At 67.8% G+C, this 57,389-nt stretch carries 53 protein-coding genes and 4 pseudogenes (1 of these 57 only partly in view); 36 read left to right on the top strand and 21 right to left on the bottom strand.

The features are described 5' to 3' along the window. A protein-coding gene (locus AB0M54_RS37705; RefSeq protein ID WP_364476707.1) for a VCBS repeat-containing protein crosses the window boundary here: on the bottom strand, positions 1-261 show its 5' portion. Its footprint begins 813 nt before the window's first position; the window shows 261 of its 1,074 coding nt (coding positions 1-261); its start codon is at positions 259-261; its stop codon lies beyond the left edge, outside the window. A 644-nt stretch (positions 262-905) separates the two neighbouring features. Here AB0M54_RS37705 and AB0M54_RS37700 point away from each other — a divergent pair. The 4 genes from AB0M54_RS37700 to AB0M54_RS37685 all read left to right on the top strand — a co-directional run bounded on the left by AB0M54_RS37700 (position 906) and on the right by AB0M54_RS37685 (position 5,116). Continuing rightward, positions 906-1,289 (top strand): response regulator, encoded by a 384-nt coding sequence (locus tag AB0M54_RS37700; RefSeq protein WP_364476705.1) that lies wholly within the window; start codon positions 906-908, stop codon positions 1,287-1,289. Further along, positions 1,286-2,725 (top strand): ATPase domain-containing protein, encoded by a 1,440-nt coding sequence (locus AB0M54_RS37695; protein ID WP_364476703.1) that lies wholly within the window; start codon positions 1,286-1,288, stop codon positions 2,723-2,725. The genes AB0M54_RS37700 and AB0M54_RS37695 overlap by 4 nt, the downstream gene beginning before the upstream one ends. Before the next feature lie 528 nt (positions 2,726-3,253). Continuing rightward, on the top strand, positions 3,254-4,150 hold the full coding sequence (locus AB0M54_RS37690; protein ID WP_364476701.1) for an ATP-binding protein: 897 nt from the start codon (positions 3,254-3,256) through the stop codon (positions 4,148-4,150). Between the two features lie 546 nt (positions 4,151-4,696). Continuing rightward, on the top strand, positions 4,697-5,116 hold the full coding sequence (locus AB0M54_RS37685; RefSeq protein ID WP_364476699.1) for an STAS domain-containing protein: 420 nt from the start codon (positions 4,697-4,699) through the stop codon (positions 5,114-5,116). Positions 5,117-5,985: 869 nt separating this feature from the next. Here the strand turns inward: AB0M54_RS37685 and AB0M54_RS37680 are convergent. Continuing rightward, positions 5,986-6,522: a response regulator gene (locus AB0M54_RS37680; protein ID WP_364476697.1), complete on the bottom strand. Its 537-nt coding sequence runs from the start codon at positions 6,520-6,522 to the stop codon at positions 5,986-5,988. A gap of 219 nt (positions 6,523-6,741) precedes the next feature. Between AB0M54_RS37680 and AB0M54_RS37675 the strand changes: the two genes are divergently transcribed. The 5 genes from AB0M54_RS37675 to AB0M54_RS37655 all read left to right on the top strand — a co-directional run bounded on the left by AB0M54_RS37675 (position 6,742) and on the right by AB0M54_RS37655 (position 12,403). Then, positions 6,742-9,996 carry an alpha-L-rhamnosidase C-terminal domain-containing protein gene (locus AB0M54_RS37675; RefSeq protein WP_364476695.1) on the top strand — a complete coding sequence of 1,085 codons (3,255 nt, stop codon included), beginning with the start codon at positions 6,742-6,744 and terminating at the stop codon, positions 9,994-9,996. An 87-nt stretch (positions 9,997-10,083) separates the two neighbouring features. After that, the gene (locus AB0M54_RS37670) at positions 10,084-10,419 is read left to right on the top strand and encodes a hypothetical protein (protein ID WP_364476693.1); all 336 of its coding nucleotides are present in this window, start codon (positions 10,084-10,086) and stop codon (positions 10,417-10,419) included. After that, positions 10,416-11,327: an oxygenase MpaB family protein gene (locus AB0M54_RS37665; protein ID WP_364476691.1), complete on the top strand. Its 912-nt coding sequence runs from the start codon at positions 10,416-10,418 to the stop codon at positions 11,325-11,327. Before AB0M54_RS37670 ends, AB0M54_RS37665 begins: the two co-directional genes overlap by 4 nt. A gap of 356 nt (positions 11,328-11,683) precedes the next feature. After that, positions 11,684-12,091 (top strand): isopentenyl transferase family protein, encoded by a 408-nt coding sequence (locus AB0M54_RS37660; RefSeq protein ID WP_364476689.1) that lies wholly within the window; start codon positions 11,684-11,686, stop codon positions 12,089-12,091. 90 nt (positions 12,092-12,181) lie between these two features. Beyond that, entirely contained in the window at positions 12,182-12,403 is a 222-nt protein-coding gene (locus tag AB0M54_RS37655) for a cytochrome P450 (RefSeq protein ID WP_364476687.1), read from the top strand. 182 nt (positions 12,404-12,585) lie between these two features. On the opposite strand, the gene AB0M54_RS37650 is transcribed toward AB0M54_RS37655, so the two are convergent. Continuing rightward, positions 12,586-13,782, bottom strand: coding sequence for a histidine kinase (locus tag AB0M54_RS37650; RefSeq protein ID WP_364476685.1), 1,197 nt, complete (start codon positions 13,780-13,782; stop codon positions 12,586-12,588). Between the two features lie 146 nt (positions 13,783-13,928). On the opposite strand from AB0M54_RS37650, the gene AB0M54_RS37645 reads away from it, so the two are divergent. From AB0M54_RS37645 to AB0M54_RS37585, 13 genes and pseudogenes are all read left to right on the top strand, one after another. Further along, entirely contained in the window at positions 13,929-14,498 is a 570-nt protein-coding gene (locus tag AB0M54_RS37645) for a hypothetical protein (RefSeq protein ID WP_364326290.1), read from the top strand. A gap of 122 nt (positions 14,499-14,620) precedes the next feature. Then, positions 14,621-15,231, top strand: a pseudogene (locus AB0M54_RS37640) (ATP-binding cassette domain-containing protein). Positions 15,232-15,286: 55 nt separating this feature from the next. Then, positions 15,287-15,715, top strand: a complete 429-nt coding sequence (locus AB0M54_RS37635; protein ID WP_364476683.1) for a hypothetical protein — start codon at positions 15,287-15,289, stop codon at positions 15,713-15,715. 142 nt (positions 15,716-15,857) lie between these two features. Then, positions 15,858-16,382, top strand: coding sequence for a hypothetical protein (locus AB0M54_RS37630; RefSeq protein WP_364476681.1), 525 nt, complete (start codon positions 15,858-15,860; stop codon positions 16,380-16,382). Positions 16,383-16,450: 68 nt separating this feature from the next. Continuing rightward, positions 16,451-16,864, top strand: coding sequence for a DoxX family protein (locus AB0M54_RS37625; protein WP_364476679.1), 414 nt, complete (start codon positions 16,451-16,453; stop codon positions 16,862-16,864). A 109-nt stretch (positions 16,865-16,973) separates the two neighbouring features. Further along, positions 16,974-17,384 (top strand): hypothetical protein, encoded by a 411-nt coding sequence (locus AB0M54_RS37620; protein ID WP_364476677.1) that lies wholly within the window; start codon positions 16,974-16,976, stop codon positions 17,382-17,384. A gap of 13 nt (positions 17,385-17,397) precedes the next feature. Continuing rightward, positions 17,398-17,877: an HIT family protein gene (locus AB0M54_RS37615; RefSeq protein WP_364476675.1), complete on the top strand. Its 480-nt coding sequence runs from the start codon at positions 17,398-17,400 to the stop codon at positions 17,875-17,877. 651 nt (positions 17,878-18,528) lie between these two features. Beyond that, positions 18,529-20,715, top strand: a complete 2,187-nt coding sequence (locus AB0M54_RS37610; protein ID WP_364476673.1) for an MMPL family transporter — start codon at positions 18,529-18,531, stop codon at positions 20,713-20,715. Positions 20,716-20,774: 59 nt separating this feature from the next. After that, complete coding sequence (locus AB0M54_RS37605; protein WP_364476671.1) at positions 20,775-21,317, top strand: hypothetical protein; 543 nt, start codon at positions 20,775-20,777, stop codon at positions 21,315-21,317. 212 nt (positions 21,318-21,529) lie between these two features. Further along, positions 21,530-23,515: a methyl-accepting chemotaxis protein gene (locus AB0M54_RS37600; protein ID WP_364476669.1), complete on the top strand. Its 1,986-nt coding sequence runs from the start codon at positions 21,530-21,532 to the stop codon at positions 23,513-23,515. Between the two features lie 136 nt (positions 23,516-23,651). Continuing rightward, positions 23,652-23,864 (top strand): hypothetical protein, encoded by a 213-nt coding sequence (locus AB0M54_RS37595; protein ID WP_364476668.1) that lies wholly within the window; start codon positions 23,652-23,654, stop codon positions 23,862-23,864. A gap of 71 nt (positions 23,865-23,935) precedes the next feature. Then, the gene (locus AB0M54_RS37590) at positions 23,936-24,496 is read left to right on the top strand and encodes an HAD-IC family P-type ATPase (protein ID WP_364476666.1); all 561 of its coding nucleotides are present in this window, start codon (positions 23,936-23,938) and stop codon (positions 24,494-24,496) included. Between the two features lie 101 nt (positions 24,497-24,597). After that, a complete protein-coding gene (locus AB0M54_RS37585; RefSeq protein WP_364476723.1) occupies positions 24,598-24,822 on the top strand; it encodes a PASTA domain-containing protein in 225 nt (74 codons plus the stop codon). A gap of 114 nt (positions 24,823-24,936) precedes the next feature. Here AB0M54_RS37585 and AB0M54_RS37580 read toward each other — a convergent pair. From AB0M54_RS37580 to AB0M54_RS37570, 3 genes and pseudogenes are all read right to left on the bottom strand, one after another. Then, positions 24,937-25,194, bottom strand: a pseudogene (locus AB0M54_RS37580) (PH domain-containing protein); the annotation flags it as partial. 607 nt (positions 25,195-25,801) lie between these two features. Next, positions 25,802-27,214 carry a hypothetical protein gene (locus AB0M54_RS37575; protein WP_364476664.1) on the bottom strand — a complete coding sequence of 471 codons (1,413 nt, stop codon included), beginning with the start codon at positions 27,212-27,214 and terminating at the stop codon, positions 25,802-25,804. Between the two features lie 581 nt (positions 27,215-27,795). Next, positions 27,796-28,005, bottom strand: coding sequence for a hypothetical protein (locus tag AB0M54_RS37570; RefSeq protein WP_364476663.1), 210 nt, complete (start codon positions 28,003-28,005; stop codon positions 27,796-27,798). Between the two features lie 472 nt (positions 28,006-28,477). On the opposite strand from AB0M54_RS37570, the gene AB0M54_RS37565 reads away from it, so the two are divergent. Further along, positions 28,478-28,951: a DUF2231 domain-containing protein gene (locus tag AB0M54_RS37565; RefSeq protein WP_364326255.1), complete on the top strand. Its 474-nt coding sequence runs from the start codon at positions 28,478-28,480 to the stop codon at positions 28,949-28,951. Positions 28,952-29,238: 287 nt separating this feature from the next. Next, positions 29,239-29,844 (top strand): VTT domain-containing protein, encoded by a 606-nt coding sequence (locus tag AB0M54_RS37560; protein WP_364326252.1) that lies wholly within the window; start codon positions 29,239-29,241, stop codon positions 29,842-29,844. A gap of 347 nt (positions 29,845-30,191) precedes the next feature. On the opposite strand, the gene AB0M54_RS37555 is transcribed toward AB0M54_RS37560, so the two are convergent. Continuing rightward, entirely contained in the window at positions 30,192-31,631 is a 1,440-nt protein-coding gene (locus AB0M54_RS37555) for a serine hydrolase domain-containing protein (protein WP_364476661.1), read from the bottom strand. Between the two features lie 109 nt (positions 31,632-31,740). Then, a complete protein-coding gene (locus tag AB0M54_RS37550; protein ID WP_364476659.1) occupies positions 31,741-32,970 on the bottom strand; it encodes a monooxygenase in 1,230 nt (409 codons plus the stop codon). Positions 32,971-33,085: 115 nt separating this feature from the next. Here AB0M54_RS37550 and AB0M54_RS37545 point away from each other — a divergent pair. Next, positions 33,086-33,253, top strand: a pseudogene (locus tag AB0M54_RS37545) (IS5/IS1182 family transposase); the annotation flags it as partial. 169 nt (positions 33,254-33,422) lie between these two features. On the opposite strand, the gene AB0M54_RS37540 reads toward AB0M54_RS37545, so the two are convergent. Further along, positions 33,423-34,151 carry a MerR family transcriptional regulator gene (locus AB0M54_RS37540; protein ID WP_364476658.1) on the bottom strand — a complete coding sequence of 243 codons (729 nt, stop codon included), beginning with the start codon at positions 34,149-34,151 and terminating at the stop codon, positions 33,423-33,425. An 81-nt stretch (positions 34,152-34,232) separates the two neighbouring features. Between AB0M54_RS37540 and AB0M54_RS37535 the strand changes: the two genes are divergently transcribed. From AB0M54_RS37535 to AB0M54_RS37525, 3 genes are read left to right on the top strand one after another with little or no spacing between them, the layout of a single operon-like run. Continuing rightward, a complete protein-coding gene (locus AB0M54_RS37535; RefSeq protein WP_364476656.1) occupies positions 34,233-35,213 on the top strand; it encodes an ATP-binding cassette domain-containing protein in 981 nt (326 codons plus the stop codon). Beyond that, the gene (locus AB0M54_RS37530; protein ID WP_364476654.1) at positions 35,210-35,980 is read left to right on the top strand and encodes an ABC-2 family transporter protein; all 771 of its coding nucleotides are present in this window, start codon (positions 35,210-35,212) and stop codon (positions 35,978-35,980) included. Before AB0M54_RS37535 ends, AB0M54_RS37530 begins: the two co-directional genes overlap by 4 nt. A 3-nt stretch (positions 35,981-35,983) precedes the next feature. Next, entirely contained in the window at positions 35,984-36,766 is a 783-nt protein-coding gene (locus tag AB0M54_RS37525; protein WP_364476653.1) for an ABC-2 family transporter protein, read from the top strand. A gap of 8 nt (positions 36,767-36,774) precedes the next feature. Here AB0M54_RS37525 and AB0M54_RS37520 read toward each other — a convergent pair whose 3' ends face one another. Beyond that, entirely contained in the window at positions 36,775-37,044 is a 270-nt protein-coding gene (locus tag AB0M54_RS37520) for a hypothetical protein (RefSeq protein ID WP_364476651.1), read from the bottom strand. A gap of 223 nt (positions 37,045-37,267) precedes the next feature. Next, on the bottom strand, positions 37,268-37,861 hold the full coding sequence (locus AB0M54_RS37515) for a TetR/AcrR family transcriptional regulator (protein WP_364326229.1): 594 nt from the start codon (positions 37,859-37,861) through the stop codon (positions 37,268-37,270). A 112-nt stretch (positions 37,862-37,973) separates the two neighbouring features. Here AB0M54_RS37515 and AB0M54_RS37510 point away from each other — a divergent pair, with 112 nt between their 5' ends. Together AB0M54_RS37510 and AB0M54_RS37505 are read left to right on the top strand one after the other, a co-directional pair. Then, positions 37,974-38,846 (top strand): SDR family oxidoreductase, encoded by an 873-nt coding sequence (locus AB0M54_RS37510; RefSeq protein WP_364476649.1) that lies wholly within the window; start codon positions 37,974-37,976, stop codon positions 38,844-38,846. Between the two features lie 81 nt (positions 38,847-38,927). Further along, positions 38,928-40,112: an aldehyde dehydrogenase family protein gene (locus AB0M54_RS37505; RefSeq protein WP_364476647.1), complete on the top strand. Its 1,185-nt coding sequence runs from the start codon at positions 38,928-38,930 to the stop codon at positions 40,110-40,112. Here AB0M54_RS37505 and AB0M54_RS37500 read toward each other — a convergent pair. From AB0M54_RS37500 to AB0M54_RS37480, 5 genes are all read right to left on the bottom strand, one after another. Next, entirely contained in the window at positions 40,039-40,329 is a 291-nt protein-coding gene (locus AB0M54_RS37500; protein ID WP_364476645.1) for a DJ-1/PfpI family protein, read from the bottom strand. The genes AB0M54_RS37505 and AB0M54_RS37500 overlap by 74 nt on opposite strands. Then, entirely contained in the window at positions 40,275-40,640 is a 366-nt protein-coding gene (locus AB0M54_RS37495) for a DJ-1/PfpI family protein (protein ID WP_364476643.1), read from the bottom strand. The genes AB0M54_RS37500 and AB0M54_RS37495 overlap by 55 nt, the downstream gene beginning before the upstream one ends. A gap of 498 nt (positions 40,641-41,138) precedes the next feature. Beyond that, positions 41,139-42,269, bottom strand: coding sequence for a hypothetical protein (locus tag AB0M54_RS37490; protein WP_364476641.1), 1,131 nt, complete (start codon positions 42,267-42,269; stop codon positions 41,139-41,141). A gap of 417 nt (positions 42,270-42,686) precedes the next feature. Further along, positions 42,687-43,061 carry a hypothetical protein gene (locus tag AB0M54_RS37485; protein WP_364476639.1) on the bottom strand — a complete coding sequence of 125 codons (375 nt, stop codon included), beginning with the start codon at positions 43,059-43,061 and terminating at the stop codon, positions 42,687-42,689. 176 nt (positions 43,062-43,237) lie between these two features. Further along, entirely contained in the window at positions 43,238-43,393 is a 156-nt protein-coding gene (locus AB0M54_RS37480) for a hypothetical protein (RefSeq protein WP_364476637.1), read from the bottom strand. Between the two features lie 439 nt (positions 43,394-43,832). Between AB0M54_RS37480 and ltrA the strand changes: the two are divergent. Both ltrA and AB0M54_RS37470 read left to right on the top strand, forming a co-directional pair. Then, positions 43,833-44,719 (top strand): annotated as a pseudogene (gene ltrA, locus AB0M54_RS37475) (group II intron reverse transcriptase/maturase); the annotation flags it as partial. Positions 44,720-44,857: 138 nt separating this feature from the next. Continuing rightward, positions 44,858-45,379, top strand: coding sequence for a group II intron maturase-specific domain-containing protein (locus AB0M54_RS37470; protein WP_364476721.1), 522 nt, complete (start codon positions 44,858-44,860; stop codon positions 45,377-45,379). 194 nt (positions 45,380-45,573) lie between these two features. Here the strand turns inward: AB0M54_RS37470 and AB0M54_RS37465 are convergent, their stop codons facing one another. Both AB0M54_RS37465 and AB0M54_RS37460 read right to left on the bottom strand, forming a co-directional pair. After that, positions 45,574-45,858, bottom strand: a complete 285-nt coding sequence (locus AB0M54_RS37465; protein ID WP_364476635.1) for a transposase — start codon at positions 45,856-45,858, stop codon at positions 45,574-45,576. A gap of 386 nt (positions 45,859-46,244) precedes the next feature. Beyond that, the gene (locus tag AB0M54_RS37460) at positions 46,245-47,033 is read right to left on the bottom strand and encodes a hypothetical protein (RefSeq protein ID WP_364326211.1); all 789 of its coding nucleotides are present in this window, start codon (positions 47,031-47,033) and stop codon (positions 46,245-46,247) included. Positions 47,034-47,153: 120 nt separating this feature from the next. Between AB0M54_RS37460 and glgX the strand changes: the two genes are divergently transcribed. The 4 genes from glgX to AB0M54_RS37440 are packed head-to-tail and all read left to right on the top strand — an operon-like array spanning position 47,154 to position 53,452. Next, positions 47,154-49,160 carry a glycogen debranching protein GlgX gene (gene glgX / locus AB0M54_RS37455; protein ID WP_364476633.1) on the top strand — a complete coding sequence of 669 codons (2,007 nt, stop codon included), beginning with the start codon at positions 47,154-47,156 and terminating at the stop codon, positions 49,158-49,160. Between the two features lie 16 nt (positions 49,161-49,176). Further along, the gene (locus AB0M54_RS37450; RefSeq protein ID WP_364476631.1) at positions 49,177-51,348 is read left to right on the top strand and encodes an AGE family epimerase/isomerase; all 2,172 of its coding nucleotides are present in this window, start codon (positions 49,177-49,179) and stop codon (positions 51,346-51,348) included. Next, positions 51,345-52,844, top strand: coding sequence for a GMC family oxidoreductase N-terminal domain-containing protein (locus AB0M54_RS37445; protein WP_364476630.1), 1,500 nt, complete (start codon positions 51,345-51,347; stop codon positions 52,842-52,844). The genes AB0M54_RS37450 and AB0M54_RS37445 overlap by 4 nt, the downstream gene beginning before the upstream one ends. Further along, a complete protein-coding gene (locus tag AB0M54_RS37440) occupies positions 52,841-53,452 on the top strand; it encodes a DJ-1/PfpI family protein (protein ID WP_364326199.1) in 612 nt (203 codons plus the stop codon). The genes AB0M54_RS37445 and AB0M54_RS37440 overlap by 4 nt, the downstream gene beginning before the upstream one ends. A 290-nt stretch (positions 53,453-53,742) precedes the next feature. Here AB0M54_RS37440 and AB0M54_RS37435 read toward each other — a convergent pair whose 3' ends face one another. The 3 genes from AB0M54_RS37435 to AB0M54_RS37425 all read right to left on the bottom strand — a co-directional run bounded on the left by AB0M54_RS37435 (position 53,743) and on the right by AB0M54_RS37425 (position 57,268). Further along, positions 53,743-55,566, bottom strand: coding sequence for an alpha/beta hydrolase (locus tag AB0M54_RS37435; RefSeq protein ID WP_364476628.1), 1,824 nt, complete (start codon positions 55,564-55,566; stop codon positions 53,743-53,745). A gap of 242 nt (positions 55,567-55,808) precedes the next feature. Continuing rightward, on the bottom strand, positions 55,809-56,669 hold the full coding sequence (locus AB0M54_RS37430) for an alpha/beta hydrolase (protein WP_364476626.1): 861 nt from the start codon (positions 56,667-56,669) through the stop codon (positions 55,809-55,811). A gap of 8 nt (positions 56,670-56,677) precedes the next feature. Continuing rightward, positions 56,678-57,268 carry an isochorismatase family protein gene (locus tag AB0M54_RS37425; RefSeq protein WP_364476624.1) on the bottom strand — a complete coding sequence of 197 codons (591 nt, stop codon included), beginning with the start codon at positions 57,266-57,268 and terminating at the stop codon, positions 56,678-56,680. Positions 57,269-57,389: the final 121 nt, after the last annotated feature.

The following is a 57,389-nucleotide window of genomic DNA, read 5'->3' as shown; positions in this document are numbered from 1 at the left end:
GCCGGTGGCGAAATGGTCATGCCATTTCACGCCGGTGCCGGAGAAGGAGGTGCCGGTGGAGAGCGCGACGTAGACGTCGGCAGCCGGGCCGCGGGTGAAGGTCACGATGTCATCGCGCCCATCACCGTTGAAATCCCCGGCGACACCGCTGAACCCGCCCCCGGGCGGCGGCGCGGCCGACGCCGAGGTGGCCGGAATCTGCACGATCATCGTGACGGCGGCGGTCGCCGCCAGGCTGACGAGACGCGTTAGCGAAAACATGATGATGGTCCCCGTTTCTGTCTGATGAATTGCCGGGCAGTCGACTGTGATCCGGATCAAACTAGCGCTGATCCGCGCATTAGCCGCTCTTCAGTCTGATTGCTGTCCAGAACCAGTAGAAGCCACATCTCGGTCGGGCCTCAGGTAGCCTCCCGGCTCCCGCGAAGCGGGGGCGATGTGGCGTACGCGTGGACGACAGCGGCGCCGGCAGATTTCAACGCTGGCGTGGCGCCAACGGATCTGGCGTCCGAAGCCGCTCAGCGTCGCGTCATGGATCTGCGTGCTCAGGCGGCGGCGGGTCGGGTGCCGGCCTTCGAGTCGCATGCGTATGGCGTCAGGACTAGCACCGGCGCCTGATATCTGGTTGACCAGCGCTGACGCCGGCGTGAGCTCCGCGGCGGTGGCTCCGTGGTTTGGGGTGGGGTAAAGGCCGCGTGATCTTCGTTCGCGATCTGGCGAAACGGCTTGACTACGGTCTGGCAACTACCAGTAAGTCGCCCTAAGTCGGGGCCAAAGGTATAAAGTTATCTTGTTCTGTCGTGGTTCAGGGGCATTAGGGCTTCCTGGCCGCTCGCTCCCCACCCCCAGACCCCGGGTGGGCTGACGTGTCCGGTCGACCAATCGGCTGACGCCGTGGCCCAGTCATGTTCAAGGCGGGTGGGGTCTCGTTGTTCAAGATCTTGGTGGTCGATGACGAGCCGGACCTGCGCTACCTCCTGCGGCGGGTCTTCGAGCGGGCCGGTTATGAGGTGGCGGACTGCGGTAACGGCGCGACGGCGCTGGAGACCGCGCGTCGATCGCCACCGGATCTGGTAGTGACCGACATGATGATGCCAGTGATGGGCGGGGCTGAACTCATCCGCAAGCTACGCGCCGACGCGGTCACCGCGCAGATACCGATCCTCGCCGTTACCGGCGACGCGCACCTGGCAGTTGGCGCCGACGCGGTGCTGGCCAAACCCTGGACATCGCAACTGCTGTTGGCTGCGGTGACCGCGCTCATGGCAGAGAAGGCGGATCGAACGTGAAACGACTGGCAACAGGTGTTCCCGGACTTGATGTCGTGCTCGGCGGTGGGCTCGAGCCCGGTTCGGTCACCGTGCTTGCCGGCGCCCCCGGGGCCGGCAAGACGATCCTGGCCCAACAGATGTGCTTCGCCAACGCCACACCGGAACACAAGGCCGTCTACTACACGACCCTATCGGAGCCACATTCCAAACTGGTCCGCCACCTGGACCCGTTCGACTTCTTCGTCCTCCAAGCGTTGGGCCCGCGGGTGGAGTACCTACACCTGGGTGATCTCATCCGCGGTGACCGGCCCGGCCGGATGGAACCACTGGTCGACGAGGTAGCACGTAAGACGATGGACGAACATCCCGTCCTGGTGGTGATCGACAGCGCGAAGGCGTTGCGGGACTTCACCGGCGAACGCGAACTACGGATGGCCTTCTACGACCTGACCAGCCGAATGGCCCACGCCGATGCCGCGCTCCTTCTGCTCGGCGAGTACACCCCAGCCGAGATGGCCGCAGGGGTTGAATTCTCCCTGGCCGACACGATCATCCACCTCGCATACGAACCCCGCGAACCGATCGACCGGCGCTGGCTGCGGGTCGTGAAAATGCGCGGCACCCACCACCTCGAAGGCAAACACACCTTCCGCATCAGTGCACGCGGGTTCGAGGTGTTCCCCCGCATCGAAACCCTCGACACCGGGCCGGCGCAAGAGGTCACCGGCCGGATCCACAGCGGGATTCCCGGCCTCGACGTCCTCATGGGCGGCGGGATCGGCGCCGGCGAGGCCACCGTCATCCTCGGGCCGTCCGGAATCGGCAAGACCATCGCCGGGCTCGGGTTCGTCACCGAAGGCATCAGCAAGAACGAACGCTGCCTCTACGTCACCTTCCAGGACACCGCCGACCAACTCGTCAAGATGGCCGCCACCTTCGGCTGGGAGCTCGGCACCGCCCGCGACCAGGGACACCTCATCGTGCACCACGTGCCGCTCGGCGAACTCGACCTGGACCTGCTCGCCGAGCGCATCCGTCAAGAACTCCTCGGCGGCCCGATCCACCGCGTCGTGATCGACAGCCTCGCCGAGATGGTCTTGGCCGCCCGCGAAACCGACCGGTTCCCCGCCTACGCCCGCAGCCTGACCGGGATCATCCGCGCCGCCGGCGCCACCCTGGTCATCACCAGCGAAACCGCCGCCCTGGGACCCAGCCAAGAACCTATCGGCGGAGTCACGTTCTTGTTCCACAACGTGATCCTGTTGCGCTACATCGAGATGAAGTCTTCCACCGGCCGAGCGCTGAACATCGTGAAGATGCGCAACAGCGACCACAGCAAAGACGTTTACTGCTTCACCGTCGCCGCGGACGGTCTGACCGTCAGCGGTCCCCTGGAATCAGTCACCGGGGTGCTCGGCTGGAGCGCGCTACGAACCCCTACCCCCGCCTCCTGAAACCGGAGGCTGGCATCTATCGGATGCCGGACGGGGACAACGCAGTGGGCAGACCAGTGGGAGATCCATGAAGGACTCGGCCCGGGCAGGGGGAAACCTGCGCGCGATCCGCTGCCAGTCGTAGGCCCGTCACAGACAGACCTCGCCCCGGCTTACCCCGCTCGACCAGCGCCACGTCGGTCTTGACCGTCGCCCTCGACACTCGTGCCCAGACCGGATAATCGTACGAACAGTGCCTTGTCACGCTTTAGAGGCTTTCGCCGGAGCGCCGGCCCGCGGTAGCTTGGTCGCGAATCCGCCAACGGCGGAGCAGCCCGTCTTCCTGAACTCAGGCGATCACGGAGCCCGATCTGTCGTCGCGGCTTCGCGATGCGGAACACGAGGTCCTGGCCGATGGCCGACGAACACTCTGCTGCACGGCAATCAGGTCCTTCCCCGAGCCGCCCCGGACCTCCGGATCGGGTATGGGACCTGGTCAGCGCGTACGGTCCCGAGCCGGTCGGCTTGTGTCAGGTCGTTGGCAGGCTAGTGCCCGGCATCGACGGGATCGGCTTGTCAGCCGGCAGCCGGGCGTCTGGCCCGCTGCTCCGGTTCGCCAGCGACGACGCCAGCTTCCTGATCGAAGACCTCCAGCAGACCCTGAGCGAAGGCCCCTGCCAGGACGCCGCCGCCACGCGGCGGCCCGTGATGGCCGCTGACCTGGGGACCGGATCCTGGCGGCAGCGGTGGCCGCGGTTCACCAAAGCCGCCCTGAAAGCCGGGATACGGGCGGTGGCCGCACTGCCGTTGCACGCCGGCGGAGTCCGCCACGACGGGGCACTGGACCTGTATCGCCGTTACCCGGGCGCGCTGGACGGCACCCAACGGACAGCGGCGTCAATCTTCGCCGCGGCGGCCGCGGAACTGCTCACCCTGGACGAGCTGGGTCTGAAACTAACCGAAGCCTTCACTAACGGCCGGGGCAGGTGCACGCCGGCCGTCGCCGGGTCCAGCGCCGCAGCAGGCCCGCCGGCGGTGCCGTTGGTCTGCTGGTTCGACGCCACGACGCTGTCCGAGGTACGCGCGCAGGTACGAGCTTATTGTGCCAGCCACGGCCTGACAGGCGACGACCTGTACCTGTTCGTTCTGGCCGTACACGAGGCGATGACCAACGTCGCACGCCACGGCGGCGGTCGCGGCCAACTGGTGCTCTGGTGGCACGCTGACCACCTGTGGTGTGAAATCGCCGACCACGGTCCCGGTATCCCCAGTACCTACCTGCCGGCCCGACAGCCCGACACCAGCCGGCTCGACCAGCGTGGGTTGTGGCTCATCAGGCGGATATGCACCAGTTGTAAGGTGACCACCGACGCCACCGGCACCCGCCTGCTGCTCGGCTACCGCCTCGACCATCGCACCGTCACCAGCACAATGCCGGACCTCTGAGGCGCTGGCCAAGAGGGGTTTCAGGGGTTGGTAGCGGGCCGACCGTCGGGGTATCACGATGATCATGTCCATTGGACCATCGCGGCGTGATGGTGTGGCAGGTATTCGTAGTCGTGGACGGTGCGCCGGCACCGGTCGATCCAGCACAGGGTGCTCGAGGGCCCACCGGCAGTACGACGAAGGTGCTCTGCCCGGCCAGTTTCGCCACGATCGGTGCGGGAAGTCGGCGGCCAGCGCGACACCACCAGCACTCTCAAGGGTGAACCACACTTATCCCGCTGACCACGACCCGCAAGTACGACAGCACACAACAAAAGCAGTGTGAAGGGAAAATGATCTGGGTATCGCCTGGCCACGCCGCTCGGCCCCGTTACGGGCGACCGCCGCAGACCGGGCCGCACGAACAGAATCTCCAGGAATCAACCCGCCGGGCGCCCAAACAACAAGCCGGTCCGAGCCGCGACCCCCGTAGAATGCAAGGTGCGGTTCTCTTGACGAACCGTTGCCTAGGACCCCGGCATGCTACAAGCCCGCCAAGGCGTAACCATGCCCCCGAATTCCGATGGCGCCAACCAAATCCGCGAAGCGATCCTTGGTATCGCCAAGCCCGTCATCCCCGTGAACACAGCCCCGCCCATCACCATATCCGCCACCCAGCGGCCCTGCGGCACTCTCACCGTCACGGTGGCCGGAGAACTCGATTTCGGCACTGCGTCCACCTTGTACCGGCAGATCTGCGGGCTCCTCCACGGCCAATACGGCGGCGAACTGGAACTGGACTTCTCCCGTCTCGACTTCTGTGACCTGGCCGGATGGCGCGCCGTCCACGCGGTGGCGGAAACCGCCACGAAAAGGCGGTACCGCACCCGCATCACCGCAGCGGCACCATGCCTCGACAAGGTGCTGGAGCTATGCCACATTCCTGTGTTCCTGGGCTACACGCCGCCGCAGAAGCCGTTGCAGTGATTCCAGCACGGTGTAGCAGTCCACTGCCAGCCGCACACGGCACCAGGGGGTCTGGAAGAACGACCCAGCGTAGTCGATCTTTTCGATTTTGCGCTCCGAAATGATGCTCCCAACAAAATAGATTTCGTTCAACCTAATAGTATGACTTTGAACAGGGCAACCTTCATCGCCACGGAGATGTACCAATTCCGCATGATCGAGTGCGCGCTTCTCGGCAAATCAGCTTACGCCGGGCCGAGGTCTAACCAGTCTTGCCATCACATACGGTCATTTGATTCTCTACAAGATGGGGCCGCGGCGGGTTGTCCTCCTCCTGGCGAAACCCATCTTGTCCGTCGCGGCCTTGGCCCAGCGGAGCAGATTCGATGAGACGAACTAGGCCCGACTTCTCTCATTCGACCTGATCCGCTACAGCTCAGGCTATGTCGGTCGGATCAGGTTTGTTGAGAACTCACATTGATAGCGGGCGTCCGGACCTGGGCGCGGCAATGAAGGTCATCCGCACCCATCTGCGCCGGCGCCCGTCTCTCGTCTCGGCCGCGCACGGCTCGGCCTGCATCCTGACCGGGGTGCTTCAGGCGTTCCACAACGGTCGGCGAGCCCGTTTTCGTAGCCCCACCCGGCGTTGCGTCTTACGTTGGCCGGCGTGGGGGTGTCTGAGGCGTTGCCCGGTTTGGTGGTGCCACGACCCGACCGAGGTCGCCAACGCGCGTCAAGCCCATATCTGCGGCTGCAGGGCGGTGGCGTGTTGGACGCAAGGCGCGAGCTGGTGGGCACCGGATCAGGCGGCTGGGTCTACTTCGTCGAGCCTACGAAGGTCCACGCCGCCGGTGCGGGTTAGGTGCAACCTTCGACGGAATCCGGCCGAATCATTCCTGAGGTACGTGTGGGGCGGAGGTCGTCGGGGTGTCTGCGTCGGTGGACCATCGGTCGAGGGCGGCTTGGAGTTGGTCTGGGTCGATGGGTTTGGCGAGGTAGTCGTCCATTCCGGCGGCGTAGCAGCGTTGCCGGTCTTCGGCGAGGGCGGCGGCGGTCATGGCGATGATGGGGGTGTGTTGGTTCGTGCCTTCGTGGTGGCGAAGTTCGGTGGTGGCGGTGTAGCCGTCCATTCTGGGCATTTGGCAGTCCATGAGGATGGCTTGGTAGGGCTTCGCGGCAGCGAGGTCGAGAGCCTCCAGGCCGTTGCCGGCGATGTCGACTTCGTAGCCGAGGGAGGCCAGGGTGTCGACGGCGACCATCTGGTTGATGAGGTTGTCTTCGACGAGCAGGATCGTGCCGTGGCTGCCGATGTCGGCGGGGGGAACTGGTGCGATGGTGCCGTGTTCGGCTGCCTGGGCTACGTCCGGGATGAGGACTTCCAAGAGGCAGTTGTAGAGCTGGGAGGGGCCGATCGGTTTGGGGAGCATGCCGCCGGCGCTGGCGCTGGTGGCGATCTGAGTTACGTCGGGGAACTCACGACGTAGCGGTGAGAGGTTCCGCGCGCCGTACCGCTGAAGATTTCGTAAGAACCGCCGGCTAGGCCTTTGCGCGGCGGCGCGGCGGTTCCCGGGCGGCGGTCACTCGACACTGTCCGATAGCCACATCGACGAACGCGTGTACTTCGGGGCAGAGTTGGTTCAGCCGTCTTGACGGTCGACCAGCAGCTGGCCTATTTTGTATTGAAAGGTTTCAATCAGCGGTTGTGCACCCGGGAGACTGTCATGAGACGCGCCGGCCCCGTCCGTATCAAGCAAGGGCTGGCCCTGGTCATGGCGGCCGTGATGTCTTCTGTGGTGCCGGTCGGCACTCCGGCTGCCTCCGCAGATCTGCGAACCGAATCACCCGGCTGGCCGGCAAACCCAAATTGGCGCCGCTACGTGCAGACCCCATCGACACCGGACGTGCATCCGGTCGGCGTGGTGGGAACGTCCGGGGACGTGGCCAACCCGCAGGGGCTTACCAACCCCCGCGCCGGCGAGGTCACGACCCTCACCGCGACGACGCCCCAGAGATTGTCGTCCAGCCCGGTGACGCTGACGTTCGCGGACGCGCGTACCCGCTATGTCCAACTGCACGTCACGAGACTGGGCCTGACCCCCGCCGGAGACCCCGCGGGAACCTACGTCCAGCTGGCCGAGCTTCAGGTCTTCGGTGACGACCCGAGCTCGAATCTCGCGGCAGGAAGACCTGTCGCTGCCTCCGACACCATCGAGGCGGCCGGCTGGGGCCGGAGCTTCCTCACCGACGGTGTCACCGACACGCAGAACGGCTCCGCCCACGGATGGACATCGACGGCCCGTGGCTCGACCGACACGAGCGCCTCCCCGGTATGGGTGACGATCGACCTCGGTTCGATCAGCACAGTGAGTCGCGTCGTGCTCTGGCCGCGCACGGACACCCTGTCGCCGGACGGGCGGACTGCTTCCTTCCCGGTCGACTACTCGATCCGGACCAGCGCGACAGACGGCCAACCGCCCGACTCCGAGACGCGGGCGACTGTTACCGGGCAGTCCAATCCGCCAGTGCCGACGACCATTGGCGGTGCCTCGATCATCCTGGACTACGGACACGAGGTCGGCGGGTTCCCGACCTTCGACGTCAGTGCGGTGTCCGGCTCACCAACGCTGCAGGCCGGCTACAGCGAGACCCGCACGCAGATCGGTCCACGGGGCGACGGTGTGCCGCCCTGGGCCAGTGGCGATCCGAACCGATACAACATCTACCAAGTCAGCCGGCCCGGACGGATAACCAATCCAGAGATCCAGGGAGGGCAACGCTACCAACAGATATCGCTGACGACTCCCGGAAGCATCTCGTTCCGCTCGGTCGCCATCCGATACACCGCCTTCCGGCCACGGCTGGATCGCAACAGCGGCTACTTCATCTCCAGCTCTGACGAGCTGAACCGCTACTGGCACAACGGTGTCTACACCACGGAAGTCAACCAGCTGCCGGTCGGCACCACCGGACCTCGGTGGAACACCGACGACCGGTCTCTTGACGTTCCCGGCTCGACCGAAGGCGCTGGACTGCTGACCGCTGGAACCGCCTGGACCGATTACACGGTCACCTTCCAGACGAAGATCACGGCGGATCAGGCCGGGTGGATGCTGCGCGGGCAGGACGCTCAGCACGGATACCTGCTCATCCTCGACGCCGCCGACGACACGGTCCCTGGCGGAGGCCCGAACGTCCTGCAGCAGATATCGCAGTCCGGCGGCACCTACAAGACAATCGCGAACGTGCCGCTCCCGGCTCCGGTGCTGCCGGGAACGTGGCACACGGTCAAGGAGGTCGTCAGCGGAACGACGGTGACGACGTACCTCGACGGCCGCCGGATCGCAAGCTTCGACTCGGCCGCTTTCGCCCCCGGCACCGCGGCTTACGCGACCGGCTCCTTCGGATTCCGTCAATTCACCGGCGAACAAGCCAGCTTCCGCAGGCTGTCGATCACCTCACCGGATGGCTTGCTCTACCAGAACTCGCTGTCGAACTCCGCCGCGATCGCGGACTTCACCATCCCCGGCAGAAACGCCGTCCCGCTGATCCTCGACGGTGCCAAGCGTGACCGCGCCGTGTGGTCCGGCGACCTCGCCGTCGAAGGACCAACCGTGTTCTACTCCTCCAACGCGACTGAGTACGTACGTGGTTCGCTCGAGCTGCTGGGAAGCTGGGCAGGAAGCGACGGGTACGTTTCGGGCTCCATGCCACCGCAGACACCGATCAACACCGGCCCGCCCGGAAACACCAGGAACGGCTACTCGGCTTCGTACTCGATGTATTTCGTCCGCGTCCTGGCCGAGTATTACCAGCACACCGCCGATCGTGAATTCGTGCTGAGGCAGTGGCCCCTGGTGGCCAAGGAGCTGGCATGGAGCGCCGCTCAGGTCGGCGCGAACGGGCTGTTCGTCACGACCAGCGGCAACGGCGCGGACTGGGACTACTACGATGGCCCGAAGACTGGCGAAGTGACCGCTTACAACGCCCTCTACTACCGGACCCTGCTCGACGGTGTCCACCTGGCGAATGCCGCCGGCCACCCCGATGTCGCAAACCAGTACGCGGCCCGGGCCGCGGCGCTGAGAACGGCGATCAACGCACGATTGTTCAACGCCGAAACAGGCATCTACGAGCTGAGCGACACGGTCAGGGGAGTGGTCGCCCAAGATGCCAACGTGCTCGCGATCGAGTTCGGGGTCGCGCCGGCTGACAAGGTGCCGGGCATCCTCGCGAAGATCAAGAATGAGCTGTGGACACCCGCCGGCCCGCTGCCCTTCTCCAGCGGGTACCAGGACACGATCAGCCCGTTCATCTCCGGATTCGAGCTCAACGCACGCTTCCGCGCCGGCGACACAACCAACGCCCTGCGCCTGCTCACCAACACGTGGAGCCCGATGATCGCCCCAGGTGATCTCTACACCGGGACGTTCTGGGAGAACGAAAGCATCAACGGGACTCAGGCATCAAACCAGACCAGCATGGCGCACGGCTGGTCGGCGATGCCGACTTCCGCCTTGTCGAAGTACGTCCTCGGAATCCAGCCGGTCGAGCCCGGCTACCGGACGTGGCTGGTGCGGCCGCAGCCGGGCGACCTTGCCTGGACCAAGGGTCAGGCGCCCACGCCGCACGGGCCGCTCGCCGTGGCGTGGAGCCACAACAGCGCCTCCGGGCAGTTCACCATGCGTGTTCAGGCACCGAGTGGAACCTCAGGCACCGTTGCGGTTCCAACGTTCGGACGTTCCATCGACATCAAGGTCAACGGACGTTCGGTCTGGCGCCGAGGGCGAGCGACAGGCGCAAACGCCGGGGTGCGTTCAGCCAGCCTGCACGGCGACTACGTCGAGCTTGCTGTGGGGGCCGGCCAGCAGAACGTGTCCTCAGCTCCGACTCCTGCCCGATGACATGTCACCGAGCGACCTGACGACCCCGCCGTGACGTCTTTGACAGTCGGCCGCGTCTTGCGAGGGGTACCGGGACCTGACGCTCATGTGTACGCGGGTCTCTCCTCGGACCTGCCCCGGGCGCAGCCCGGCGCCGCCAACCGGTTCACCGCGATCTATCACCAGGTCCTTCGCCGGCAGGGCGCCCCAGAGGCGATGGCACTTCGCTACCTCGCCTCGTACGGCCTGCCGACCTTCGACAGCGCCCGGCGGACCGAGCACGGCGTCGCCCCGCAAATCTTCACCCGGGGCGACGCGCGCCGGCCGGCGCTCGCGTTCTTCCCCGGCTATCCAGCCCTCACCAATCCGGCCCCGGCCAACCTCGGCCGGGCGCTCAGCGGCGAATTCGACCTGCACGGCCTCACCCACCCGGTGCCGGTGTGACCGCCGAGCCGCCGGGCTCGGAGCCGCTGGGCCCGGATTCGCTGGCGTGGCTGTACCTCAGCGACTGGCGGGGGATGCTGGTCGGTCTGTGGGCCGGTTCGCTGCAGAACATGCATCCTGCCTTGGGCGCCGCGGTTCGCGACCACTCGCAGTTCTTCGACGAGCGCTGGGAGCGGCTGTTCCGCTCGCTCTACCCACTCGCCGGCATGGTCTACGACGGCCCTCAAGCGGCGCGCACCGCCCGGCAGGTCCGCGATTACCACCTCGCCATCAAAGGCGTGGACGAGCGGGGCCGTCGCTACCACGCGCTCGACCCGGACACCTTCTTCTGGGCGCACGCCACCTTCGCGATGGTTCCGGTGGTGATGTGCCGGCACTTCGGCCGTCCGCTCACCGAGCCGCAAAAGGAGCAGCTGTACGCCGAGACCCTGCGGTGGTACCGGATGTACGGGGTGAGTGACCGCCCGGCACCGGCCGACTGGCGCGGCTTCGAGGCGTACTTCGACCGGATGTGCGCAGAGGTTCTGGAGGACAACTGGGCGACCCGGGCGGTGCTGGATCTGCGGCGGATCGGCAGGCCGCCGCTGTTGCGGTGGTTGCCGGACGCGGCGTGGAGCGTGCTCCGGGCGCCGATGGCGCGGTTCGTGGTGTGGTTGACCATCGGTATGTACCCGCCGGTGGTGCGGGCCAGGCTGGGTTATCGGTGGTCGCGCCGCAGCGCCCTCGCGCTGCGGATGGTCGGTGGCGCGGTCGCGTTCGGCTGGCGGTTCGTGCCGTTCGAGTGGCGCTACCACCCGCGCGCACGAGCGGCCTGGCGTCGCGCCCGTGGATCGTCCGCGCCACCGATGGAAACCCCGCGGCGGAACCTCCCGCCCGCCGGCCGAGTGCGCAACGCGCCGGAGGCCTAGTTCGCAAAGCGTTTCAGCCGACGGTCCGTCCGCCATCTGGCAGCGGTGGTATCGGTGCTGGTACCGCTGTTGCGGTACCACTGAAGTCGAGTCCCACGCGTGCCCGGCGTCGGCGCCGGCTGGGAGTCAACGGCCGGGGCGCTCGGAAACGTTCTCCGGCACGCCCTCGCCGAACCGCAGCGTTGGCCACGAATCGCCCATGACGAGCACAGCGTCGCCGGCGCAGCAGCGACCGGCGGGCAGATGTCCGCTCGCCCACAGCGGCTGACGCGCAACCGTGCTACCGCGGCCGTGGTAGGCGGCAATGTCTGTGTCCGGAGGACGCAGGATTCCGGCGATCAGGCAATCGTTGTCTCATGATCGTGGTGAACGAAGTCCCACGCCGGCAGAGCGTCGAAAGCGCCGTCGACATCCTTCCGGCCAAGGCGGAACTCGGCTTGGTGAGGGAAATCGGTGGTGTCGGCATCCACCCCCGCGCGCTTGATCAGGACTCGGGCGCGCCAGAAGCCATCGTCCATCACGACCGGCGGCTCAACCTGATCCTCATCGTCGGTCCGACCGGGGTGGGCAAGACCGACCGAGCCATCGAGCTGGCGCGGAAGGTCGACGCGCCGATCGTCGTCCTGGATCGCGTGCAGTGCTATGCCGAGCTCGCGGTCGGGTCGGCGCGGGATGACGGGGGGCGGCAGGACAGCCGGATCTGGTCCGCGGCGAGCAGGTCGAGGACAGCCTGCTGGGCGCCCTTGCCGCCGCGGATGACCTGAGCGAGCGCGAGGTGGTCGAGACCGCGGCCCTGCTGCTGGGGCTGGGGAACGCGAACCGCGACCCGCGCCGGTACCCCCGGCCCTGACCGGTTGGACCTCGCGCGTGAACCGGCAGGCCACTTCTCGTTCGGCCGCGGCCCGCACTATTGCCTCGGCGCCTCCCTCGCCCAGCTGGAGGCGGAGGTGGTCATCACGACGCTGTGCCGCAGGCTGCGGGGATTGCGGCTGGCGGGAGAGCCGGTTTGGCACACGACGATCTTCTCCGGCGTCGCGCATCTGCCGGTCGCATTCGTTGCCGACCTTAGAACCTAGGAGAACTGGAGTTCGGCCCGGCGTTGCGACCACGGTCGCACGTCCACCGTGTCCTTCCATCCCGACTCCCACGGCGCCGGGCAGCGTCCCCCCGAGTCAACACCTGGAACTGCGCGAGATGTACGTGCACCGGATGGTGGAAGTCACTGGTGAACCGCCCGGTCGAATTCGTTTGGTCACGTCTACACCTTCCTGATGAGCGCGGCGGGCAGGAAAGCTCGTACGGCGAAGTGGCCGTTGGTGTCGGGTCCGGCGTCCAGTGTGCCGCCTACGGAGGTGGCTCGTTCTCGCATTCCGGTGAGGCCGTGTCCGGGGTTGGGGTGTGGGCTGGTTGAGGGGCGGGTGCGGTTGTTGACGGCGATGGTGAGTCCGGTGGGGGTGTAGCTGAGTCGTAGGTGGGCGGTGGGTTCGCCGCCGTGTTTGCGGACGTTGGTCAGTGATTCCTGGACGATGCGGTAGGCGGCGAGGTCGACGGCGGAGGGTAGGGGTCGGGGTTCGCCGTCTTGCTGGTGTGCGACTTGCAGGCCGGTGGCGGCGACGGAGTCGAGCAGGCCGCCGAGCCGATTGAGGCCGGGTGTGGGTTCAGTGGTTGTTTCGGGGTCGTCGGCGTGGCGGAGCACGGTCAGTACGGTGGAGAGTTCTTCGAGTACGGTGCTGACGGCTTGCCGGATGTGGGTGAGGGCTTCTTCGGCTTGGTCCGGTTGTAGCCGTAGTAGGTGTGATGCCACTTCGGTCTGTACGTTGATCAGGGCGATGTGGTGTGCCACGACGTCGTGCAGTTCGCGGGCGATGTGTAGTCGTTCTTCGGCCACCCGGCGGCGGGCTTCCTGGTCGCGGCTCTGCTCGGCCCGCTCGGCCCGCTCTTCGACCGCCGCGACGTACGCCCGCCGGGTTCGTAATGCGTCACCGAGCGCAATTGCCATCCCCATCCAGGCCAAATCCTCCAGCGTTTCGGCGGAGTCCCACACCTGTCCATCGAACCCCACTGCGGCGAGGAAGACGACCAACGCGGCGCCCGCACCGGCAATCCACGCGGTCGTCCGCCTGCGGTGGGAGGCAAGGGTGTACGCACAGATCACCGACACCGTGGTCAGTGTGTAACTCTCGCCTCGTGCGGCCACCGCCCAGGCCGCCGCGATGGTTACGACCGCCAGGACCGCCACCGGCCACCGGCGGCGCAGCGTGATCAGCAGGGCAGCCGCCGCGGCGATGACGAAATCCAGCGTTGTCAGGTCACGGCCCGGAATGCCGCGGGGACCCTCCAGCACCGACAGTAGGGACAACACGCCGATGAGCACTCCCAGCAGCGCGTCCACCACCTGGGGACGGCGCACCGCGGCAGCCCGGATGCGCGGGAATCGGGTGTTCAACAGGACCATGCCAGTGACCGTACGCAACCGAGGCCTCGCTGACGTCGTGCACGTGTCGTACGGCCGCGCACGCCACCGCTACTACGGCGGCGGTAGTCCGCGATGACCACCGTAGGAGGACGCGGGACCGCACCCCGGCGGACCATCGTGAAGACATGTTCGATGAACGCAAAGCCCCGATGCCGCGACCTCATGCGCTGCTGGCTGGTTCGCTGGTTCGCGTCGTCGCAGGCCTCCGGCGGCGGACGGCCGCATCTCCGCGCCCACATCTGCCCCGAGGTGAGTGGGTCCTGATCAGTGAGCACGACACGCCGAGAAACCGTCAGGTCCTGGCGACCCGGCACGCGGTCTATTACCAGAGTTCCCCGTGGGAGCTGGAGCCTTGGTGCCGGCTGGGCTGGGACCAGATCCAGCGGATCGACTGGGACGCTGAGCACGCCCAGATCACTTTCGTCCATGGCGTGATGTACCAACGACCTAACCTGGTGCTGCAGCTGGGGACCGATCTCAGGTTCCTCGATCTGGCCCGTGAGCGGATCACGGCCACCACTGTGCTTCGCGTGCCGTTGTATCGCTGCGGGCAACCGGTCGGCTGGTTGACGGCACGGCGGCGAGCTGACGGCCGCGGCGACGTGCGGTGGATGCTGGGCCCCGACGACGTTTCATGTCCCCCAGAAGAGGTGGCGCAAGCCATCAGGCAGATCAGCGGCCTGGCCGGCCTGTAGTGCTGCCCACGAGCCTTGGCCACGGCTGACGGCCGATCCGACCGCACTACTACAGCGGTGGTAGTCGGAGATGCCCACATGCAGAAGACGCGGTCAGCGCTCGCCGCATTCATTGTGGTCAGATGATTGAGGTACACGATCTCACCAAGCGCTACGGCGACAAAACCGCCGTCGACGGGCTCTCTTTCACCGTCCGGCCGGGCATTGTCACCGGTTTCCTCGGACCCAACGGCGCCGGGAAATCCACCACGATGCGGATGATCCTGGGCTTGGACCGTTCCACCTCAGGCACGGCGACGGTCAACGGCCGGTCGTACGCGGCACATTCCGCCCCGCTGAAAGAGGTGGGCGCCCTTCTCGAGTGACCGCGGAACACCTGGTCATCATCGGGCGTGGCGCGCTGATCGCTGATGTATCCGTCAACGATTTCATCGAACGAGCCTCGCTGAAGACGGTCCGGGTGCGCTCTCCGCAGGCAGCCGCCCTGCACGACCTTCTGGTCGGACCAAACATCTTGATCACCACCGTCTGCCGCGGCGTCCTGGAGGTCTCAGGTCTCAGCGCCGACCAGATCGGGAACCTCGCGGCCGACGCCCGGCTCGTTCTGCACGAGCTGACCCCTCAGCAGCCATCGCTCGAGGAAGCCTTCATGGCCCTCACCCGCGACGCCGTGGAATACACCGCCACCGCCGCGCGGGCCCCGCTCGCCGGCGCGGAAGGAAAGGCCGCCTGATGAGCACTCTCGGCCTGCGCGTCACTCAACGGGCAAAGTTGTGGTGTTCTCCGGCGTGACCTTCGGCCTGATGGCCGTCTCAGCATTCATCGCTTTCCTCGGCGGCCAAGCGATCCTCGGCGACAGCGGCGCCTCCCTGGCGGACCCGGGCGTCGTCCGGGTCATCCTCGGCTCGGCCGGCTATCTCACTGGCGCGGGACTGCTCGGTCTGGCACTGGGAACGTTGCTGCGCTCCACCCCGGCCGCCCTGAGCACCTACTTCGGCGCCATGTTCCTGCTCTCCGGAATCGCGGGCCTGCTGCTACCAGCGAGCTGGCGCGACGACGTCGGCCCGTACCTGCCGGAGTCGGCCGGAGCGGCCATGGGTTCGCTCACCCGGGGCGACAACGGCCTTGCCCCCTGGGCCGGGATGCTGGTTTTCCTCGCCTATCTCGTTGTGGTCGGCGGCGCTGCGGCGTGGCGGCTCATGCGCAAAGACGCCTGAACTCGGAAGCAACGTACTGCAACCGTGGTACCTCGCAATGTCCATGGCTGTAGGACGCGAAGCACGGCCTCACCCGACGATTGTTAGACCGTGACCGCGGTCACGAGGACCGAGCTTTGTCACATGACTCCGGAGGACTCTCATGGGCACCGTCAACGGGCTGCCCGCCCACATCCTGCTGGTGCACGCCATCGTGGTGCTGCTTCCCTTGGCGGCGGTGCTCCTCGTTCTCACCGCTTGGTGGCCGGCGGCGCGTCGCCGCCTGGCCGGGCCCAACGTCCTCCTGTCGGCAGCAACGCTTGTGCTGGTGGCGATCACCATGGATGCCGGCCAATGGCTGCAAGATCGGGTTCCGGACACTCCTCTCCTGCAGGACCACACCCAACTCGGTGACACGGCGTTGTACGCAGCCTTCGCCGTGACCGTCATGGCGCTGGTCACCTGGTGGCGCCATCGCGAGGCACTGCGGGTCAGTGGTGTGCCTTCCGGAGCCAAGCGAACCTTCCTGGCCCCGCGTAACACCGGCGTGACCGTGGTCGTCGGTGTCGTCGCCTCCCTCATCGCAGGCGCCGCGCTCTACGACGTCTACCTCATCGGCGACTCCGGCGCGCGGGCGTCCTGGACCGGGGATTACAGCGCCACGGTCATCGAGGACAACGCCGACTGACCGCCTGCCGACCGCTGCGGTGAGCCGGCAGTCGGCAAGGTCTCACCCTTCCACCCTAGGAGTAGCGCATGTCTTCTCTTGCCATGTCCCCGTCGCGCGCCCAATCCATCGTTGCCTGGTCCCTGCAAGGGCTCCTGGCCGTGGGATTTCTCTACTTCGGCATCACGAAATACACCGGCGGCGCAGAGATTGTCGCGTCCTACGAAGAGATCGGCGCCGGCCAGTGGCTGCGCTACTTCACCGGAGCGACGGAGATCCTCGGCGGCCTCGCCTTGCTCTACCTGCCGCTGGCGGGTCTGGCCGCTGCTGCCCTGGCGGCGCAGATGGTCGGCGCGACCATCACCCAGTTCGTCTTCGTCGACAATGGCAATGCGGTCATCCCGATCATCTTCGGGCTGCTCGCCCTGGCGATCGCCTGGCTCCGCCGCGACCAGTCCGTCAAGACGCTGCGCAAGCTGCATCTCCTTCCCGTCAGTCGCTGAGCAGTGCTCGTCCGGCCTGGCAGGACCTTGCCCCAACGTCGACCTCAGTCGCGAAAGATCGTCATGGCTCGCCGCTCACCGGACATTTTTCACAAGATGAAGGTACGCCATGGAGCATTCAGAGGCCCTCATCCCGCCGGCTGCGGGCACAGTCAAGATCGACCTATGGTCAGTTGACGAAATTTCTCGCGCCGGAGTCGTCGGCCTCTTGGCCGGCGAATCCCGAATCGAGCTCGTGGATGACGATGCCGTGCCGGGGCGGCTGTGTCTGGGAGGCCGGCGCAGAAAAGATGCCTCCGCCGCCACGCGCTCAAGCGGTGTTTTTTGGGGCAGCGACGGCGGTGCTGATTCGCCGAAGTTCCTCATGTACTCCGGCGCCGACGCCTTCATGAGCCCTGAGGCGCAAGCACGCTACGGCCGACCAGAGTCAGCTTTCACTTTGCTGCTCGGCATGCGGCTGCGATCACGTGGATCGTGCGATGCAACGGTCCGGCATAGAATTCGCCGTTGTTCGCTTTGACCCGAGGGGTGTGATGTTCAACCACGCGCCGGCTGACTATGTGTGTCCCTTCTGCCGGCTGGTGGGGGGCGGCGAAGACGAACACCGCAAGCAGCATGACGTCGTGAGGCGTGACGAGTTGGTTACCGCGTTCGTCTCGCCTCGATGGTGGCCGAGGAATCATGGCCACGTGATGGTCGTGCCGAACGCTCACTACGAGAACCTGTATGACCTGCCGTCTCGCTACGGACACGCGATCCACGACCTGGCGCGCGAGGTCGCGATCGCCATCCGGCGGACCTACGACTGCGACGGGACTTCGTTGCGCCAGCACAACGAACCCGCCGGCAACCAAGACCGATGGCACTACCACATGCACGTCTTCCCGCGTTACGTCGGCGACGATCTCTATTTCACCCGGCCGGAGCGGGACTTCGCTCCGGCCGAGCAGCGGCTGCCGTATTCCGACAAGCTGCGGGAGTATTTCACGTCGACTGCTCCGAAATCGCCGTAAAGGTAAGCGGCGGTTCCCTGACACTGCTCGCCGACGACCGCGACAGCCGTTAGGCGAGTGCGCTCACTCGTGGCCATTCCGCGCAGCAACTGTGCGCTGAACCTTCTCGACTGCGGGCCGTGCCCCCGGAAGACATCGCCGTGTCGAGGACGAACCTGCCGACACGTGTTCCCGTTCGTCTCTACAACGGTGGTAGGTGGCATAGCGCCTCAGCCCGCCGCGCTACTACAGCGGTGGTAGCCCGCATTGTCCCCAGCTGGAGGACGCGCCGTACGGCTCGCACGACGACTGTTTGTCTGGCAGCGATCGAGGCCCAGCAAACTCCATGAACGGCGCGGCGCCCGACGCCGACTCGTCCCTCGAGTCTCCGGCCGCATCCCCGCCGTTGCGACCACCGGCCGCCACCTCACAGAACGGGAGTAATCCGTGAACCGAACACCGGCTGTGCCCTCCACGGAAACGACCGTCAGAGTCGCTCGTCCTGACAGTCCTCGTCGCCGTCATCGCATGGATCCGCCGTGACGGCCTGCTCGAGTTCATCGGACGACTACTCGGCGGCACGGTCACATCGGGTGGGCGCTGACCCACTCGCCGATTGTTCTCAACGATTCTTTTGATCGGTAACACCACATTCTAGGAGATTGATATCTGATGGCTGGCTTCCTGTATCGCGTGGGCCGGTTCTCGTTTCGCCGGCGTGGGTTCGTTCTGGTGGGCTGGTTGCTGGCCGTAGGTCTGTCGGTCGGCGGGTTCATCATGTGGTCGGGCACGCCGACCAATGGCCTGGAGGTGCCGGGCACCGAGGCGCGGGTCGCGATCGACACCCTGCAGCGGGAGTTCCCGCAGTCGGGAGGCGATGGCGCGTCGGCGCAGGTGGTGATCGCTGCGACTGAGGGACAGAAGCTTGCCGATCCGGCGAACGCAGCGGCGGTGTCCGAGCTGGTGTCTCGTCTCGGTGGGTCGCCGCAGGTGGTGGACGTCGCACCGTTGGACGAACGATCGACCAGTCCGGACGGCCGATTCGGGATCATCGACGTTTCCTACGGTGTGGACGGTGATGAGCTCACCACCGCAGCGCAGGACGGTCTGACGGCGGCGCTGGAGGGCGCCCGCACGGCCGGGCTGGCCGCCGAAGCGGGCGGCAACGCCGTCGACGGCGGGCAACCCGAACTGGGTAACGCGGAGGTCATCGGCGTGATCGTCGCGGCTCTGGTTCTCCTGTTGACGTTCGGTTCGATGGTGGCTGCCGGTCTGCCGCTGCTGACCGCCATCCTGGGTGTCGTGATCGGCTTCACGGGGATCGGCCTGGTGTCGGCAGTGGTCGACATGCCGTCGGCGGTGAGCACGCTCGCCTTGATGCTCGGCCTGGCGGTCGGCATCGACTATGCCTTGTTCATCACCTCGCGCTACCGGTCGGAGCTGGCGAAGGGTTATGACCCCGAAGAGGCCGCCGGCCGGGCGGTGGGGACGGCGGGTTCGGCGGTGGTCTTCGCCGGCCTGACGGTGATCATCGCACTGGTCGGACTGATGGTGGTCAACGTTCCGTTCCTGACCGTGATGGGCCTGGGCTCCGCGGGTGTGGTGGCCGTGGCCGTGTTGATCGCGCTGACGCTGCTGCCGGCGCTCCTCGGTTTCGCGGGTCGCCGGATTGTGGGCCGCCGCGCCCGCCGCGCCCCTGCTGTCGCGGCGGGTGAGCAGAAGATGACGCTGGGGCGTCGCTGGGTGATGCTGGTGCTGCGCCGTCCGGTGATCGCGATGGTGGCGGGCGTTGCTGTGCTGGGTATCGCGGCAATCCCGGCGATGGATCTGCGGCTGGGCCTGCCCGATGACGGCACGGCGGCGGTGGATTCGTCACCGCGCAAGGCGTACGACCTGACCGCGCAGGGGTTCGGGCCGGGCTACAACGGCCAGCTGACCATCGTGGTGGACGGCGCGGGCGCGGACGCGGATGCGGTCAGCGCGACGGTTGCCGCCCTGCCGGGGGTGGCCGGGGTGAGCCCGGCCCGAGCCTCCGAATCGGGCACGGTGTCGACCTTCCAGGTGATTCCCTCGACCGGCCCGAACGATCCGGCGACCACGGATCTGGTGAACGCGATCCGGTCGGCGACCTCAGATGTGCCCGGCGCAGAAGTTTCGGTCACCGGTATCACGGCGGTGAACATCGACGCGTCGGCGACGATCAGCGATTCGCTGTTGCCATATCTGGCTCTGATCGTCGGGCTGGCGTTCCTGTTGCTGTTGGTAGTCTTCCGGTCGATCCTGGTGCCGATCAAGGCGACGCTGGGCTTCCTGCTGACGATCGGGGCGACGTTCGGCACGATGGTCGCGGTGTTCCAGTGGGGCTGGCTCAACGGATTGCTCGGGGTGCCCGCAACCGGACCGATCGTGAGCATGATGCCGATCTTCATCATCGGGATCGCGTTCGGCCTCGCCATGGACTACGAGGTGTTCCTGGTGACCCGCATGCGGGAGGAACACGTCGCCGGCGCCGAACCGCGGGCCGCGATCATCGACGGGTTCTCCGCCAGCGCCAGGGTGGTGACCGCCGCCGCGGTCATCATGATCAGCATCTTCTCCGGGTTCATGCTCTCTCCGGACCTGCAGATCAAGATGCCCGGTCTCGGGCTGGCCACCGCGGTACTGGTCGACGCCTTCCTGGTCCGGATGACGATCGTGCCGGCTGTGCTCGCCCTGCTGGGACGATCGGCGTGGGCCCTGCCGGCCTGGCTCGACAAGATCCTGCCGAACCTCGACGTCGAGGGCAGCACCCTGCACACCTCCACTCCGCCCACCGTCGAGGAGGAGGACAACGCCCCGGCCGTCGAGCTCGCGCGATAGGCCTTCACGACAACCGGCTTGCCGCCCACGTTGCCGCCGAGCAGACGCTCGTCGGGGACGTGGGCAACCTTGCCCGCTTCGTCGGACCGGCGTCTCTGGTCACAGCGGCCTTCGCGGCCGCCATCTACGTCGTGGTGTACCAACTGGTAGACGTGGGCATCGGCCGCGGCGAAGTGCCTTCCAACGTCCTGCAGAGGTTCAGCGAATACACTGGCGTCGATGGCTCTGAGGCCGGATTCGCCGACGCGGCAGCCACCGTCACCGCGCAGACCGCGTTGTCGACCTTCACCGCCGTCACGGCGTTCATCCTGATCCTTTTCCTGGCGCCTCCGCGGCGTTTCTTCGCCGGCTGGACTCAGCCGGTCAAGGACACCCTCCCGGCCCGCCTTGTACTGTGCCTGTTCGCAGCATTCGCGCTCGTCCTGGCGTTCCCACCTGCCGCGCACTACTTCGCTCTCCTGCCCGCGTTCAAGGTGCTTCTGCCGGTCATCCTGATCACCGTGCCGATCTGGTTCTTCCTGCTGCGTGGCATGTGGCGGCACCGGCTGCTGGAACGGATCCTCGACCTCCCGCAGCGCCCCTCAACGATCGAGACTTCGTAGCAACGGAAGACACATGGCCCAATGCGGTGGACCGCTTCGGCGCGATTGCGATGTGCCCAGGCACCGGCTGGTCACGATGGCGCACCTTCGTCGATCTCGGTGACTCGGAGCGGGTCTCGCCAATACCCGTACGGAGTCGCTGTCGCCGAAGGATGATCAGGTGGATCCGGGGCCGACTTTCCCTGCCCGGAGTCCTCCATGTGGGAGTCTGGATGCGATTGTGGCGTAACGCGAAGATTCGCATCAAGGTCATCGCGGGCCTGCTGGTGGCCACCGCGGGGCTCGCTTGCTTTGCCACCACACTGATCGTTGACAATCAGCGGCGGGCGGCCGAGTCGGCCGGCGCCGGACGACTGGCCGGCCTGTCGGTACGGATGGGCAACCTCCTGCACGAGACCCAGCGCGAGCGCGGCCGGACCGCCCAGTTCACCAGCTCCAAGGGCGCCGCGTCCGGCCCGGAGCTGAAGGCCCAGCAAGCAGCCACCGACGCACGGCTGGCCGACCTCACCACCTTCATCGGCGCCCAGGCCGGGGACGTATCGGCTGCGGTCCGGGCTTCCCTAGCCGACCTGCGCCGAACGCTGGCCGGCCTGGCCGGTCTGCGGTCGCGGGCCGCCGCGCTGCAGGCGCCCGGGCCGATCATCGCCGCGTACACCGCAATCAACCGCACCCTGCTCGACTCGATCGCGATCGCCGTCAGACAGAGCCGCGATCCCTCGATCAGCATTCGGCTCCAGGCATACCTGGCGCTGCTGAGCGCCAAGGAAGACACCGGGCTGGAGCGGGCCCAGCTCGCGACGGTGTTCACCACGGACGGGTTCGCACCCGGCCAGCAGGCGACCGTCGTCTCGCTCATCGCGTCGCAGCGCGCGTACCTCACCGTGTTCGAGCGGGCGGCCGGCCCCGAAGTCCTCCAGCGGTGGTCGGACATCCAGGTGTCCGACATCTTCGCCAAGGTCGCGGAGATGGAGAAGACCGCCCTCGACAAGGCGGCCACGGGCGGGTTCGGGGTGATCGCCGGCGACTGGTTCGACGTCGTCACCAAGAAGATCGACCTCTACAAAGGTTTGGAGAACTACCAGGCCGGCGCGATCCAGACGCTGGCCCACGCGGCCACGCGCGAGGCGAGCCGGACCGCGACCATGGTGATCGCCCTGACCGGCGTCCTGCTGACGCTGACCTTCGGAATGGCCGTCCTGGTGGTCATCTCGATCGCCCGGCCACTTCGCCAGGTGGCCGCCGTCGCCGAGAAGATGGCCACCGGCGACGTCTCTCAGGTGGTGGACTACGAATCCCGCGACGAACTGGGCCAGCTCGCGGAATCGTTCCGGCGTCTCGGCGCGTACATGCGCGAATCGGCGGAGTCGACGGCCGCCCTCGCCCACGGCGACCTCACCCGTACCGTCCAGCCGCACGGCGACCGCGACCTGCTCGGCAACGCGATGCGCGACACCGTCGCCCGCCTCAACTCGACCGTGGGTCAGATCCACGCCTGCGGCGCGGAGCTGTCCCACTCCTCCAAACAACTGCTCGGCGGCAACGCGGTGCTCGTCGAGAACTCCCACGGCACCGCGGCCAAGGCCGACTCCGTATCGGTGGCCAGCGAGGAGCTGATCGCCAGCATCGCCGAGATCTCGCGCAGCACCAGTCACGCGGCCGGCGTGGCCGTCGACGCCGTGACCACCGCCGCACGCGCCGGTGAGGTGATCGCCACGTTGTCGGATGCGAGCGACAAGATTAACGGCGTGGTGGGGCTGATCCAGGCGATCGCCTCCCAGACGAACCTCTTGGCTCTGAACGCGACAATCGAAGCCGCCCGTGCCGGCGACGCGGGTAAGGGCTTCGGCGTGGTCGCCGGGGAGGTAAAGGAGCTGGCGCAGCAGACCGCGCAGGCGACGACGGCCATCACCAGCCACGTCGAGAGCATCCAGGCCGGCTCCTCGGCCGCCGCGGCGGCGGTGTCCCAGATCGTGGAGATCGTCCAGCAGGTCAACGACATCACGACAACGATCGCCAGCGCGGTCGACGAGCAGACCGCCACGACCGCCGAGATCTCCCGGAGTGTGGCCGCCGTGGCCGACGCCGCCGGCACGATGACAAAGGTCACCACCGACTCGGCCGAGTCGGCCCGCACGCTCGCGGCGACGGCGGACACCCTGCACGGGCTGGTCGCGGAGTTCACGATCCAGCCGGCCTGACCGCCGGGCCCGCGGCGGCGCGAGAATACCGATCCATCCCGCCATGCGCGGGCGAAGGCCGGCGGCCGGACCGCCGCGCCGGAACTGCCGGTTCGCCGAGGCGTTGCCGAACAGGAAGTCACCGCCCTGACCGCCGGTGAGGTTCTCCACGTCGCCGCCGACGTTGTCGCGCTCCAGAAACGCGCCGTCGTCCGCGCGGTCGTCCGGGGTCACGGCGACCGCGACCGTCCGCAGGCTGTACGACACGCCGTCCGTCCCGTCGCCGCCGAACATCACGTCGGCGCCGTCGGCGGCCGGCTCGGCGATGAACTGGTCGTTCGCGACCACCGCGCCGCTTCTTCGACGCTAGGAAGGTCCGTGCCGACTCGCATGACGCGTTCCGGATGAATCGCCGGTGCGATCCTCGACGCGGTCGCGAGCGTGGACACCGACCTGGGTGACCGCGCCGACATGGCATACATGAACACGAGCGTCACCCGCGGGTCGGGTGAGCTGGTCGTCACGGCGACGGGTATGACCACCGAGGTGGGCCGCATCTCGGGCATGCTGCAGGGGGAGAAGGACGCCGAGACGCCGTTGACCCGGCAGTTGAGCAGGCTGACCAACCAGATCCTGGTCGTCGCGGGCATCGCCCTGCTGGCCTCCGTGCTGATCAACCTCGCCCGGGGCAACTCGTTCAACGTGGTCTTCGCCGCGGCCGTCGCATTCGCGATCTCGGCGATCCCGACCGGTCTGCCGGCGGTGGTAACGACGATCCTGTCGCTCGGCACCCAGCTGCTCGCCCAGTCGAACGCCATCGTGAAGCGGCTGCGGTCGACCGAGACGCTCGGCTCGACCTCGGCCATCAACTCCGACAAGACTGGGACGCTGACCCTCAACCAGATGACGGCGACCGAGATGACCGTCCCTGGGCGGCGGTCCCGAGCGCATCACCGACACCACCCAACAGCAGCACCCCTCGCACCGCAGCACCCACCTTGACGCGTGAGCCGGAGCGTCGCGACACCCCTCGGGAGCCACGACGCAGCCGCTCCCATCCGGCCACCAGCTCGCCGCCCCCGGTCGAACAGGTCACCATTCCCGTGGCCGTGGGCCTCGCCGAGGAAGAGTTGCGAAACGCGTTGACCCGGCGAGGCTTGGGGTGGGAGATTGTCTATGTTGCGGCTACCGAGCCGCCTGGAACGGTCGTAACCGTGGATCCCGCCGAGGGCGAGCGGATCGAGACGGGCGGCGTCGTGAAGGTGTCGGTCTCGACTGGGGAGCCGGTGACTGCGAGCCCGGACCCCACTGGCGGCGACACGGACTGACCGCGTCAGACGAAGCGGTCTTTCAATGCGCGACGTTCGCGCAGGATCTGCCGCGTCAGGTAGGCGACGGCCTCGTCCGCTTGGCCGCGGACGCCGAACCCGGCGAGCTTGAGCTGTCCCCACGTGCCTGCTTTCTGGTACTGGAAGAAGAATCCGAGCGAGCGGGCGGGCGGGTAGCCGTTCGGACTCGATGACCACGGTCGCGGTGCCGGTCAGGGTTTGCCACGGATCACTGGTCAGATAGACCGGACGCTCTACGTCGTAGAGCCAGATGCCGCGCTGCACTCGGAACAGGACGCCGGCCTGCACCTCGACGCGCCGCTCGTACACGGTGTAGCGGGTGGTCCACCAGCGTAGCCACGCGTACGTCATACCGAGCAGCAGCGCTGACGGCCACGCCGCCCACGCCAGACGCTGCAATTGGCCCAGCCACATCCCATGCTGGGCGTCGCTGCCCTCGGTCCACACGACTACCACAGTGAAAATGCCAGCGATGATCAGCGTGCGGAGCCCGCCGCCGCCGATCGGAGGCAGGCTCCACCAGACCGGCCGGCGGGCCCACTTCACCTCGCCGGGTGACTGCCGCAGCTCTTCATCGGTGAGGTCCTTCTTCGCCAGCACGTCCGCGACCGACGAGGGTAACGGCCGCTCACCCGGATCCTGGGCCGCCGGCTCCAGGCCGGTCGCGGCGGCGGCCGGGGCGGCGGCGACTGGTTCGGCGGTTCGGCGGCGTTCGACGTCCGCCAGCGCGGCGAACGCGTCGGCCTTGACCGTGGGATCAGTCAGGGCGGCCTGCAGATAAAACTGCGCGCCGTCGAGCAGGCCACGGCGCAGGAACATCGCGCCCAGAGCCAGGTTGGCCGGGCCAGCCAACGGACCGCCGCGCAGTTGCCGGTACAACGCGGCCGCGCCGTCCGGATCGGTGTTCTGGATCTGCCGCGCCCGGGCGAGGACCTGTTCGTCGCTGAGCGCTTCCTGTTCAGTAGCCACAGTCATCGACCTCGTGTTTCGCCGCTTGCTCCTGTTTGCCGGAAATCTGATCCGTGTGTCCGTAGGGGTTACCGTCCATCAGATCGGTGTAGTGGCCGTGCGCCTCGGCTCCGACGGCCTGCTTCTGGTGGAAGTGCTCGCCAACCGGATCCGGATGGGTCTCGGAGTGAGCGGACAGGACGATGTCGGCGTGTGGGTCATGCTCACCCAGCAGCACCTTGTGGTAAGGGTCGGAGTAGTCCTTCGCCGGCGCTGGATCTTCCTGGACCGGCAATGCCGTGTCCGGGACGCCCGCCACGGGCGGATACACGCCCGAATCGGCATACCCGCCCGTGTGCATGATGTCAGGTGCCCCCGCCGGAACAGTGGCATCCAGGTCGGCCGGCGGAGGGACCTCGATCCGCAGGTCCGGGCGAGCATAGCCGGCCGCGTCGCTGTCGGCGGGACGCTGCGTGAGCAGGGCAAGGACGTCGGCGTCGGGAGCGGGCCCGATCACCACGTTCGGGTCAGGGACGGTGATTCCGGCAGGAGCACCGTCGCTGGACACCGCGACCCACCGGCCGTCGACCTGCTGCTGAAAGGTGACGGAGAACGGACCGTGGTTGTCAACGCCCTGCGGATGCTGGTACTCACTGCCGGGGCCGGGTGGATGCTGGGCTTCGTACCACAGGACGACCTCGCCGCTGGCCTGCCCCGCCTGGAACTCTCGCCGAATCGTGTCCCGCCACACCGGGATGTTCATGTCATCGGCGGTGCGCTGCTTGTTTTCGAGGTCGATGCGGGCTGTTCCAGTCAGCACCCGGGCGGCCCGTTCCAGCCCGTGCGACGGCTCATCACGCGACACGAACCCGTTTTCGCGCATCTCCCGCTCTTGACGGGACAACTCGAGCGCCACCCCGACCCCAAAACCGGCGACGCTGCCCAGACCGGCCCGGCGCGAGATCGTTGCGCTCAGCTCGCTCACTTCCGCCGCCAGATTGACGCCACGTGGTCTGCCCTCGGCCAGCTCGACGAGCTGTATGGCCCGGCGCCGGCCCGCCAGCTCAAGGCGGCAGTCCACGCAAATTACTCGGGACACCGCACCGGCCAACACCCGTCGCGCCTGCAGGATGAGCTGCTCGGCGTGCCAGGCAGCGCCTTGCGTGCCTATCCGCTGCCGGCTGGTGACGTCCGGTGTCGGATCCCACCGGCTCAACCCCATACGGTCGGCCTCCCGGATCAGCCACGGATGCGACCAGTTGTCGTTCACCGAGTACAGGAGCGAGTCGTAGCCGCGGGAAACCCGGACATGAAAGACGCCCATCGTCTTCCAGCCGGTCAAACTCTGCCGCACATCGGTAGGCGCCCGATGCAACAGCTCCTGCAAGATTTCGGCGAGGTGATAAGGATCCGGCGGTGCCATGGTCTTCGCCCGTCGACGTCAGTCCCTGCGAGGATCTTGAGAGTACGAGCTAGCGGTCGCCATCGGCGCCCAATTACAAAAATCAAACCTCGGAGCATTGCTGTGCGGCGCCGGTCGCCGCTACGGGGTCATCCGGCCCGGGTGGCGCGGCCGACATCCCGTCTGCTAACGCTGCAAGATCGAGCTGCGGCCGGCTTCGAAGCCGAGCTCAATCACGTCCTTCTCGGCGCACCCGACGGTGTACGCCGCGTCGCCGAGGTCCAGCGGATCCGGCCGGAAAGGGAGTGCGCGCGGCGGCCTTCCGGGCTGACCAGGCGGACTTGACGCAGGCGTTGGACCTGATCCACAGGGTGATCGAGCAGTTCGGAAGGCTCGAACAAGGTTTCCGGTGCTCAAGTGAGCAGGCGCTGAGCTCTGGCGGGGATGTCGTCGCGCGGATCCCTGAGTCCGAGAGCCGATTCCCGACCGACATACCGCTGGTCGGCTCCGACCGTGGCGGCCCGGCGAGCAGGACGCGATCTGCGCCGGACTGGCGGCGGCCGGCACCCGCGCGGCCGCCTTCTAACTCGGCCGGCTCGCGATCACGTCGTCGCGGGCCGGCTCCGGCGGATGACCACCTTGTAGAACCCGAAGCCGGCCGCTCCGATGACGAGGGCCGCCAGGAACGTCCAGAAGACGGAGACGTCGGTCCAGCCGTGCCAGCCGCGCACCACCCTGGCACCCTGCGGATTGCTCTCGTGGTAGGAGATGGTGACGGTGCTGCCGATCTCCGGAGGTTGGTTGGCGGACACCTCTCTTCGGCGACGCTGACGACCCGTGCGGTGCCGGTGGTGCCGCCGGGATAGGCGGTCTGCTCGACACGGGCTTGCAGACCGACCCACAGGGCGCCGCCACCGCAGCAGAGGATCACAACGGCCAGAACGATACCGATCACTGTTCGCACCCCGTCACCGTAGGCACGGCGCCGCGAGGGGTACTCGGACGCCGAGAAACGGCACCAGCGCGCACTCGAGTTGTTCCGCGCGGTCGGTGATCGACGGCACCTGGTTCGGCCAACCGGCTGAGCGCCGTATTAACGGTCGTCTCAGGTTCACCCGGTACGAAGTAGACGTCAGACAAGCGACGTAACCGTATGTAGAGGCTATTGATGGCAGTCAACGCAGAGCCGTCCGGGAAAGCGCCGGCCGGTCGGTTGGCAGGCCTGTTCGCGGCGCCCGGCCGGCTCTCGGCCGGTCGCCCGGCCCATGATCAAGGAGGCGCTCCGTGTTCGACCAGGTGAACGGCCTGCCGGTGCACGCTCTCGTGCTGCACGCCGCCGTCGTGTTCGTGCCGCTGCTGGCGCTCGGGGCCATCGTGTACGCCCTGGTCGGACTGTGGCGCGCCAAGATCGGCTGGGCGGTTCTGCTGCTCGCCGTGATAGCGCCGATCACCGCGTTGGTCGCCATGCTGTCCGGCAACAAACTGCATGAGCGGCTGCTCGAGCAGGGCCTCAAGGGGCGCGGTGCGGAGATCATCAACGATCACATGGGCTTCGGTACGAGGACGTTCTCGTTCTCGCTGGCCCTGGGTGTGGTCACGCTGGTCCTGGTCCTGGCCACCCAGCGCCGGCCCGGTTCGCTGTCGCGGGTGGTCGACCTGGTGCTGGCCGTGGTGACGGTGGCGCTGGCCGCGATCACCGGCTATTACGTTTACCGGACTGGTGACTCGGGCGCCACGGCGGTCTGGGGCCAGTACTAGCTCGATCTTTAACCTATGCGGCGGGGCCTCAGGGGCGTTGATTTCTTTCGGTGGCTGCTCAGCCGCGGTTCTGCTGCCGTCGGCCCCTGACCTTCCGCTATCCCACATGAGCTGACCGCGGTGCCTGGCATCCATCCCGACGTCCGCTTCCCAGCAGGCCGGTTCGCGCCCACGACATCGCCTACCCGCCGTAGTGGCTCCTCATCCGCCATCGGCGGTTCCGGACATCGTCGGCACCTGCATGAGCCGGACGACCGACGTCAGCAGCACGTAGGAGAAGAACGACGATGCTCGACCACCTGACACCGCTGCTCTCCTCGCCCTGGCTCTACGTCATCGTCTTCGCGGCCATGGCCATCGACGGGTTCATCCCGGTCGTGCCGACCGACGTCGCCGTCATCGGCCTGGGCGCGCTGTCGGCGACCGGCTCGCCGAACCTTGTCGCCCTGGCCGCCGCCGTGGTGGCCGGCGGGATCGCCGGCGACCAGGTCTCGTACCTGCTCGGTCGGAAGGCCGGCGGCCGGGTCACCGACGGCAAGCTCGCGGTGGTCAAGAAGAAGGCGGAGCGTGCGCTGATGCGGTACGGCGGAGTAGTGATCCTGGTCGGCCGGTTCCTGCCGTACGGGCGTACCGCCACCGCCCTGACGGCGGGCTCGACGTCCGTTCCGCTGAGCCGGTTCCGGCTCTTCACCGCGCTGGCGAGCGTGGCCTGGGCGGCGTATGCGATCGGCGTGGGCCGACTGGGCGGGGCGACCTTCGCCGGCTCGCCGCTGCTGGGCGCCGGCTGCGCGATGGTGCTCGGCGCGATCCTGGCCGCCATGTTCGCCTTGGGAGAGAAGTGGAGCGGCGGCGCGAAGGTCACCGCGGGAAGCTGTCTCCCTCGTCAAGACTGAGGCAGCACGTGAAGCAGGTCCGCGTCGCCCTGCGCGAGACCACCTCACCCGCGCCGGACTGACCCACCCGGAACCGACGCGGCGGAGAAGCGTGCTGCCCTCCACGTCGGCGATGGTCGCGATGTCGCCGTCGGCACAAGCTCACCCCGTACATCGGGGGCCGAGGGTCATGGCCTGAACACCGAGATCATGCGTCACCACGCCGCCGCTGCCCGGCTGTGGGGTCCACAGCCGGGCAGAGAGGCGCCGAAAGGGTTCTAGGTTCCACGTGCTGTTCAAGCGGACAGGGGGTGGAGAGGGCGGGAGCCGCCACGGCCTCGGCCGCCTTCCGGTCGACCGATCCAGGTTCAGCTGGTGAGCGATCGAGTCACGGTGGGGGGAACCGGGCGATTGAGCATCCGGCAGGTGAGGGCGGTGTCGGCGGCGGGTACGACCTGGGCGTAGCGGGTTTGGCCTCCGGGTGTCGCGGTGATGCCGGGGGTGGCGGTGATATCGGCGACGGCGGTGCGTTTGCCGTCCTCGGTGGCGGTGGCTCTGGTCTGATGGCCTCTGGTGGTGCCGGCGTGGGCCCAGACGGTGCCGCACACCGTGTCGAGACGGAACAGGCCGAGGCCGTAGCCGCCCTGAACCCCGACCTCGTCCGGGAGTGGGACTGTGGTCTTCATCTGGGTCAGCGCCGCCGATGAGAACAGCTGGCCACGCAGCACCGCGGACAGGAAGCGGGACACCTCGTCGGGGGTGGAGATGATTGCGCCGCCGGCTCCGGCCCAACCGCCGAGCGGCCGGTCGGACACGTCTACATAGGTGGGAGCGGGATCGCCGAACGAGACGGAATAGCCGTGGGCGTACCCGGGGCCGGTAATTCTGGCGTACGGGTCGGGGTAGTAGGTACGCGTGAGGCCGAGAGGGACGGCGATGTGCCGGCGAACGAGGTCAGGCATGGTCCTGCCGGTCACCTTCCGCAGCAGCATACCGAGCAGGATGTAATTGGTGTTGGAGTAGCTCCAACCTTGCCCGGGTGGGAACTCGGGCCCATGGGCGAAGGCGATGTCGAGCAGTTCCCGCTCGGTGGCAACGTGATAGGGGTCTTGTTCCATCCGGGTGAAGTAGCCGGGGTCAGCGACGTACTGGAACAGGCCGCTGGTGTGGTTGAGCAGCATCCGCACCGTGATCTCGCTGCCGCCGGGCACGACGCCTGGCAGGTAACGATCGATGGGAGCGTCGAGGTCGACTCGCGCGCGGTCGACCTGTTGCAGCACGAGCGTTGCGGTGAAAGCCTTGGTGACGCTGCCGATCTCGAATTGATCGCGGCCGGTCATCGGTCGTCCGGTGGCCCGGTCCGCCACCCCCGCGGCGGTGACGGTTGTGCGTCGGCCGTCGTCGACTCGTGCGGCATATCCGGGCACCCCGCTGTCCAGCACCTGGCTGGCGACGTCGCGCATGGTGGGATCAGGGGACGGCCCGGCGGCGGGTGCGGGAGTCGTGCCGGCGCCGACAAGTGTGGCAGCGACGGTCAGCGCGAGGGCAGCGCGCCCGAAGCGGGGGAGAGTCGCCGCCTTCGTGGCGCGGGGCGTGAGAACAGCGGGCATGGCATACGTTCCTTCGCGGCAAGGGTGGGTGGCGGTGGGCACCGAGATCGCCACTTCCGGCGGCATCCGGCCTCCCTCGTGGACACCCACGCGATCTGGACTGAGTTCTACGGACTCTTGGTTGTTGCTTCCGGCGGAATAGTTCCGACCGATCTGCGCCGACCTGAGTCGTTGTCGCGCCGGCGTCTCCCACGTCACCGACCGACCGCCACGACGCCGCACGGGGTGTGAGTTCAGTGCGGACGTGTGTGAGCTCAGAGCTGTCTTTCAGTCAGCCTCAGTGAGCTCACACACGTTCGACGCTTCGTCAGGACGCGCGAGGGGAGACCGCCATGATGCCAATGCACATCTCGTCGCTGGTGCCGTCGCCCCACACTACGTAGCGCGGCGGCAGCTTCTTCAGCTGCGGCACTTGCTTGCGCAGCCCCGCGTCGTGCGTACACGTCGTCCGCAGCGTGTCCCCCGGACCAACCTCCACCGGCGCCGGCAGCTTCACCAGCCGCTGGTTGTCGAAGTCGAACTGCGGCACGTCCAGCACCACCTTGGCCTTCGGCGTGCCCGGGTTGAGTTCGACCTTCAAGGCCCGCCCGAGCATGTGCATGTGGCCGAAACCGGCGAACAGCGTCGCCGGCGCCTCCACCTCGTGGTCGCAGGTCTGGGTGTTACCGGGCTTCGGCTTACCCCCGCTGCACTCCTCCACCTGCTCGTCCGCCATTCCGCCGACGTCCGCCCCGAACCGCTTCGTCACGTCCGCGATCGAGGCCGCCCGGTCGCAGAGCGGACCCGACTCGTCGGTGGCGCAGGGCAGCTCCGTCGGCGCGTCGAGCGACCACGTCTCGAGTTCCCGGGTCTTCGGCGTGCCGTCGGTCAGCCGCAGCCGCACCGCCGTGCGGTCCGACCCGCCCGGCTTGCCGTCGGTCGCGAGCAGGTTGTAGTGCATCTGGAGAACGACCAGGCCGCCCGGCTCCAGCTTGAAGCCGACGTCCTGGTCGAGCAGCGTCTCCGTGGCGCCCGGCGCCCAGGTGTCCACCCACGCCGCGCCCGGTTCGTCGTCCTCCACGTCGGCGCCCTTCACGCCGGTCCCGCCGAAACACTGCCAGCCGATACCGGGGGTCTTCGCGTCGTGCTCGCGCACCAGGGCAGCTTTGTCCGGCCGCACCGCGTACACGATGGCGTGGTGCGCGAGGGCGATGTTCTCCGGCATGACCTGGGTCCCGGTCAGGAACTGTGCCTTGGTCAGGCCCGGATCGATCACCTGGCACCGGTACTCGTCCGTGCCGCCACCCTCCGGCGGTGCGGGCGTGTATGCCTCGGGCATCTTCAGGTCGGCGAACCGCTCGCCGGCGCGCAGCGGCTGCGGTGGGCCCATCGACCCGCCCGCGTGCGCGCCGTGCGAGCCGGCCGCGGGAGGCGCGGCGGGCGCCGCACTGTTGTCGGCGTCCGATCCGCAGGCGGCGACAGCGAACGCCGTCGCCAGCGCCATGGCGGCCGCCCCGAACCTCCACGCTTGCCCGGACGGCTCTGCATGTACTGCCATCAATAAACTCCTACATATGGGTTACATCGCTTATCTGACGCAGTTCATACCGAGCGAACCTTAGATAACCGTTAATGCGGCGCTGCCGCTTGGAACTCCTAACTCAATCGGGTGCATCGCCCGTCGCGGCGCCGAGCACGGGTCCGGGCTGGGCAGGCTGCGCTGGGTCGTCGAGCAGAGCTTCGCTCTGCTGCACTGGCTCCGCCGCCCACGCATCCGCCGGGAGATCCGCGCCGACATCCACGAAACCCTGCTCAAACTCGGCTGCGCTCTTATCTGCTGGCGCCGCCGACCCGCTCGACCGGCCTGCGGGCGACTCCCGGATCGGCGCCTGGTCGGCCGCGGGCGAGGACGGGCGGAGCCCGCGAGTCCGGGCCGGGCGACGGGACAACTCGGCAGCCCGGTGACGGAGGTGACCGGGCAGTGAGCCGGCCGTGCGCCACGGGACTGCTCTACGCCGTACTCGCAAGAGGGTTTGACTCGAGGTAGTTGTGGAGTGCGGCGGTCGCGCGAAGGCGGTGGAGGCTTGCCTGGTCGAGTTCGCGCTGGCGGGCGGTGAGCGCCGTGCGGGTGCGGGCCGGATCGCCGGCGATCATGGCGGCCATGACCTCGTGGACGGCCGCGACGGAGTACCGGGAGCGGCGCAGCATGGTGATGATCCGGGCCCGGATCAACTGGGCGTGGTCGTAGACGCGGTAGCCGGTGCCGCGTTCGCGGCCCGGCGAGAGCAGGCCTCGCCGCTCCCACAGCCGCAGCGTGGACGGCCGTACCCCGGCAGTCGCGGCGGCGTCGCCGATGTGCAGCGGGCGTTGCACGCGTAGCCGTGGGGGTAGCTCGCCGTCGAACGCCTCCAGCGTCTCCGCCACCTGCGTGCGTTCCTCGGCGAGCGCGGCGTGGCTCCGGTCGACGGTGGCCAAGGCCGTGGGCAGATCGCCTGCGTGGACGGCGCGCAGCACGGTCAGCGCGGTCTGCCAGCCGTAGCCGGCCATGAGGGTGCGTGCGGTGCGGAGCGCCTCGGCGTGCGCGGCGGTGAAGATGCGGTAGCCGTTGGCGGCGCGCTTGGTGGGCGGCAGCAGCCCCAACTCGACGTAATTGCGGATCTGTTGGACCGACAGGCCGCTCGCCCGGGCCAGCTCGGTGATCCGTAGCCTTCCACCAGCATTGGAGTCTTTTCCGGTCATTGCTGAGGTCACCCGGCACCCTTCGCGACAGAACCATCAAGCGGAGGTTCAATGATAGCTTTCAATGCCTGGAGGTGGGGTGTGGCTGTCGTCGTCGCAGAAGACCTGACCATGCGGTACCGGGTGCCGGTCCGGGCCGGCGGCCTGGCCGCCGCGCTCGCGTCCGTGGTGCGCCGCCGGTACCGCGACGTCGACGCCGTCCGGCAGGTGTCCTTCGAGATCGCGCCCGGCGAGGTCGTCGGGTTCATCGGGCCCAACGGCGCCGGCAAGACCACCACCTTGAAGATGCTCTCCGGCCTGCTCCATCCCACCTCGGGCGAGCTGCGCGTGCTCGGCTTCACCCCCGGGCAGCGCAAGGCGCCGTTCCTGAAGCAGATCGCCCTGATCCGCGGCAGCCAGCCGGTCGGCGGGTCGCAGGAGCTGACCGTGCTCGACGCGCTCGACTACCAGCGGCTGCTCTACGACGTCGCGCCCGGCGACTACCGGCAGACCTTGGCCGAGCTGACCGGCCTGCTCGACCTCGGGCCGCTGCTGGAGCGCCAGCTGCGGGCGCTCAGCCTCGGCGAGCGGATGCGCACCGGCCTCGCGCTGGCCCTGCTCTACCGGCCGCGGGTGCTGTTCCTCGACGAGCCGACCCTGGGCCTCGACGTGACCGCCACCGCCGTGATCCGCCGCTTCCTCGCCGGGCACGCCGCCCAGACCGGCGCCACGATCCTGCTCACCAGCCACTACATGGCCGACGTCGAGTCACTGTGCCGCCGGCTGATCCTCATCGACCACGGCCGGGTGCGCTACGACGGGCCGCTGCGTGAGCTGGCCGCCCGCCTGACGCCGTACAAGCTGGTCCGGGTCAGCGCGGCCGGCGCGACGAGACCCGATTTCGCCGCGGCCGGCGAGATCGTGGAGCACGCCGACGGCAGGTGGGTGCTGCGGGTGCCGCGGGAGCGGGTCGCCCGTGTCACCGCCGCCCTGCTGACCAGCCTGGACGTGGCGGACCTGGCGGTCGAGGAGCCGCCGCTGGAGAACGTCATCGACCGCGCCTACCGCGACGGCCTGGCGTGAGGCGGATCCTCCGGCTGACCGCACTGCGCGTGCGCCGCCAGTTCCTGGACTGGTCGGGCACCTGGTGGTTCACGATCACGCTGGTCGCCAACGAGTCCCTCGTCCCGCTGGCCGGCCTGTTCGTGTGGTCGGCCGTGTTCCCGGGCGACCCGCGCGTTGTCTCCTACTTCGCCGCGCTGATCGCCGTGCAGATCATGACCGCGTCGTACGAGAACCACACCTTCTCCGAGACCGTCTACCAGGGCACCGTCAGCCACGAACTGCTCCGGCCGCAGCCCGTCGTCATCGGCCCGATCGGCGAGAACCTGGCCATCCGGCTCTGGATGGCGCTGTTCGGGCTGCCTCCGGCCGTGCTGGCCGGGTTCCTGCTCGGCGCCACCTACCGCCCGGCGGACCTGCTGCTCGCACTGCCCGCGCTGGCGGGCGCGGCCGTCCTGCGGTTCCTGTACACCTGGATCCTCGCGCTCACCGCCTTCTGGACCGAACGGGTGCACGCCGTCGTCACCTTCGGCGGGATGCTGATGGCCCTGCTCGGCGGGGCCGTCGCTCCCGTCTCCCTGCTGCCCGGTCCGTGGCGCACGGTCGCGCAGGCGCTGCCCTTCCACGCCATGCTGGGCCTGCCCGCCGACATCGCAATCGGCGCGGTCACCGGGCCGGCCGCCGTCGCCGCCCTCGGCCGCGGCCTGGCCTGGATCGCGGCGTTCACCGTGCTCGCCGCCGTGGTGTGGCGCTCCGGCGCCCGTCGCTACACCGTCGTCGGCGCGTGACCCGTGCGGAAACTCGCCCGCCTGTTCGCCGCCGGCTTCTCGATGTCGCTGCGGCGTACCCTGACCTTTCGCACGAACCTGCTCTTCGACGTCGCGCTCGCCGTCGCCGGACTGCTGTCCTCGCTCGCGACCGTGCTGCTTGTCTTCACCCACACCGACCACCTGGCCGGCTGGACCCGTCCCGAGACGTTCATGCTCGTCGGCACCTACGAGTTGCTCACCGGCGTCAAGGCCGCGTTCCTCGATCCCAATCTGGCCTGGTTCCCCAGCCGCGGCATCCGCGAGGGCACCCTCGACACCTACCTGCTGCAGCCCGCACCCAGCCTCTTCCTCGCCAGCCTCGCCACCGCGGCCCCCCTCGCCCTCGTCCAGGCGGTGCTCGGCCTCGGCGTCCTCGGTCTCGGCGTGTACGGCCACCCGCCCAGCCCCCTCGGCGTCGCGGCGTGGCTGCTGCTGGTGCTGGCCGGTGCCGCCGTCACCTGGGCCCTCGGCGTGCTGCTCGCCTGCCTGGCCTTCTGGGCGCCGCGGCTCGAGCTCGACGTCTTCTACAACGCCATCTGGCAGCTGGCCCGCTACCCGGTCGGCATCTACCGCCGCCCGCTCCGGCTGCTGCTCACCTACGTCATCCCGCTCGCCCTGATCGCGACGACACCCGCCGCCGCGCTGCTGCGAGGACCCCAGCCGGCCGCCCTGCTCACTGCCGCTGTGGCCGCGGCCACCGCGACGGCCCTGGCCGCCACGGCCTGGCGCCTGGGCCTGCGCCGCTACACGGGCGCGACAAGCTGAACACGCTGTCAGATCTCGAACACCGGCCCCGGCAGGTCGAGCTTTCCTGAGGTCCGGTTGGCCGGCGACGAGGGACCCGTGCTGCGGCGCCGCTGGCTCGGGACGAAGCTGAGGCGCTGCCGCGAGGCGGCGAGGCTGAAGCAGGAACAGGTCACCACGTCATGGCTGATCGCGGGGAACGCCGTTTGCGGCGCCGGGCCCTGGGCGGCCTTCACGATCGCCGTGAGCTGACGAAGCCGACCGCGGAAGTCGCAGGTCAGTAAGCAGGTGTTGATCACGGTTTTGGCGTAGAACGCCGAGTCCGCACAGACTACGGTCTCGCCGGAGGTTGCTGAGCTGCCCCGGGTCAACGAGATCCGGCGTGCGGCATCAACCTATTTCGTGTCGGAGCTCGGCCCGGCCTGGCGACGGTCACGAGGTTCATCGACGTGGCTGCGCTTTGCCGGATGCGCTGTCATGACCTTGACCCGAACCGCCATGAACGAAGCCAATGTCAGTCCTTCAACCTTTGTCTGCGCGCTGATTCACGTTGGCGATCATGTCGATGAGGGTGTTGACGAGTTCTTCTGCCTTGACGCCCCACTTCGGGTCAGCGAGCTGGTTGCTGACCTCCATGCCGGTGATCCCGTTCACGGTGCCGATGAGGAGGGCTCCGTATCGGCGAGCGTTCTGCTCGCCGACCAGGTCGGCGACGATCGCCAGGAACTCGTCTTGGCTGCGCTGGGCAGCACGGGCCATGGCGGTCGGGTCGCCGGCCGGGTTGCTGTACATCAGCCGGTAGAGGTGGGGCTGTCTGCGGCCGAGGTCGAGGAACGCGGTGACGAGACTGCCGAGTTTGTCGGCGGATGACATGCCGGTGTTCGCACGTAGAGCCGCCGACTGATCCGCGAGCCGCTCCCATGCTCGCGTCCCGATCTCGATCAGCAGGCTCTCCTTGTCGGCGAAATGGGTGTAAGGCGCTCCGCGGGTCACCCCGGCACGTGCCCCGACCGCCCGAAGCGTCACGGCATCGAGGCCCCCGAGATCGAGAAGCTCGGCCGCCGCTTCGATCAAGGCTCGGCGCGTGGCGGCAGCGGATTCGGCGCGACTGGTCACACCGGGCATGGTACCGCAGCTCAGATGACGGAGTCACCCGACTGACTTGACAATGTCATCCGAACCTGTGACCGTAGTTCTCATGACAACGTCAACCGAAAATTTGGAACTCGTGATCGTGACCGGCGCATCAACCGGGATGGGCGCAGCCACCGCACGCGAACTGGCTCGCCGCGGCTTCCACGTCCTCGCCGGGGTCCGGCGTGACAGCGACGGCGCGGCTCTCCGCGCCGCGGGCATCGAGCCGGTGATCCTGGACATCACCAACCAGCAACACCTCGCGGCGCTGGTGGCCCGCGTCGACGGCGACCCGCAACGGCGGCCGTTGCGGGCGCTGGTCAACAACGCCGGCATCCCCGCCGCCGGCCCGATCGAAGTCACGCCGCTCGACGAGTGGCGGCGCATCTTCGAGGTGAACCTCTTCGGCCATATCGCCGTCACCCAAGCCCTGCTACCTGCGCTGCTGCGCAGCAAGGGCCGCATCGTCAACATCAGTTCGGTGAACGGCAAACTCTCCATGGCCGGCTACGGCCCGTACGCCGCCAGCAAGCACGCGATGGAAGCCGTGAGCGACGCACTGCGCAACGAGTTGGCCCCTGACGGCGTGCAGGTGGTCGTCGTCGAACCGGGCGGCGTCAAAACCGAGATGGCCGGTACCGGCCTCGCCAGACTGAGCCGGCTCAGCGCCGGCATGACACCGGAGCAGAACGCCCGCTACGGCGCCCTGGTGCAGGGGTTGCCCTCCCACGTCGCCGCATTCACCAAAGCCGGCGTGACCTCCGACGTCGCGGCCAAGACGATCGCCAGGGCGGTGATCGACCGCAGGCCCCGCACCCGCTACATCATCGGCGCCATGGCCGGTTTCCTGATCCGCGCCTCCCGCTTCCTCCCTGACCGGCTGCTCGACCGGATGACGAACTCCGACCTGCGCAAGCACTACCCGGCCGAGAGCGGCGACCGGAGCACCGCAGCGCACCACGCCTGACCGCGACCCGCGCCCCAGTCAGGCATCCGAAACCTCCGTCCCGTCACCGAAGGGACGCCCATGGTCAAAGGAGCTTCACGCATGTCCACACCACAGATCGAACGAAACCACGACGAGCGAAAAGCGGCTGAGCGGCAGCAGCCAGCGCTGCACTGGATCGGCGGCCGATGGTCGGGGTCGGGCTCCGTCGACGAGTCGCGCAACCCCTCAAACGGTGAGGTGCTTGGGCGCTACGACGTCGGCGGAGTCGAGCAGGCCCAAGCCGGGATCGAGGCAGCTCGATCGGTCTTCGACGACACGGATTGGTCGGTGACGCCGGAGGTGCGATCCCGGGCGCTGATCGAGATTGCTGAGCGGCTGGAGGCACGGCAGCACGAGGTCGCGTTGATGCTCGCGTGGGAAAACGGCAAACGGCTCCTCGAGACGACCTGGGAAGTCGGAGCGGCGGCGACGATGCTGCGGCACTCCGCCGCCTCCGCGCTCGTCGATTCCGGCGGTCGGGCGTCCACCAATACCTCAGGCATGCTGATCGACTCCGAGCCCGAGGCCCGCGGGGTAGCTGCAGTGATCAGTCCCTGGAACAGCCCGATCTACCTCACGATCCGGGCAATCGGTCCGGCGCTCGCCGCCGGTTGCACCGTTGTTGCGAAGCTGCCGGCGCAGACCGCTCTGACTAACAATTTGCTCGCTCAGGTCATCGCCGAAGCCCGGTCTCTCCCAGCCGGGGCAGTGAACCTGTTCACTGAGTCGCACCGCGATGGTGCGGTGCACCTGGTCGATTCGGGCGACACGGACGTCGTCGCCTTCACCGGCAGTACCGGCGTCGGTCGTTCGATCGCCGCTGCCTGCGCCGCCGCTTTGAAGCCGGCGGTATTGGAATTGGGCGGCAAGACTCCGCTGGTCGTATTCGAGGACGCCGACCTCGACGTCGCTGTGCCGACGATTGTGATGGCTCTGACGCTGATGAACGGTCAGTTCTGCTGCACCGGTTCCCGGGTGCTCGTGCATCGCGATGTCGCCCAGGAGGTCCGTGACCGCCTGACCCGCGCGTTCGAGGCGGTGCGCGTTGGCCCGGCCGACGACCCCGCGAGCGAACTCGGCCCGGTCGTCGATCGCGGCAGTGTCGACCGAATCGAGCAGATAGTCGCCGACGCGACCAGCTACGCCAAGGTCCTCGTCCGCGACTGTACGGTCACCGTACCCAGACAGTGCCCCGGGCCTGGTATTCCAGAACGTTCTCGATGGCTACGGCGAGGTCGGCGCTGAGTTCCCGGCGCACCAGGTGCAAAGCGAGGTCCAGGCCGGAAACGATCCCCGCAGCGGTGACGAGGTCACCGTCGTCGACCACTCGGGCGTCCTTGACGACACCGCCCCGCTTGGCCAGCTCGGCCTTGGCGCCGTGGTGGGTCGTGCACGGACGGCCGGCGGTCAGCCCGGCCGCTGCGAGCAGGATCGTGCCGGTGCACAGTGAGGTGACGAGCACACCGGCCCGCGCTGCGGCCGCCAGTTTGTCCGGCAGGAGCCGGCGTTGATCTCGGCCCAGATCCCAGGCCCGTCCGGGCGGCCGAAGCCGCCTCCGGGCACGACGATCACATCGGCCTCGGCCGGCGACCAACCCTGCGCGACAGCGACGCGGGTACCGAACGCTGCCGTGACGACTCGTGGCTCGGCAGCGCTGACGAAGGCGACCTGGGCGGCGCCGCCGCTGAGCCGGCCGGCGTAGGAGAACACCTCGTACGGGCCTGCGAAGTCCTGCTCCTCGACCCCATCGAACAGCACGATCTGCACCCGCAACGGGCGCTCGCTGCTAGGTTGCGCTGCCGCTGCGGCGGCCGGGTTTGTGAACCCGCCCACGGCCGTGGCTCCGGTCGTGGCACCAACTGCGGCGGTCAGTACTGTTCTGCGATTCACGACTCACTCCCGACATTGACGACTGTGTCTTGTCAGTCGTTGCCACGGGGGGCACGGTTCCCGGGAGACGGCCCTCATCGTGGGGCAGCGGGAAGGTCGGCGGGCTTGTCGCGCGAGTCAGCGCTCGCGAAGGGGCGCGAGCAGTGCTTTGACACGAAAATCGGGTCTAAGCCTTGGCTTTTACCCGACATTTGGTGCAAATAGTGTCCAGAGGGAGACTTGAACCTCCACGATCTGCACCGGTGCGCACTCAGAGTGCGCATACGGCGGACGGCCTCGTCCGCGTCCTCGTCGACCATGGTGAGCACGACGACGGCGACCTCGGGAGTGCTCTCCGTCTCGAAGCAGCACGGTGACCTGAAACGGACAACCGGGGCCGCTTCAGAAGGCCCTGCTGGCGTAGTAGCAGTTGTCGTAGCGTGCTCCACCCGCCAACTTCCACGATCCGGAGTACGGTCTCGGGCCATCGCTGGCGGAGGCCCGGACGACGACCTGGTAGTTGCCGGGCTTGAGCCGTACGGTCCTGGCGGGCACGCCGGTACCGCCGCACGTCGGGGCGAAGTATCGACTCAGCAGGGGCGATGAGCGCACCTGGCAGGATGCACAGGCCGGGACGGTAAGTCGATCGGCGACCGGTCCGCTGTACAGGATCTCCAGCGCGTACGGCGAGTCGTTGACCACCTGCACGATGGCGGTGCCGGAAGGGCCGTTACCGGTACGTTCCAGCGGGGCGATGTCGCCGGTCGCGCCGGCCTTGACCTTGGCGACCTCGGCGGCGATCCGCTTCTGCCGGGCCTGCGCAGCCCGGGCGTCGCGCGGGTAGTCGGCGATGAACTCATCCAGATGCTCGATGGCCGAGTCGTACTCGCCGCTGCCGATTTCCTTCAACGCGCAGTTGTACAGCGTGCCGGGACGAGCGGCGCGGGCCCGGGCCGCCCCAGCCTTCGCCTCCGGCAGGGACACCGTGCTGAGGTATGTCAGCTCCGTAAGGGCGTCACAAGGCCGGCCGAGAGCTTTGGCGATCACCGAGCCGTAGGCGTTGTCCAGGTCGGACCGGACTGCGGCAGCCTGGGAGGTGCCTGGATGGTCGGTGACGACCACCTGGTAGTCGGTGACGGCTTGGCGTCGCGTGTTCGCCGCCTCAATCCCGTCGGTCAGGTCGGCCGCCCGCTTGCTGTAGGACTTGCCGCGTTGCCAGTACGCCTCCGCGCGACCGGCTCGAGCCCGCGCGACCAGCAACCCATTCGGATACTGGTCCAGCTGCGCGTCGAACGCCTCGGGAGCCAAGGAAGCCTCGGCGTCCAGCAGGTCCTGGCACTCGCGCTGGTCCGCGCGAGCGACGGCGGTGACGGAGGTGAGGGTGAGTTCGTAGCGGGACTGGACGCTCGCGTACCTGTCCAACGCCACCGGGCAGTCGCCCGCCGCATGCGCGGCGCGCGCATCGGCCAGAGCTGACCGGCCGGCCGCCTGGTAGCCGACGAACCCCGCGACCATCAGCAGCACCATCGCCACTGCGGTCACCAACGGCCGCCGTGGCATCGAGCCGCGGACGGCCACGCCGTGCTGCCGCCGGGCCAACCGCCACGCGTCGAAGGTCGCGGCGCCGATGCCGAGCGCGGCGACCGTGAGCCAGAGACCGGGACTCTGTGAAGCGCTGTGGGCAGCCGCGAACCAGAGCACGAGGGAAGTTCCCAGGAGTACTACCGCTGCCCTTTTCCATCGGCCCAGGTAGAGGTAGCCGGCGGCAAGGCCGCTCACGTTCAGCAACGCCGCGATCCGGGGATCGCGGCGCCGAACGGGCAGGTCGATGATCGGGTGTTGCTGAGCGGAAACCGCCGTGGCCGGCGGGTGGCCGTTCTCGTGCGCCAGCCTTTGCCACGCGAGCGCAGTTTCATTGTCGCCCCGGCGTAGCGCGGTGACTGCATGTCGTTACGCAGCCTCACCGAGCGCCTCACGGCGTGCCGCATCTGCCTCGGCTGCCGGGTCAGGGGCCGCCAGCAGGGCACCAAGCCGAGGCGGAACGGGGTGGCCGGCGAGCAGCACCGGGTAGAGCAGGTCGATCCAGTCCAGGGTGGATCGAGCGCGGTCGGCCGGACCGCGATCGGGCCGGCTGAGCCGGTCCCGGGTCTCAATCAAGACCTCATCGAGTACGCCGAGATCCGCGCTGTGCCGGGCAAACGCAATGACCTGCACGATCAACGCGCCGTCGGTGCCTGCCTCACCGCGCTCCATCGCCATGACCGCCTGATGGGCGATCGTGGCAGCAAGCGAGAGCAGACGTGGTCCTTCGCTCGGCGATGACACAGGCGTACTCCTACCGTCTCGGCTCCCTACCGACAGCCTGGACGGTCCATGTAGTGGCGTCTATGCCGCACCGGTGTGGCATGGACGCGGACTGCGGCTGCGTGGCATCATGCGGGGCCGAACGGGAAGAGTCCGGCCACTCGACTCAGGCTGCGCAGCTTGTAGCTGGGTCTTACTCAGAGGATCGCGCGGTTGGATATCTCCTGCAGGCGGTAGGTGGTGTCCAAGACAGCCGGGGCAGTCTTCATCCAGGTGACGTCGGTGCCGGGGTGCAGCGTGTGGACCAGGACCAGGTTCCACTCGGTTGCATCACCGGGGCGGATTGAGTGCATGCGGCCGCCCTTGACTCGGATGTCGTCAGGATCTCCAGGACGCGCTCGACCAACTTGCCGGGTAGGAACTAGCCTCCGTCCTTCGTGCGTCCAGCAGACCTGGAGGTGGACTGGTGTAGTCGATCTTGGGTCGTAAGCTCGTCGTCGCTTGCCGGTGGGAGTCCGGTCCGGGTAGCTGCCAGGAGGCCCGGTAGCAGGCTGGCGGCTCGGTCTGGAAACGGGTCGGGTCGAAGCCCAGTGTCGAAAGCCCTGATGGGGGAGCGACTGAGCGGTCCGTAGCATCACGCGAAGCCTGCGGCGTCGTTAGAGGTCTCACCTGTTGGGGTGGGGCAGAGGGAGTGCCGAGCCCCCGAATTCAGGGTGAAGGCCATGGAAGCGGTGTAGTGAGGGAGGGGCCGCTACTTCGTCGACGCGTATCTGCTGATGAAGGTGGTGCCCGGTGAGTGCCGTTTCGGCTAGTCCCGCCGTGTTGGGGTCCTCGTTGGACCCGGTTCGTGCCTTGCAGCATGCGCTTTACCGGGCGGCCAAGGCCGATCCCGGACGTCGGTTCCATGCGTTGCGAGACAAAGTCTTCCGCAGGGACGTCTTGTGGCGGGCGTGGGTCGCGGTGCGTGGCAACGATGGCGCTCCGGGCATCGACAAGACCACCCTGGGTCAGGTCGAGGAGTACGGCGTTGACCGGTTGCTCACCGAGTTGACCGCCGAGTTGCGGGACGGCCGCTATCGGCCGGTGCCGACGCGTCGGGTGTTGATCCCGAAGCCGGGCACAGCCGAGCGCAGGCCGTTGTCGATTCCTGCGGTTCGGGACCGTGTCGTGCAGGCCGCGGTGAAGATCGTGCTCGAGCCGGTCTTCGAGGCCGACATGTTGCCGTGCAGCTTCGGGTTCCGCCCGAAGCGTTCGGCGCACGATGCCTTGCAGGTCCTCGTCGATGAGTCCTGGCGGGGCAGGCGGTGGGTGGTCGAGACGGACATCGCCAATTGTTCTCGGCGATTCCGCATGACAAGTTGATGCAAGCAGTCGAGGAACGCGTCTGTGACCAGGCCGTGCTGAAGCTTCTGCGGGCGATGCTGTCCGCCGGGGTGATGGACAACGGCGTGGTCCGGCGAGAGGTGACCGGTACTCCACAGGGCGGTGTGGTTTCGCCGTTGCTTGCGAATGTCTATCTGCACCGGATCGATCGGGCATGGTCGACTCGTGAGCACGGGGTTCTGGTGCGTTACGCCGACGACGCGATCGTGATGTGCAGGTCCCGGCAGCAGGCCGAGGCCGCCCTCGGGCGGCTGAAAGAGCTGCTGTCCGAGCTGGGGCTGGAACCCAAACAGGCCAAGACACGCATCGTGCATCTGCAGGTCGGCGGTGAAGGCGTGGACTTCCTCGGCTTTCACCACCGGCTGGTGCGGGCCTGGGCGCGGACTGGGACCAAGCAGGTCACCTTCCTGGCGCGCTGGCCCGCGAACAAGGCCATGCAGCACGCCCGTGACCGGATCCGGCGGTTCACGGACCGGTCCCGGTTGCTGCTGCCGGTGGAGTGGATCGTGCAGGACCTCAACCAGTTCCTGCGCGGCTGGGCCGGGTACTTCAAGTACGGAAACTCGGCCCGCCACTTCAGCAAGATCAGGGCATATGCGTTGATGCGGCTGGCGATCGTGATCGCCAAACGGCATAAGCGCAGCCGAGCATTCGGGTTGCAGGTACTGGTCTTCCAGTCCGACAACCAGCTCGGACTGGTCGAGCTCATGGGAACCGTCGTCTCGCCAAGGCCCTTCAAGCCCTGGCGGAGGACAAGCCGAATGCCGGCGGTGAACGACGTCGGTGAGCCGTGTGCGGGAAAGCCGCATGCACGGTTCGATGGGCGGGTGCTGGAAACGGAACACCCTGGACAAGGTCACCGCAGCGGGACAACCGAACGGGAAACCGTCGGCATGAAGGCTGCCGGACCTAACCCCAGAACTGTGTCACCGCGCCAGCGCCCGACCCTACATTGAGCATCGGTGCTTGGCCAAGGTCCGGGTCGTGACCGGTTCGTTGTTGATGATGCTGGTGGTGGGCAGGCTTTATTGCCCGGCCGGAGGCCGGGTTTCTCCGTGGGTCCTGGTTGTTGTTGCGGCGGATTTCGTTGTCAGGTAACGGGTTCGGATAGCGCGGCGAGGCGTTCGAAGGCTTGGACGAGGTGGTTGGCTCAGGGCCAGCCGGCGGCGAGGCGCAGTGTGGTGGTCCGGGCGGTGCGGGTCAGTTTCGCCGTGATGTGCAGCAGCCGGTAGCGCAGTTTCTTCGGCTCGGCGGCCGCGAGTGGCCCGTCCAGGAGCAGGTGCTGGGTCCAGCTGAGCAGGTCGATGCCGGTCAGGGCGAGTTGCAGCCAGACGGTGTTGCTCGCGCAGCAGGCGGCGTTCCCGAAATGGACCCGGCCGGGCGAGACGCGAACCCTGCGCGACCTCCTGTCGGAGGCGGTGCGGTCGCTGCGCACGACCGTCGGTCAAGAACCGGCTGACGCCCTCGCCCGGACGTCCGGGAGATATTCCGGTCGCTGGACACCGGCGCTGACCGATATGTGCTGCTTGATTGGGGAGGCCGATGGTTCTCGCGCAGCGCTGACGCGTCTGCGGCGCCGCCGTTCCCGGCGGGTGCACGAACGCGAACAAGCGCTGACCCCTCGCGGCAAGGGACAACCTGTCCAGCGATCGGCGTGGCCGCGGTGTCGTTCTGGCGGTGGCCGCGGTCCTGGCGCTCCGCGTCTTGCGGCCGGAGCACTGCACGGCGACCTTGCGGGGATCTCTACCACCAGGCCGACGGTTGGACCTGGGAGAACAGCCGGGCGGCCGGTTTCGCCAGCTCCGAACGCCGTGACCCGCGTCAGCGGTCCTGTCGGAGGTCGTCGACGACGCTCTGGTAAGCGTCGGGCGTCACGGCGAAGGAGCCGTAGTAGGGGTAGTTCATCTCGACGACGAGGAACAGGTTCGTCGCGATGACCGTGCTGGCCATGGTGAGCAGGGCGCGGCGCACGAGGCCGTCGTCGAGGCCGAAGAACAGGCACATCGTGAGGACCGCGCCGGTCGAGACCAGCACCCCGAACCACATCACCGGTGACATCCGGCTGTCGTCGGCCTCGGCGTCCGAGGCGTGGTGGTACTGCTCGGCGCGGCCGATCTCGTCGATGGCGTGGTTGATGAAGAACCGTTGCGCGTCTGTCGTCGGCCGTAACGACCCGACGAGGGTGGCGAGCTCGCTCAGGTCGGCGGAGCGCTCCCGCTCGGTGCCCTGCTCGTGCCGGGCCTCCCAGTCGGTGACCAGAGCGGACTCGTAGCGGATGACGCCGTCGGTGAGCATCAGCCGGGTTTGGTCGTCGAAGACCACGCTGCCGGGGATGAGGGTGGTCATGCTCGCCGCCTCCTCGCGCACGGCTTCCTTCGCGTCGGTGTAGCCCTCCCACAGGGAGACCACGCACAGTCCGATCACGATCGCGTACGCCACGCCCACCAGCGAGACGATGACACCGGTGACGTCGTTGTGCTGATTGAGCCGCCGGTGCGGCAGGGTGCGGTGGATGAGGATGTCCAGCCCAAGGGTGACGGCCGGGACTCCGATGATCAGCACGGCCCCCACCAGCCACACCGACACGTCCCGTACGAGCCAGAGTTCCACGCCGTCCACCCTAGGCAGCGCGGGGAGTGCGATGGCCGAATACCGGAAACGACGATCGGAACGTGAACTCGTTGTTACGTTCTATCGGGGTCGCCGGAAGGGGCAACGATGAGCGTGCAGATGACAGGCTTGGACCTGAGCGAGACCGAACGCCACCGCACCAGCAGGGGACGATCCCATCCGCTGGGCGCCCGCCCGGACGACGGCGGGGTCAACTTCGCCGTCTTCTCCGAGCACGCCACCGCGATGCAGCTGCTTCTCTTCGAGCACCACGATTCCCCTGCCCCGTACCAGATCATCACCCTCGACCCGGAGACCAACCGCACCTTCGCGGTCTGGCACGTGCGGGTCGAAGGGCTGAGGGCCCCGGCCTTCTACGGTCTGCGGGCCTTCGGCCCGGAGGACGTCCCGGGTCTGCGGTTCGATCCGGACAAGGTGCTTCTCGATCCGTACGCCCGCGGGGTGGACCGCGCGCTGTGGGACCGGGGCGCCGCCTGCCGGCCCGGCGACAACACGGCCGTCTCGCTGCGGTCCGTGGTGGTGGACACCGACGGGTACGACTGGGAGGGCGACGAGCCGCTGCGCCGGACGATGGATGACCTCATCATCTACGAGGCGCACGTCGGCGGGTTCACCCGGTCGCCGAGTTCGGGGGTGGGCCGGCCGGGCACGTTCGCCGGGCTGGTGGAGAAGATCCCGCACCTGACGAAGCTCGGCGTCAACGCGGTCGAGCTGTTGCCGGTCTTCGACTTCGACGACGGCGAGGCCAACTTCTGGGGCTACAGCACCGCCGCCTACTTCGCCCCGCACGCCGGTTACTGCGTGGCCCCGGACGAGGGCGGGCACCTGCGGGAGTTCCGCGACATGGTGAAGGCCCTGCACGCCGCGGGCATCGAGGTGATCCTGGACGTCGTCTTCAACCACACCGACGAGGGCAACCACCTCGGGCCGCTGTTCGCCTTCGCCGGCCTGGACAACCCGAACTACTACTACCTGGACCCGAACGACCGGCGGCACTACTACGACTACTCGGGCTGCGGGAACACGCTGATGGCGAACCACCCGATCGTCACCAAGATGATCGTGGAGTGCCTGGAGTTCTGGGTGCGGGAGATGCACGTCGACGGGTTCCGGTTCGACGAGGCCGCCGTGCTGACCCGCGGCGCCCGTGGTGAGGTCCTCGACGAGCCGCCGGTGGTGTGGCAGATCGAGCTGTCCGACACCCTCGCCGACACGAAGATCATCGCGGAGGCGTGGGACGCCGCCGGCGCGTACGAGGTGGGCCGCTATCCGGGGTATCGCTGGGCCGAATGGAACGGCCGATACCGGGACACCATGCGCCGCTTCGTCCGCGGCGAGCCGGGCATCGTCGGCGACGTGGCCGAGCGGCTGACCGGCAGCGCCGACCTCTACCAGGCGCGCGGGCACCGCCCGATCAACAGCGTCAACTTCATCACTTGCCACGACGGCTTCACGCTCGCGGATCTCGTCTCCTACGACGAGAAGCACAACGAGGCCAACGGCGAGGGCAACCGCGACGGCAACGACGACAACATGAGCTGGAACTGCGGCGCCGAGGGGCCGACCACCGATCCTGAGGTCAAAGCGCTGCGCGTACGCCAGATCAAGAATTTCGCCGCGTTGCTGCTGCTGTCGCGGGGCGTCCCGATGATGCTCGGTGGCGACGAGATCGGCCGCACCCAGCAGGGCAACAACAACGCCTACCGCCAGGACAACGAGATCAGCTGGCTGGACTGGTCACTGGTCGACGACCACGCCGAGGTCCTGTCGTTCTGGCAACGCATGATCGCGTTCCGGAAGGCTCATCCGAGCCTGCGGCAGCCGACCTACGAAGGGCCCGAGATCGCCTGGCACGGCACCCGGCTGGGCCGGCCCGGATGGACCGACCCGGACGCCCGGACCCTGGCCTGCACCATCGACGACCTGCACATCATCGCGAACATGTACTGGGCGCCGCTGGACTTCGAGCTTCCGGCGGTGCCGGGGCGGGTCTGGGCGCGAGCCGTCGACACCTCGTCACCGGATGACGCCGAAACGTTTGTGGACACCGCGACCATCTCCGCTCCCGGACGCAGCGTCATCGTCCTGATCTCCCGCCCGTCCTGAAGAGAAAGAGGCCATCGTGCCGAACCAACTCGACTTCACCTTCTCGGATCTCGTCGCCGGCTACGTCATCAGCGCCGACCCGCAGGCCGGGCGCTTCGAGATGAACACCTCCGACGGCCGGCCCTTTGTCGTGCAGCTCACCCCGACGACCACGGCGGAGATGCTGCGCAACCTGGGCGACGCGTACGTCGACGCCACCGCGCAGCTTTCCGCGATGCTGGAGCACGGCCGCCTGCTGCACGTCTACGGCGTGTTCTACCCGTCGGACTCAGGAGCGGGCACCGCCTTCGAGGCCAAGCACGTGCTGCTGTTCGGCAAGGCGGCCGACGAGCACAAGTTCGAGTCGCCGAGCTGGTGGGGCCAGCAGGTCCGGAAGATCGCCGACTTCTACCTGGACAGCGAGTTCGGCGTCGGGTCGACGACCTTCGACTACCGGCTGTACCGCACCGATCTGACGATGGAGGGCGCGAAGACCACGACCGTCCGGCAGGAGACCGACACCATCTCCCGTCTGGTGTACGGGCTGGCCACCGCGTACCTGATGCACGGCAACCAGCGGTACCGCGACGCGGCGGTGGCCGGCGCCGACTACCTGATCGACCATCTGTGCTCGGTTGACCGCGCCGAGCAGATCGCCTACTGGTACCACGCGCTCGTGCTGCGCCCGGACGGCAGCGAACTCAAGATCTTCGCCTCCGAGTTCGGCGACGACTACGACGCGATCCCGTGCTACGAACAGATTTACGCGCTGGCCGGCCTGACCCAGGTCTACCGGATTACCGGCGATCCGAGGCTGCGGGAGATCATCGACCTGACCATCAACATGTTCCATCGCTACTTCGAGGACAAGACCAATTATCCCGACGGTACGCCCCGGCGAGGCTACTACTCGCACGTCGACCCGGTGACCTTCGACCCGCTGAGCCCGGCCCTGGACGACGGGATCCGCACCAACCGAGACCGCAAGAACTGGAACTCGGTCGGCGACCACATCCCGGCGTACCTCGTCAATCTGTTCCTGGCCACCGGCGAGCAGAAGTACGCCGACGAGCTGGAGTCGCTCTGCGACCAGATCACCGAGCACTTCCCGGACTACGACAGCAGCCCGTTCGTACAGGAGAAGTTCTTCGGCGACTGGAGCGCGGACCGCGCCTACGGGCAGCAGCAGGACCGGGCGATCATCGGGCACAACCTGAAGATCGCGTGGAACCTGACCCGGGTGAACAACGTGCGGCCGAAGGCGGAGTACGTGTCGCTCGCCAAGAAGATCGCCGGGCTGATGCCGACGGTCGGCATGGACCCGCAGCGCGGCGGCTGGTACGACATGATGGAACGCCACACCGGCCCCGGCGAGCGCTTCCACCGCCTCGTCTGGCACGACCGCAAGGCGTGGTGGCAACAGGAACAGGGCATCCTGGCCTACCAGATCCTCGACGCGGTCTACGGCGACCCGCAGTACGCCAAGTACGCCCGGGAGAGCGCCGCGTTCTACAACGCCTGGATGCTCGACACGCAGGCCGGCGGCGTCTACTTCAACGTGCTGGCCAACGGCAACCCGTTCATGCTCGGCGGCGAACGCAGCAAGGGCTCGCACTCGATGGCCATGTACCACAGCGCCGAGCTGTGTTACCTGGCCGCGGTCTACTCCAACCTGGAAGGCCGCCAGCAACCGATGGACCTGTTCTTCTCGCCCGGCGCGGGCGCGTTCGGCGGCGTCCTGCGGGTCGCGCCGGACCTGCTGCCGCCGAAGACCAACAAGATCATGCAGGTCTGGATCAACGGGCACGAGCACGCCGACTTCGACGCCGACGCGCTGACCGTGACGCTGCCGCACAGCACCGAGCCGCAGGAGGTACGCGTCCGGCTGGTCGGCGCCGCCTGCGCGTTCAGCGCCGACGTGCTCGAGGTGTCCGGCGTCGTCGCCCGGATCAGCCTGGCCGGCTCGCTCGGCGCCACCCAGGTCGACGTGCTGCGCCGGGAGCTTGACGGGGTGCTCGACGGCGGCGTCCGCTCGGTGGTCCTGGAAACCGCCGGCCTCATCTACCTCGACCCGGAGGCGGTCCGCTACCTCGCCACCGCCAAGCAGCATCGCGACTTCCAGCTCACCGTCACCGGGGCGCAGGGCCAGGTCGCCGCCGAGCTGGCGTCCAGCGAGCTCGACCAGGAACTCGTCAGGAACGCGTCGTGAACTACGACCACATCGTCGTCGGATCAGGGTCCGCCGGCACCATTCTCGCCACCCGGCTGTCCGAGGACCCGGGCCGCTCGGTGCTGCTGCTCGAGGCCGGCCCGGACTTCCCCGAGCTCGACCAGCTGCCGGCGGACCTCGCCACCGCGGCCACGGTCTCGGTGGTGGACCACGACTGGGGCTACCGGGCCGACGCGGTGCCGGCCCGTTCCATCGAGTACGCCAGAGGCAAGGTCACCGGTGGCTGCTCGGCGGTGAACGGGGCGATCGCGCTGCGTGGCTTGCCCGCCGACTTCGAGGAGTGGGCCCGGCTCGGCAACGACGCGTGGACCTGGGACCAGGTTCTGCCGTACTACATCCGGATCGAGAACGACCAGGACGTGGAAGGCCCGCTGCACGGCAAAGAAGGACCCACTCCGGTCGTGCGCACGAAGCACGACGACCTGGTGCCGTTGCAGAAAGCCTTCCTGGACGCGAACCTGGACCACGGATTCGACTACGTGGCCGACCACAACGATCCGCACAGCACCGGCGTCGGCCCGATCCCGATGAACCGGCGCGGCCCGTTGCGCGTCTCGACCGCCATCTCGTACCTGAGCCAGGCCCGCCACCGCCTCAACCTGACGATCCGACCGGGGACGCTGGTGCACCGGGTCCTCTTCGAAGGCACCAAGGCCGTCGGCGTGGAGGCGGAGATCGACGGGCAGGTGCAGAAGGTCTACGCCCGCAACGTCACCCTGTCGGCCGGTGCGATCAACACGCCGGCGATCCTGCTGCGCTCCGGCGTCGGCCCGGCCACGCAGCTCGAGGAGCTCGGCATCCCGGTGGTGCTGGACCGGCCCGGCGTCGGCGCGAACCTCATCGAGCACCAGCAGATCACCGTCGGGATCATCCCGAAGGACGGCGTCACGCAACTGTCCGACCCGGACGTCCAGGTGATCACCCGGTACACCGCTCCAGGCACCGAGCAGTTCAACAACATGCAGCTCTACTTCGTCAGCCGGTACGTGCCGATCACCCACCGGCCGATCAGCGTGATGAGCGTGCTGCAGAAGCCGGCCGGCCGCGGCCAGGTCTCGCTGACCACGAGCGACCCGCACATCCAGCCGGAGATCTTCCTCAACTCGTACGGCGAGGAGGCCGACCGTCGCATCGCCATCGACGGTGTCCGGCTGTGCTGGGAGATCGCCACCTCGAAGCCGATCGCCGAGCTGTCCGCCGGCCTGGCCGACAGCCTCACCGAGAAACAGCTCGACGACGACGAGACGCTGTTGCGCTACATCAAGCAGCACTCCGCGACCCTGTGGCATCCGGTCGGCACCTGCCGGATGGGCACCGACTCCGACTCGGTTGTGGACCAGCGTTTCGCGGTGCACGGCCTGGACAACCTGAGCGTGGCGGACGCCTCCGTCATGCCGGACCACGTCAGCGCCAATCCGAACCTGACCTGCTTCGTCATCGGCGAGCGGGCCGCCGAGTGGCTGGGGGAATCATGAAGATCGGTGTCCTGATCGAGGACCACTTCGACCAGACCGAGTACCGCGCGTTCAACCGCTGGTTCCCGTCGCAGGGCGTCGAGGTCGAGTACCTGTCGCACCTGTGGGACCAGCCGTCCCTCACCTTCGGCAGCAACCCCGACGACGGCACGGTCGAGGAGCACGTCACCGTCACCGCCGAGGTGGCCACCGCGGACCCCGCCGACTACGCCGGCATCATCCTGATCGGCGCGTACGCGATGGACCGGCTGCGCTACCAGACGGAGATCGTCGGCCCGGGCGCGCGCAACACCGCGCCCGCGGTCGAGTTCCTCCGCCGCGCGGTGGCGGCGCCGGGCGTGCCGATCGGCACGATCTGCCACTCGCTGTGGCTGTTCTGCGCCGACCCGGACCTGCTGCGCGGGCGCCGGGTCACGTGCGCCCACAACATCGTCTGCGACGTCGAGAACGCCGGCGGCATCGTCGAGTACGACGGCCGCTCGACCGCCGACCTGGTGATCGACGGTAACCTCATCTCGGCCCGCCACCCCGAGGTCACCGAGCGCTTCATGACAGAGTTCCTGGCCCAGATCACCAGCCAAGCCGAACAAGCGACCGCGACGGTCTGATCAGACCGCATCTCGTCATGTCCGCCGCAGATCAGTGCATCGGCTGCGATCACCCACAGATGCGGGTGTGCGGGCTGGCAGGAGGCTGCGGCAGGAGGCCATTCACTGCGTCGCTTGGCTATCGTCCGACATTATGTGATTGCAGGTGAAGGATGCTGGCACCTATTTGTGCGTGGGCTTGAGGTGTAACACGTCAGGGTGTCCGAGGGGCGCGTCATGAGGTCAGGCCGCCCTTGCCCGGTCGCGCCGTAGCGTTGCGCCCGGGGACCGGTCAGGGTCGGGAATCCGGTTCAGCTGCAGGCCTCGTCCTTCGCGGGGAGATTGCCGTTCAGGAGGTAGGAGGTCATCGCCCCTATCGCGCAGGCGTTGGGGTTCGGATGGATGAGCACGCCATGGCCACCGGCGTCGACCGTGACCAGCACGGCATCCGAGCCCATCGCCCGCCGCATGCGTTGTGCCCCGTCGAGCGGGGTGGCCGGGTCACGCTCGTTCTGCAGGATCAGGACGTTGCGCGTGCCCAGCGAACGGACCTTGGGTCCTGGCCCGCTCGGCTGAACGGCCCAGGCCGAGCAGGGCGCGATGTTGGCCGGAGCACCGGCCGTCAGCGGGAATCGGGCGCGGTCGATTGCGGTGTTACGGGCGTACGTCTGGAGGTCGCGTGGCCATGCCTCGTCACCGCAGCTGAAAGCCCAGCCGGCGGAAAGCAGGTTGTCCTGCGGCACGCCCGGCATGGTCGCCTCGGCGATCAGGCCGTTGGCCTGTTCGGCGAGGAAGGAACGGTCCTCGGCGGTGGCGGTGCCGGCTGCGGCGTCACGGGCTGCCTTCCACAGCTGAGCCATCGCGGGCACCGGCGTGTCCGAGCTGGTGATCATGCTGGCGTCGCTGTAGGACAGCTGCCAGGTGAAGAGCCGCAGAAAGTTGCCGTTGATGGGAGCCTTGGTCTCGGCCAGCGTGACCGGATGGCGATCCAGTTTCGCCGCCAAGGCCAAGTAGTTGCGACGTACCTGCGCCGGGGTACTGCCGAGGCGCACCGTGTCGTTGTTGGCGACGGCGAACTTCGCCAGGTCGGGCCAGCGGTCCTCCATCGCGCGGGCAAACGAGCGGAAGTCGTCGTAGCCGCGGGCGTTCGGGTCCACCGAGCTGTCGATCACCATCCGGTCGATGGTCTGCGGGAACAGGGTCCGGTAAAGCGAGCCGAGGTAGGTGCCCCAGGAGATGCCCCAGTAAGAGACGGTGCGCTCGCCCAGGGACTGGCGGATGCGGTCCATGTCGCGAGCCACATTGGCGGTGCTGATGTGTTGGAGAAGGCCACCGGAGTTGGCCGCGCACTGCTTACCCATCCGCTTGGCGAAGGCCACGTTGTTCCTGATGGAACCGTTCGCGCCGGGGAAGGACAACACCGAGTACTGCAGGTCCCGGACCAGTTCGTCAGCGTCGCGGCCGCAGTTGATCGGTGTGCTGTAGCCGATGCCGCGCGGGTCGAAAGCCACCAGGTCGTAGCTGTCACGTATCTCCTTGGGCAGCAGACTGCCGAAGGCGGTGGGCACGTCGAGACTGGGACCGGGGCCGCCGCCGTTGACCATGAGAACGCCTTTGCGCTTCGCCAGGTCGGCCGCCGGGACGCGGGAGACCTCGACGTTGATGAGGCGACTGTCCGGCCGGGTGTAATCGAGCGGTACCCCGAGGATGGCGCACTGTTGCGGGGCCGGCGTGCCAGTCGGACACGGACCCCACTGCAGAGTCGAGGTGGCTGGCCGCGGGGTGCTGTCGGCCAGCGCAGGGAGGTACGCGGTGGTCGCGACGCCGGCGCAGACCACCCCGGCGACAGCGGCGCCGACAGCCAGCTTGCGCCCACGGCGGGAGCGGGGATTGCTTCCATCTACTCGCATGCCGAAACGATATTGATCATCGCGAAGCGTCTGAATGACGCTGGCTACCCAACTGAGGTAGGGCTGGCTGGAAGAACACCGCGCCGGATCGGCTGGTCCCCTCCTCCTACCAACCAGGGCCCGCAGATCAGTCGGCCGGTGACCGGTGCTCTCGAGCGGCCGGTGATATTCCTGCTTGGCCGCTTCGACCACCACGGGACTTTCCGGTTTGTCGGGCAGACCCATCCGGTGAAGGCCGACGATCGGCACGCTCTGGCAAGAGCGCTGCGTGGCCTGCCGTTCCGTGGTCCGGCGCCGGGCATCCGTCGCCGTGTCCGCTGCTGGCCGGGTGGTCGGGGAACCTCGCCGAGCGGCAGCCGGTGGCGTACATCCCGGTCGAGCCGACCGTCGTTGCCGAGGTGGAAGTCGACACGGCGCTGGACGGCGAAGCTCGGCCGCCAGCGTGTCACACCCGTCGTAGCCCTCGGTCAGCGCAGGAAACTGAGTAGCCGCTCGACCAGCGATGCTGGCTGCTCCTCGGCCAGAAAGTGTCCACTGCCGGCGATGACTGCCGACTCGACGTGCGGGGCCACGGGACGCAGGCTGGTACCCAGCCGGTCGCCGACAGACTGATCGCCGCCGATGGCAAGGACCGGCATGGGCAGTTGATTGCCCGCCGCGGCCCACGCCGTGTTGGTCCGGCCGTCGTCGAGCAGCGTTCGGTAGTGCCCGAAGCTCGAGCGCAGCCGCTTCGTTCCGCGGTATGCCTCGGTGTAGCGGTTGACGTCGTGGGCGGGCAGCGGATTGCTGGTGCCCGCGAGCTGGGCGTACCAAAGGGTGAAAAACGCGTCTTCGTGGCCGTCGAGCAGTAGCTCCGCCACCTCAGGAGTCATGAAGAATCCGAAGTGCCAGCGGCCACCGTGCGCCACGTTCATGGCCTGTTCCAGGCCGAGGCCGGGCACGGCAAGTTCCATCAGCGTCAGGCTGCGGACATCGTCGGGGTATTGGCGGGCCCAGGAGAAGGCGACCATGCCGCCGATGTCGTGTCCGGCCACGTGTGCGGCAGGTCCCAGGCCGAGCGCGCGCAGCAGGCCGCGGATGTCCTCAGTCTGCTCGTCTTTGCCGAAGCCGGTGTCGGCCGGCGCGGAGCGGCCGAGACCACGCAGGTCGGGCACGACGACGGTATAGTCGGCGTCGACGAGTGCGGGCAGGATTGGTTGCCAGCAGTCGCCGGTCTGCGGCCAGCCGTGCAGCAATACCAGCGGTTCGCCATGGCCACCGTGCGTGACGCTGAATTCGGTGCCGTTGACGCTGATCGTGCTGCGGGTGAGGCCAGGCACGGTGGTCATGGTCCGGGTCAGCTCTCCTGCGGGACGAGGCTGGTGGTGACCGGGAGCAGGATCTGGCCTGCGGCCGAGCTCCAGTCCCGGGCCAGTTCGCTGAGCAGCATGATGGTTGCCGTGATGCCAGCTCCGGCGCTGCGCATACGCTCAACGGCGATGTCGTCGGCCTGCTTGCTCGTGGATCCGCCGGCGTCGGCGACGACCTGCACCCGGTAGCCGTCGCGCAGGGCGCTCATGGTCGGGTACACGGTGCAGACGTCGTTGGTGACTCCGGCGATGACTAGGTTCGGCCGGTCGGTGGCTTTGACCGCGGTGGCGAACTGGTGATCCTCCATGGCGTTGACCACTCCGGAGCGTCGGATACGGGTCGCGTATTGCTGTGGTGCGATGTCGCGCAGCTCAGGCAGCAGCGGGCCTTGCACCATGTCCTCGAGCGACGAGGTCAGCACCAGTGGCATGTCGAGCGCGGTGGCGGCTTTGGCCAGCGCCAGGGCGTTGGCTTTGACCTGCTCGAGCGGCGCCGACCGGATCCAGCTCATCGTGCCTTCCTGATGGTCGATCAGCAGCACGGCCGTATTCTGCGGGGTGAACAAGTCGAGCGGCATTGTGTCTCCTCGTCAAGCGGATCTATTGTTCCTCGGGCGACGCGGAGCAGCTCGTCGAAGATTGATCGAAGTCCTCGATGTTCCCGTTCTTGACGGGATCGGTGTCCACCTCGCGTGGTCG

This window comes from Actinoplanes sp. NPDC051470 (assembly GCF_040682035.1).
GTDB lineage: Bacteria > Actinomycetota > Actinomycetes > Mycobacteriales > Micromonosporaceae > Actinoplanes.
Note: the sequence above shows the minus strand (reverse complement) of the source record. Positions and strands in the feature narration are given on the sequence as shown.

What these genes read in the sequence shown, in the direction of transcription:
- AB0M54_RS37625 (WP_364476679.1), top strand. Translation starts at nt 16,451, where the DNA reads ATGTCTTCTCTTGCCATGTCCCCGTCGCGCGCCCAATCCATCGTTGCC.
- AB0M54_RS37630 (WP_364476681.1), top strand. Translation starts at nt 15,858, where the DNA reads ATGGGCACCGTCAACGGGCTGCCCGCCCACATCCTGCTGGTGCACGCC.
- AB0M54_RS37435 (WP_364476628.1), bottom strand. Translation starts at nt 55,566, where the DNA reads ATGGGTCTGCCCGACAAACCGGAAAGTCCCGTGGTGGTCGAAGCGGCC.
- AB0M54_RS37505 (WP_364476647.1), top strand. Translation starts at nt 38,928, where the DNA reads ATGTCCACACCACAGATCGAACGAAACCACGACGAGCGAAAAGCGGCT.
- AB0M54_RS37700 (WP_364476705.1), top strand. Translation starts at nt 906, where the DNA reads ATGTTCAAGGCGGGTGGGGTCTCGTTGTTCAAGATCTTGGTGGTCGAT.
- glgX (WP_364476633.1), top strand. Translation starts at nt 47,154, where the DNA reads ATGACAGGCTTGGACCTGAGCGAGACCGAACGCCACCGCACCAGCAGG.
- AB0M54_RS37610 (WP_364476673.1), top strand. Translation starts at nt 18,529, where the DNA reads ATGGCTGGCTTCCTGTATCGCGTGGGCCGGTTCTCGTTTCGCCGGCGT.
- AB0M54_RS37560 (WP_364326252.1), top strand. Translation starts at nt 29,239, where the DNA reads ATGCTCGACCACCTGACACCGCTGCTCTCCTCGCCCTGGCTCTACGTC.
- AB0M54_RS37620 (WP_364476677.1), top strand. Translation starts at nt 16,974, where the DNA reads ATGGAGCATTCAGAGGCCCTCATCCCGCCGGCTGCGGGCACAGTCAAG.
- AB0M54_RS37660 (WP_364476689.1), top strand. Translation starts at nt 11,684, where the DNA reads ATGATCGTGGTGAACGAAGTCCCACGCCGGCAGAGCGTCGAAAGCGCC.
- AB0M54_RS37600 (WP_364476669.1), top strand. Translation starts at nt 21,530, where the DNA reads ATGCGATTGTGGCGTAACGCGAAGATTCGCATCAAGGTCATCGCGGGC.
- AB0M54_RS37550 (WP_364476659.1), bottom strand. Translation starts at nt 32,970, where the DNA reads ATGGCAGTACATGCAGAGCCGTCCGGGCAAGCGTGGAGGTTCGGGGCG.
- AB0M54_RS37470 (WP_364476721.1), top strand. Translation starts at nt 44,858, where the DNA reads ATGCAGCACGCCCGTGACCGGATCCGGCGGTTCACGGACCGGTCCCGG.
- AB0M54_RS37685 (WP_364476699.1), top strand. Translation starts at nt 4,697, where the DNA reads ATGCCCCCGAATTCCGATGGCGCCAACCAAATCCGCGAAGCGATCCTT.
- AB0M54_RS37680 (WP_364476697.1), bottom strand. Translation starts at nt 6,522, where the DNA reads ATGCTCCCCAAACCGATCGGCCCCTCCCAGCTCTACAACTGCCTCTTG.
- AB0M54_RS37430 (WP_364476626.1), bottom strand. Translation starts at nt 56,669, where the DNA reads ATGACCACCGTGCCTGGCCTCACCCGCAGCACGATCAGCGTCAACGGC.
- AB0M54_RS37645 (WP_364326290.1), top strand. Translation starts at nt 13,929, where the DNA reads ATGTTCGATGAACGCAAAGCCCCGATGCCGCGACCTCATGCGCTGCTG.
- AB0M54_RS37480 (WP_364476637.1), bottom strand. Translation starts at nt 43,393, where the DNA reads ATGCACTCAATCCGCCCCGGTGATGCAACCGAGTGGAACCTGGTCCTG.
- AB0M54_RS37615 (WP_364476675.1), top strand. Translation starts at nt 17,398, where the DNA reads ATGTTCAACCACGCGCCGGCTGACTATGTGTGTCCCTTCTGCCGGCTG.
- AB0M54_RS37425 (WP_364476624.1), bottom strand. Translation starts at nt 57,268, where the DNA reads ATGCCGCTCGACTTGTTCACCCCGCAGAATACGGCCGTGCTGCTGATC.
- AB0M54_RS37440 (WP_364326199.1), top strand. Translation starts at nt 52,841, where the DNA reads ATGAAGATCGGTGTCCTGATCGAGGACCACTTCGACCAGACCGAGTAC.
- AB0M54_RS37650 (WP_364476685.1), bottom strand. Translation starts at nt 13,782, where the DNA reads ATGGTCCTGTTGAACACCCGATTCCCGCGCATCCGGGCTGCCGCGGTG.
- AB0M54_RS37575 (WP_364476664.1), bottom strand. Translation starts at nt 27,214, where the DNA reads ATGGCACCGCCGGATCCTTATCACCTCGCCGAAATCTTGCAGGAGCTG.
- AB0M54_RS37540 (WP_364476658.1), bottom strand. Translation starts at nt 34,151, where the DNA reads ATGACCGGAAAAGACTCCAATGCTGGTGGAAGGCTACGGATCACCGAG.